Here is a 57,671-nt window from a genome sequence, read left to right as displayed (position 1 = left end):
CGATACGGTGGGCGTTCCTCGCCACCATCGCCCTGCGTGGGCCGGAGGACGACCTCATTGCGATAGGGCGACCCTTTCCCGCCGCCCTGGAGCGGCCGGGCAAACCCGTGACGGACCTCCGAGACGAGGAACCGTTGGTCGAAGAGATCCGCGCCGCCGCCCGCGACTTCGACCAGCCGGCCGGGCCGGAGGCGCATGCAATCGCTCGTCGCCGTGACCTTCACCTCGTCGCGGCGGAGCTGTTCGAGCCTGCGCCTCGCCCGCGCCTCGGCCGCGCGCGCGTCGGGTACACAAGCCGGGTACTCGAGCCATTCGAGCGCGCCCTCGCCGGCCTCGCCGTCGAGGTAGACGTCCGGGTGATCCACGTCGAAATCGCGGACGAACACCCGATCATGGGACAACCCCGCCTCCCACGCGAGCGAGAGGAGCGCGCGCACGCCCCTCACGCGCGTGGCGCCCGGTCCAGCGAAGGGCAGGCGCGGATCGCCGTCGATCCCGTCGTGCGAGGCCGTCCCGTCGCCGAAGAGCACGCGCCACGCGCCGTCCTCGTCCGTCTCGGTCCAGAACGAGATGCCCTCGCGCGCGAGCAAGCGGCGCACGAAATCCCACTCGGCCTCGCCATGCTGCGTGCAGAGCGGATACAGCGGGTATTCGCCCGAGAGCCTCGCCACGATCACGTCCCGCGGCACGCCCGCGCCCGCGAGGACCTCGGTGACGACCTCCTCGGAAGTCTTGTCCCGAAAAACCCGATACCCCGCCCGGAGCGCGAGCGGCGCGAGCGGATCCGCGAGGCGGAGCGAGAGCACACGATCGCGGCCGCGGCCCGCCTCCTCGGCCACCTCCATCACCACGAGCTGGATCGCGCGCGCCGTGCCCTCCTCGGGATCGGAGAGCACGAGGACGCACGGGGCCCGGACGAGGGATGCCGGATCGACCTCACCCGCGGCGACCACGACGATCTCGAACGACGAGAGGTCGTCCATGATTTCGCGTCCGTCGAGCGAGAGGACCACGTTCTCGCCGAGGGGCTCGCAGACGAAGGCGACGTCCTGGGTCGTCACGAGGCACGAATCTACAGGACCGGGCGTACGACCTCAAGCGCCGCCGTCCACGGCAATTCGTAATCGATGGCGTCAGGCCGCGAGCTCTTGGGTATCCTTGCGGACGAGCCGCGAGAGCTCGCGTGACATGACGACGATCTCCGAAGCGGTCTGGAGCGTCTGGCCCGAGCTCGCCGCCGTCTCGCGCGCCGTCGCCGCGACTTCCTCGATGGCCGTGCTCATCTGCTCCATGGCGCTCGTCTGCTGTTGCGTGCTGAGCTCGATCTCGCGCGAGGCTTCGGCCGTGCTGGCCACGTAATCGGCGATCCGCTTGAAGCTCTCGGTCAGCTCGCCGAAGCGGCGTGTCCCGTTCTCCACGGCCTTGGCGCCGTCCTCGGTCGCCATGACGGTCGTGTTCGCGGCACCGCGGATCTCCTCGATGAGCCGGCGGATGTCCTTCGTCGCGCTGCCCACGCGATCGGCGAGCTTGCGGATCTCGCTCGCCACGACGCCGAACCGCCGCCCTGTGTCGCCCGCGCCGACGGCCTCGATGGTCGCGTTGATCGCGAGGATGTTCGTCTGCTCGGAGAGCTCGTTGATGATGTCGAGAATGCCGCCGATCTCGTGCGATTTGCGGCCGAGATGGATCATGTGATCGACGATGCGCTGGACCTCGTTCTGCACGCCGAGGATGGCCTCGGTCGCGGCCGCGACCGTGCGTTCGCCGGTCCTCGCGGCCTGCGTGGTCTCGCCGCCGAGCTGCGTGACCCGCTGCGCGCTGCCGGCGATCTGGCGCGCGGTGGAGACGAGCTGGCGCGACGTCGTCGACACTTCCGTGGTGGTCTGCGATTGCTCCTTCGCGCCCCGAGTTTGCTGCGTCGCGGCGGCTTCGAGCTCGGCCGCGGCGCTTTGCATGCGCTGCACGAGGCCTCCGATCTGCTTTCCGAGCCCCCCGATGATGAGGAGCGCGGCCGCGGACACCACGAGGATCGCGGCGAGTGTACCCCCGAGGAGCACGCCCGTTTGCCTGTCCGCGGCTTCCTTGGCATCCGCCCCGCGCTGCTCGAGCAGCTTGTTTTCCTCGTCCACCATCTCGGCGATCGTCTTTCGGACCGCGTCCATCTGCGCCTTGCCCGGCCCGTCGGCGATGTTTTGCACGGCCGCTTCGAACCCTTTGTCGCGACGAACCACGATGGACGCATCCGTGTTGTCGACCTTCGCGTCGATCTCCTCCGAGAGGCGCGCGATTCGCTCCTGCTGGCGCGGGTTGTCGGACATCAGTTGCTTGACTTGCTCGACGTGTTTGAACACGTCGCCACGACCGGAGTGATAGGGACCGAGGAACTCCTCCTTGCCCGTGAGCACGTACCCCCGCTGGCCGGTCTCCACGTCCTGCAAATCGGAGAGGATTTCCGCGAGATCGGTGAGCGCCTCGTGGGTATGAGCCACCGACGCGCTCGTGTCCATGAACTGCTGCGTGCTGCGGTACGAGAAAAATCCCAAAAGGCCGAGGATGATGAGCGGCAGGGCGAAGCCGAGAGCGAGCTTCTGCCCAATCGTCCAGGAAGACAACATGACGCGCCTCCGAGCTGGCGCGCGCCCCCCACGGGCACGAGCGCACGTTGGTTTCCATGAATGCATGACTCGGACGAAATTGCACGCTCTCTTTTGTGGACGAACGGTTGGCCGGTCGCAAGAACATCGAGCGGTTTACAACCGCTCGATGTTCTTGCTCTTTTGTCCCGAGGGGGACGCCTCGCGTCCCCCTCTCGTCCGGGCAAAGCCCGGACGATTCACCCCCTGAGGGAAGATCGCTTCGCGATCTTCCGAGCATCGAACCGGTCGATGCTCTAGGGTCCCGGCTGGCGCGACGCCTGCATGCGAAAGAGCCATGCCTGCGCTCGTGAAGATCGGTATTTCGGCGTGGACGGAGCCGACGCTGCTCTCCTCGGGCTTTTATCCGCCCAGCGTCCGGACGGCCGAGGCCAGGCTGCGGTATTACGCGTCGTCGTTCCCCATCGTCGAGGTCGACAGCACGCATTACGCCTTGCTCGCCGAGAGAAACGCCGAGCTCTGGAGCGAGCGCACGCCCGAGGGGTTCACGATGGACGTGAAGGTCGTGGCGCCGCTCAGCGAGCATTACATCGCGCCGCGTGGGCTGCCGCGGGACATGCGGGACGCGCTGCCGCGGGCGGTCCGCGAGAAACAACGCATCTATCCGCAGGACCTCGGCGATGACGTTCTGAATGAGCTCGCCGGGCGGTTCGTTTCGGCCCTCCGGCCGCTCCAGGCGAGCGGCAAGCTCGGGCTCGTGCTGTTTCAGTATCCGGTGTGGTTCACGTTCTCGTCCGCGTCGCTCCGGCGCATCGAGCGGACGCTTGTGCTCTTCCGCGGCCATCGCCTCGCGATCGAATTCCGGAACGCGGGCTGGCTCGGCGAGCGGCACCGGGACGAGACGCTCGCATTTCTCCGGGAACAAGGGCTCGTGTATACGTGCGTGGACGAGCCGCAAGGCTTCGCCTCGTCGGTTCCGCCGATCGCGGAGGCGACGGCCGATGTCGCGCTCGTCCGTTTCCACGGCCGCAACGTCGAGACGTGGGAGAAGAAATCGGCCAGCGCCGCCGAGCGCTTCGCCTACGAATACGAGAAGGCAGAGCTCGCGAGCTGGGTGCCGAAGATCGTGGGGCTGTCCCGACAGACGCGGGAGGTCCACGTCATCATGAACAACTGTTATCGAGACTGGTCGGTGCGGAGCGCGGTGGATCTGACGGAGATGCTCCGGAGGGCGGGCGCCCGCATCGTCGAGCCGCGGGCAAAGCTCGCCGCGTGATCGTCAGGGGGAGAGGACGATCGCCGATTTCGCGGGCACGGTGAGCGTCATCATGCCGCCTTGCGGGACCGTCACATTGGGGCCGCCCATCGCGTCCTTCAAAACGGTCCCGGACGCGAATCCGAGCGTGGCGGCGTCCACCGTCATCTGCGCCGGCGCGTCCGCCCGCGTGAGCGCGACGATCGCGCCGGTCGCGCCCGGGAGCTTTCGCCCGATGACGAGCGTGTCCTCGGTCGCGCCGAGCGAGACATACTCCCCCCGCCGGAGCGCCGGAATGGCTTGCCGCGCCGTGCCGAGCTTGCGCACGAACGAGAGCGTCGCCTTCTCCTCGGCCGAAAGCCCGTTCTCGGGCCGCCACATGAGCCGGTTGTTCGGATCCGCCCCGCCCCACTGGCCATACTCGTCACCGTAATACATGAGCGGCGCGCCCGGCAGCGCGAGCAGCCACGCCATCGCCACGCGCATCCGCTCGTAAGGCACGGCGTCGGAGGGCGCGACGGCCGTGTTGTCCCACTGGTTGCCGGGGATCCCGCGGTCGCCGTCCGCGTAATCGGCGAGCGAGACGAAGCGCGGGGTGTCGTGGCTGCCGATGTAGGGCGTCATGACCGCGCTTTTCGGCCATTTTTCGAGACCGTGCCGGGTCCAGTAATCGGCGTGGAGCATGCCCTTGTCGCCATACGCGAACGTCCGGTACGAGACGCCGTGGTAGAGCACGAAATCGAACTGGCCGTCGAGGCCAAAGGGGCCGATGTACCGGGCGATCGTGCCGTAATTCTCGTCGTTGCAGGGGTCGCCGCAGTCGTTCCACCCCATCGCGGTCTCGCCCATCAGGAAGTAATGGGTCCCCGCCTTCTCGAAGGTCTCGCGCACCTCGACGGAGAGGTTTCGCGTGGCGAGCTCCTCGACGTGCTTGACCGCGTCGACCCGCAGGCCGTCGAGATCGAACTCGTCGAGCCACCACACGGCGTCGTCGACGAACTGCGCGTTCGCCTCGGGGACCGAGTGGTTGATGTCGGGCATGTAATCGGCGAAGAGGCATTCGAGCGCCTTCGCCGTCCAGTCGCAGTTCGCCGTGCCGCAGACGCAGCCCGTGCGGAACCACTCGGGGTGCGACTTGAAGTATTCGTGCTCGATGTGCACGTGGTTGACCACGTAATCCTGCAGGATGCGGATCCCGTGCGCGTGCGCAGCCTTCACGAGCGCCCGCAGCGCGTCCGGGCCGCCGAGGCGCGGATCGACCTCGCGCGCCTTCACCGGCCAGTAGCCGTGATACCCCGTGACCTTGTGCACGCCGTCGGCCGCGAGGTACGAGGCCTCGGGGTTCGTCTGGAACGGCGTGAGCCAGATGGCGCGAATGCCGAGCTTGTCGAGCTCACCCTCCTCGATCGATTGCGTGAGGCCCACGAGATCGCCGCCCTTCCAGTCGCCGCGCACGTCCGCGCCGGGCGTCGGCGAGGCATTGTTCGAGGGGTCGCCGTCGCGATAACGATCGGTGAGGACCATGTAGACGACCGCGTCGTTCCAGGAGAAGGGCTCGGCCTCGATCCAGAAGGGCAGGTGAACGGGCTCGCCGACACGCCCGCTCTTGGTGCGCGGCCGGAGCGTAACGCGGTATTTGCCGTCGGCGAGGCCCGCGAGCGAGACCTGCACGTTTCCTTCGGGCGAGACCGTGACCAGCGGCGCGGCGAGGGGCTTTTTCGTGCCGTCTTCGAGCAGCGTGGCCTCGAAGCCCGCGGCGTCGGCCCCGCTCGCGTCCGCGCCGTCGACATAATCGAGCGCGGCCGTGAACACGCCCTGGCCCGGTGACATGCGCGTCGCTTTCGTGGATTTCACGGGCAGCGTGGGGAGGTTGCAATCGCGCACCTTGACGGCGCTGTTCTCGATGCCGCCGAGGTATTTGCGGCGGCCCTGCGCCGGGTCGAGGATCCATTGCGTGCCGCCGCCCGCGTCCTGGTAGGCGAGCTTGTAACCATGAAGCCCCGGCGGGAGCATGACCGTGGCCTTGTAGGCGCCGCTCGCGTCGGGGCCGGTCATCACGGGCGCGGTTGCGAGGTCGAAGCCTTGCCATTCGCCGGGGACACGCGGCGAGCTCGCGCCGGAGGGCGGGATGAACGTGAAGGTCGTCGGGCAAAGCGCGTTGCTGCCGCCGCCGCTGCCGCCCGCGCCGCTGCCGCCCACGCCACCGCTGCCGCCCGCACCGCCGCTGCCGGGGCCCGCGCCGCCGCTGCCAGGGCCGGGCCCCGCGCCGCCCGGGCCGCTGCTACCGGGGCCCGTGCTGCCGATGCCAAGGGTGCCCGCGGAGCCGCCGGAGCCGAGCTCGTTGCCGTCGCCGCACGCGACGAACGCGAAAGGAAGGGTCAGGAAAGCGAGAAGGAGGGGACTGCTGCGCGACATGGGCCCAGAGTAGAGCCCGGCCGCCTTGGCGTCACCCGCCGTTCGTCGCGTGCGCCTCGGGCGCATCGTTCGTGGCCCACGGCGCCTTCGTGACGCCGTCGAGCGTCCAGGGCTCTTCAAAACCCTTCCGGAGCACCTTCGCGAGCTGGCCGAGCTGCGCGCCGTCGATGAAGCGGTGATCCACGGTCGCGGTGATCGTCACGAGCGGCCGCGGGACGACCTTGCCCGCGACGACCGCAGGCTGCTCGCGCACCGCGCCCACGAGGATGAGCACCGGCACGCGCGCGAACGGGGTCGGCGGGGCATACCCCTCGTCGACGCCGAACGCGCCGACGTTCGTGATGACGCACGAGCCGAACGGGAAGGGTTCCAGCCCGAACGCCGCGAGCCCGAGCGAGCCCGTCAAAAACCCCGTCGTCCAGAGGACGGGCTTGAGCAGCCACGAGGGCAGGGCCCGCACGATGCCCTTGCTCTTCTCGAAATCGGCGTCCTTTCCGCCGCGGAGCTTGCCCGCGCCTTCGGCGAGCGCCTTCGCGATGTCGGCGACCGATTTCTCGTCGGCGCGTGGGATCTTCGTCTTCGCGAGGTCGCGCCCGTCCTCCAGCGCGACGAGGAACGTGACGTCCACGGTCTCGTGGGGAACGTACTTGCCGAGGACGATGCGGCCGTTGAGCCCCGGCGCGCTCTTCAGGGCCATCGCCGCGGCCTTGCCGACGATGTGGCCGACCGTGACCTTCTCCCCGGTGGTCTTTCGCAGGTGCTCGATGTAGGCGAGCGCCTCGCCCGCATCCATGACCAGCTTGCCGTAGATGTTGCCCTCGCGCGGCGAGGACCATGTGGCAATGGCGAGCTTGCGCCTCGTCGAGTTCATGTCTTTCCCCCGGGGGATTGGGTTCGCTACCGGAACGATTACACCACGAAATCGAGCATCTGCACACGCGTCAAATGCTCGCTGAGCTTCTTCGCGTACTCCTCGATGAGCAGGTCGAGCTCGATGAGCACCGAGCCCTCGCCCGCCTGCCGCACCTTGCCGCTCACCGGGATCTCGCCGTTCGGGATCACCAGCACGAAGCTCACCTCGTCGCCCGCCTTCGCGTCCGGCAAGGAGACGAGCTCGAGGTACCGGTCCGACATCGCGCTCACGGGGATGAGCACGCCCGTGTCGAGGCGGACCGAGGTCGAGAGCGCGTAGGCCGGCGTGACCATGTAGTGAACGCGGCGGTTGTGCTCGATGAGCGTGTCGAGCGTCTCGCAGACCGCGCGGCTGATCGGCGTCTCCTCGGCCTCGAGCACGCGGTCGCGCAGCTCCTTCATGGCCTTCTGCGTGCGGATGATGTTCGCCCGCATCTCGCCCTGCCGCATCGCATCGCGGTGGACCTTCTGCGCCACGATCTTCAGCAGGTTGTGATAGAACGGGAACGCGACGTCGCCGTGGCTCTCGAAGAACCGCATGAGCGCGACGACACCGATGCGGTAAAGCTCGGACGCCTCGGTCGCGACCGCGCGGGTGTTGCGGTAGAGCCCGGTCAGCGCCCCGAGCTCGCCGATGGGCGCGATGGGCGCGAGACGGAAGCGGACCTCGCCGGCCTGCTCGAGGGCGATCTCGCCCGAGGCGAGCAGCCACAGGTGTTTCGGCTCGGTGCCGGCCTCGAAGAGCACGTCGCCAGGCGCGAGCGTGACGCGCTCGAGGCCCTCGATGAGCTCGGCGAGGTGGGCCTCGGTGATGCCCTCGAAGAGGGGAATCGCGTGGAGATCGGCGGGTCGAATCGTCATGGCAGGTCCTTGTCGCCGCGGACCCAAGCGTTGAAAGGGTTTTCCGCGGCGCGGGGGGCGGATCCTGGCATGAATGCGCGCGCTGCGCGAGAGGGTCAGCGCTTCGGGCGCGCGCCGAGCCCGGCACACGAGCGCAGCGCGTCCTTGAGGCTGCGGAGCGTGCGCGTCTGCGTGAGGTTCACGTCGAGCCCGACCAGCGTCTCCGCGACCGAGGGCCGGATGCCGGTGATCATCCCCTCACAGCCGAGGAGACGCACGGCGTCGATCACGCGGACGAGGTGCTGCGCCGTGTCCGTATCCACCTTCTCCACGCCCGTGAGATCGAGCAACGCGAAGCGCGCCTGTCTCTCGACGACGGCTTCCAGAAGCGCCCCGAGCATCTGTTCGGCCCGCGCCGTGTCGAGCGTGCCCACGACGGGCACCGCGAGGACGTCCTGCCAGACCTCGATGATCGGCGTGCCGAGCTCGGCGATCGCCTGCTTCTGCGACGCGATGAGGTCGAGCTGCTCCTGGATCTTCGCCTCGAACAGCATCTGCTCGGTCGCGTCCTCGGCTGCCGCGCACACGCCGATCACCTTGCCGAACGGATCTCGCACCGGCACGTACCGGATGCGGACCTGGGTGTCGCGCATCGGGCGCACGACGACGTGCTCCTCGCCCGCGAGCGCGCGTCGCATGTCGGAGACGATGTCCTCGCGGTCGCCGTAGACCTCGAGCAGGTTTTTCCCAACGAGATCCGAGGCCGAGCGCCCCAGCCGTTTGCCGAGCGCCCCCGCGAAGAGCGTGCACGTCCCATCCTTGTCGAGCGCGAACAGAGTGATGGGCAGCCGCGCGACGCACTCCGCGAGGACCTTCGAGCGCTTGGCGAGCTGCACATCCTCGGCGAGGTTTATCGAGAGCGACTGGAGCCCCTTCACGGCGCCGCTCGCGTCGACGAGCGGCGTGTAGACGGCGAGCCAGTGCGCCTTCTCGGTCACGTCCTCGTGGAAGAAGGTCTCGCCGGCGAGCGTGCGCTTGACGATCGTGTGCACCGCCGCGTCCGGCGGGAAGAGCCGGAACACGTTCTTCCCCACGGATTGCCCGGGGACGAGGCCGAGGTGCGCGAGCCCCTTGCCATCCGACAAGAGGATGTTGCCCTCCGCATCGCACGACCAGACGATCGCGTCCATCTTGCGAAAGCAGTCGAGGAGGAGGCGTGCCTTGCGCTCCTCGTGCTCGTCGCGGCTCACCTCCGCCGAGGCCCAGAGCGTCTGCTCATCGGCGCGCCAGAACGAGAGCCTCGCGCGCTCGCCCTCCCGCGCGAGGCGCACGTCGAGCGAGCGCGTCGCCTCTGAAACGAAGGCTTCGCGTCGCGCCTCCGCGAGCGCGGCGCGCTCCTGTTCGTGCACGCGAGCGTCGAGCGAACCGCTGCCCACGCGTGCGTCCCACGCGGCGTTCGTCGCGAGCATCTCGCCGGAGAGCGAGAGCCGCGCGAGGGGCGTCGGGCAGCCACGAAGCAGCGTGTCCGCAGCGGGCAAGTCCATGCGCATCAAGCGTCCACCTCCAGGGGAAGCACGACGCCGCACCCCGGATTCGGTGCGATGTTCATGGCCCCCATCACAGGCCATGGTGCACCTCCAGCTCGTCCGCTCGCAACGAATTCGTCGTGTTTTCCCGCCTACTTACTTCCCTGCGAACCGCGGCGGTCGCTTCTCCATGAACGACGCCATGGCTTCGCCGAGATCCTCGGACGCGAGGAACGCCGCGTTCCACGCCGCGACGTAGGCGAGCCCGTCGGCGACCGACTTGCCCTCGCCGTGATCGAGCACCGCCTTGACGCCGCGCACCGTGAGCGGCGGATTCGCCGCGATCTCCAGCGCGAGCTTGCGCGCCCCCGCCTGGAGTGCCGCCGCGTCGTCGAAGAGCTCGTTCACGAGGCCGATCGAGAGCGCACGCTCGGCCGAGAGATCCTTGCCCGTGAACGCGAGCTCCCGCACGAGCCCCTGGCCGAGCAGGCGCGGCAGCCGCTGCAAGCTCCCGAGATCCGCCACGATCGCGATCTTGGTCTCGCGCACGGAGAAGTACGCGTCGCGCGTCGAGAGGCGGATGTCACACGCCGCCGCGAGGTCGAGCCCGCCGCCGATGCAAGGCCCCTGGATGGCCGCGATCACGGGCACAGGGCAGGCCGCGACGGCGTCAAAGCCGCGCTGGTAGCGCCGGATGAGCCCGAGCAGCTCCATCCGCTCGGCGGCGCCTGCGCCCGCGAGGTGCGGGCCGAGATCGGCCATCGCCGCGCGCAGATCGAGCCCGAAGGAGAACGCCTTCGCCGTCGACTGCACGACGACAGCGCGCAGGCCCTTCTCGGTCGCGAGACGCTCGAACAGCACCTCGAGCTCGACGAAGAGCGCGGGCGGCATCGTGGGCCGGAGAAGTGTGACGGTCGCGATCGCTTCGGAAATCTCAAGAGAGACGAACTCACTCATGCGGGCGAGGCTAGCAGAGACCGCTCGGGCGTCGGCCGGAAGCCGGCCGAGACCCCGGCCTCGCGCCTCCCCACTTCACCGCGCTACCCCGGACGTCGTATGCTCGGGTGCGATGGCCCAGGACGTCTTCGGGATCGCCGGCACGACGCAGGGCCCCTTCACCATCGAAGAGGCGGTGGCCGAAGGGGGGTTCGGCGTCGTCTACCGCGCGCTCCACGGAGCGTTCCGCGCCCCCGTCGCGCTGAAGTGCCTGAAGATCCCCACGATCCCGGAGGACCTGCGCGCCGGTTTCCTCGAACGATTTCGCGAGGAAGCCGAGATGCTCTTCCGGCTCTCGGCCACGATCCCGGAGGTCGTGAGGCCGCTGCATTACGACGTCATCACGCTCGACAGCGGTCTCATCGTGCCGTTCATCGCGCTCGAGTGGCTCGAAGGACGCACGCTCTGGTCGCTCATCGAGCAGCGCGCCACGGACGGCCTGCCGCCGCTCAGCTACGTCGAAGCCGCGCGGCTGCTCACGCCCGTCGCCCGCGCCCTCGACATCGCCCACAACTTTCCCGCGCCGCAGGGGCCGATCTGCGTCATCCACCGCGACATCAAGCCCGCGAACATCTTCCTCGCCGAGGTCCACGGCACCGAGTACGTGAAGATCCTCGACTTCGGCATCGCCCGCGCCCGCGATGCAGCCTCCGTGATGGCCGGGGAAATGACGCGGGCGGACGAAGCCACGCCGCTCGCCTTCACGCCGCGGTACGGCGCGCCAGAGCAGTGGGCGCCGAAGCGGTTCGGCACGACCGGCCCGTGGACCGACGTCTGGGGCCTCGCGCTCGCGTTCCTCGAGACCATGGCCGGCCGCGTGGTGATCGACGGCGACGCCGTGGCGATCATGGGGACCGTGCTCGACGAGAAGCGCAGGCCCACGCCGCGGAACGAGGGCGTCGTGGTGCCCGACGCGCTCGAAGCCGTCTTCCGGCGCGCGCTCGCCGTGGACCCACGCGAGCGCCCCGGGAGCGCCGGCGCATTCTGGGACGAGGTGGAGCAAGCCCTCGGCACAGGGACGCGCCTCTCCGCGCCGACGGTGCATCGATCCGGGACCCTGCGCGCGCCGCTCCTCGAGGGGCAGGAGACGCGTCGCGCATCGGGCTCGATGCGCGCCGTCTCCGTGCCGCCCGCGAGCCTCGACGTCGCCTCCACGGTGCTCGCCGACGAAGGCGCAGGCCGCATCTCACGGTTGTCCGACCCGCCCGCGGTGCTGTCCGGAAGCGCCCGGGACGCCGCCGCGATCGACGTGGACTGGGGTGCGAGCGGCCCGAACGCGCCTCCGCGCCGATCGAGCACGTCGATGCCAGCCGTACGCGTCGATGCGCCGGTGTCGCAGCCGAGCCCGCGGGTCTCCTCGGTCCCGAGGTCACGCGTGTCGTCGGCCCCGCGCGGGCCGCTCCCGAGTGTGCCCCACGAGCCCGCGCCCGACGTCCGCAGCATGCTCGGCGGCCCGGTCGCGCTGGCCAGCGCGGGTGTGCTCATCCGCGTGCTCGACCAGATCGCCGGATGGCTTTGGCTCGGAGGAGAGCGCGTCGGGTTCGGGCCACTTCGGTTGTCCTACGTCGCCGCCATCCTCATCGGCGCCGGCGCGCTCCTCGCACTCGCGCGCCTGCTGCGACATTTGACCCGGTAGGTGTCCTGGACGCGGAGGTCGTTGTCCTGGACGCGGAGGTCGTTGTCCTGTCTCATCTGGGGGGCGCTTCGCTGGGGCGTTGCCCCAGGCCCCACCGGGGCTATCCGCCCCTGGACCTGGACCAGCGCAAGCGCTGGACCCGGGGTCGATGAACTGCGCGGTGCGCAGTTCATCGAACAGGCCGAGGAACGACCCCTGCCGACCAAGACAGCCGCGCTGCCATTTCTACTGGCAACGCTGTCCCTGGTCTTGCCACCGGCCTGTGGAAGAACTGCGCATCGCGCAGTTCTTCCAACACGAGTCCAGGGCTTGCCCTGGTTCGGGTCGAGGGGCGAACAGCCCCCGCGGGGTCCGGGGCAGCGCCCCGGCGCGGCGTCCCTAAGCGCTGCGGGCGATCGGCGCGAGCTTCCCGTTCACCACCCGCACGTAATCGGCCGGCGCGAGCAGGATCTGCAACCCCCGCACGCCTGCCGAGACGGACACCACGTCGTGAAGCTCGATCGTCTCGTCGACGACCACGAAAAACTCTTTTTTGCCGCCGATCGCGGTCACGCCGCCGCGCACGTACCCCGTGAGCGGCTGCACCTCCTTCAGCGGCACCGTATCCACCTTCCGATCGCCCGTGGCCCGCGCGAGTGCCTTCAGATCGAGCTCCTCGTTGCCCGCGAGCACGGCCATCAAGACGCCCGTCCGATCCCCCCGACATACCAGCGTTTTCCAGACCTGCTCCACGGGCAAGCCGATCTTGTCGGCCACTGTCCCGGCCCGCAGATCCTCGGGATCGACCTCGTACGCCCGGAGCTCGTAGGAAATGCCGTGCGTATCGAGCAGCCTCACCGCATTCGTCTTCATCGTGTGCTTTTTGCGGCCTCGTCCCCCGACAGGTCCTGGAACATATCGGTCGAGAAATACCGCTCCATCCGGTCGCAGAGCACGGTTGCGATGTCGTGCCCCGGCCCGAGCTTGCGCGCCAGCATCCGCGCGCCGGCCAGATTGAGCCCGCTCGACGGGCCCACCGGGAACCCTTGCGACACGAGATCCCGCGCCGCGCGAATGGCCTCCGCGTCCGGTACGGGCAGCGAGACCACGCCCCCCACGGCGTCCTCGTCGAGGATGTGCGAGAGCCCATCCACGACGCCCGGAATCCCGCCACAGATCTCGGGTTGCCCCTCGAAACACACGCCTCGCTCGGGCCGGGGCCTTCCGATCACCGCCTTTTGCCCTGCCTCGACGAGGGCCCGCGCGATCCCCATGAGCGTCCCGCCGGTCCCGACCCCCGCGACGAACCCGTGGATCGTGGTGCCGACCTGGGCGATGAGCTCGGGCCCGGTGGTCCGCTGGTGGGCGAGGGCATTCTGGGGATTCTCGAATTGTCGCGGCCAGAAGACCCGCGGGTCCGCTTCGGCCATGCGCCGCGTCTCGTCGATCGAGCCGGGCACGCCGAGGTGCTTCGGCGTGAGCACGACCTCGCCGCCATAACGACGGATGATGAGCAAGCGCTCGCCGCTCACGCCTTCGGGCATGACGGCGCGGAATCGCACGCCGATCATGGCGCAGGCCATGGCGAAGGCGATCGAGGTCGAGCCGCTCGACGCCTCGACGACGACGCTGTCGCTGCCGAGCACGCCCCGCTCGACGGCGTGGCCGAGGATGAAGCTGGCGATGCGGTCCTTCGTGGATCCGCTCGGGAGCATGTACTCGAGCTTGATCCAGAGGGTACACCCCGTCTCTTCGTCCCGGAGCGGGACCGTGGGCGTGCCCGCCGCGAGTCGCGCGAGCCAACATTTCATCGAGCGTCGGAGCATGGGGGGGAGGCTAGCCGAGGTCGCCGCAGTTGTCCTTTCCGAACCGGAAGTTGGCCGCGGCGCCGCCCTTCACCGCGGCTCCGTCAACTTGCTGTGCACGAGCACGTTCCGCCCCGACGCCTCGAACAGGATCGAAAGCCGCGTCGTCTTCGCCCCGAGCGCTTCCGTAAGCTTCGCCCGCTCCTTCTCGTCCTTGCAGGCCGCGAGCCGCTCGCGCAGCGCTGCGATGTCCCGCAAGAGCTCCACCTCCTCCGGCGCGCTCCCCGCGATGCGCTGGATCCGCGCGGCCATGCGGTCTTCCTCGGGCAGGCCGGCGAGGTCGTCCGCGGGCATCGCCTTGCCCTTGCCCGGCAGGTCCTCGAACGCCCCTCGCGCCTCCGCTTCCCGGATCCGCGCCTCCACGAGCACATGAAAATCCCTGGAACGCACGCCTCGTCTCCTTGCTCGGGTTGCCCGTCGATACTCGTCGTGGGGTGCGCCCGCAGGCCGGTCAAGGCACGACGTTACGGTACATTGGGTGGACGTGAACATTCCCCGCGGCCGTTCCGGACGCGCCTGCCGGACGAACCCAAGCGGTCCCCTCCAAAGCGGCTGGTCAGCGTCTCCGATCCATGTATGCTCCGCCGCGATGCGCTACCGCGCTGGGGACGCTCCTCGTCCATTGTCGGGCAGGCGATTCGGGCCACCGGGCCTCGTCCGGCTCGTTTGCTCGTTTGTGGCCTTCGCCGCAGGCCTCACGGCGACGGCGGTGGCCTCGGCCGAGCCCCCTGCGTTTGCGCTTACGCCCGAGCCCTCGTCCCCGAGCCGCGGCAACCTGCGCCAGGCGAAGAATTTCGTCGGCCTCGGGCCACTCTTCGGCATCACGGGCCACACCGACGACACGATCTCCGGCGCCCTCGGCTTCGAGCTCTCGTACGTGCGATATCCTGTCGAAGCGTTCGGCTTCGGCCTCGGCGCCTTCGCGCAGGCCCAGTCCGTCGGGTTCACGCATGGCCGATGGGCGTTTGGCCCGCAGATCAACTTCATGATGTTCGGCGCCGAGATCGGCGCGTACCTCGAGGAAGGCTACGGCAATCGCGCCACCACCATCGGCCTCCACGCCTCGCCTTTCGTCTCCATTGGCTTCTTCTCCGCGGCCCTCCGGATCGGCGTCCCCGTCAGCGCCTTCTCCGAGGGGACCCCGTACGGCCTGGATCTCGGGCTCATCTGCGCCATCAAGGCGCCCATCCCCCTCGACGGCCAGCTCTTCGGGCTCGCATTCCATTGATGAACGACGATTTCGCGGACGAACAGGACGAACAGGAAGACCACGAGCCCAAAGCCCCCGAGCAGGCTCCTTTTTCCGAGAACGATTTCCGCGTCGCCCTCGACGTGCTCGAAGCCGTGGTCCGTGACCGGGCCGTCCTCGCGCACGTGCCACGCGAGGCGCGCGTGCGGCTGCTCGAAGCGGCAGGGCGGGTCTCGCGGCCCGATCGCGCCGAGCAACGCCGCCTCGCGAAGGCGCTTCGCAGAAAGGATCGCCTCGCCGTGAAGGCCGAGGACGCGGCGCTGCTCGACGCGACCGGCATTCGTGCCGCCCGCCGCGCCCCCGTCTTCCAGACCCCGCCGCCGAGCTTCGGTGTTTTGCCCGGTCCCACGGAGACCCCGCCGCCCGCCGAGCTCACGGGCGCGCGCAAGTGTTACGTCTGCAAAGCCGAGTTCCGCAGGGTCCACTTCTTCTACGATCAGCTCTGCCCGCCCTGCGCCGAGCTCAATTACCAGAAACGCACGCAGACGGCCGACCTCCGGGGCCGCGTCGCGCTCGTGACCGGCGCGCGCGTCAAAATCGGATACCAGGCCGCGATCCTCCTCCTCCGCGCCGGCGCGCGTGTCGTCGTGACCACGCGTTTCCCCCACGACGCCGCCCTCCGCTATGCCCGCGAGAGCGATTACGAGGCCTGGGCCGATCGGCTCGAAATTCACGGCCTCGATCTGCGCCTCACCCCGAGCGTCGAGCGGTTCGCGCGATTCCTCGAAGGCCACCTCCCGCGCCTCGATTTCATCATCCACAACGCCTGCCAGACCGTGCGCAGGCCGCCGGGCTTCTACGAGCACCTCCTCGACGTCGAGCTGCAATCGCCCGATCGATTGCCCCCCGAGGCGGCCCGCCTCGTCGCGAGCCACGAGGCCGAGCGCGCCGCGCAACGAGCATTTGCCCGGGCAAACGACGCCGCCCTCGCCCCGCGTACGGGCTCGCTTGCCTTGTTCGAGGATCCTGTCGCGCTCTCGCAGATCCCGCTCACGGCCGAGGATCACGCCTTGCGCGGCCGCATGGATCTCTTCCCCCGCGGCGCGCTCGACGCGGACCTCCAGCAGAAAGACCTCCGCGACAAGAACAGCTGGCGCCTCGCGCTCGCCGAGGTGCCCACGATCGAGCTCCTCGAGGTGCACCTCGTCAACGCCATCGCCCCGTTCGTGCTGAGCAGCAAGCTCAAGGGCCTCATGACGCGGCATCCCACGCGCGACAAGCACATCGTCAACGTCTCGGCGATGGAGGGGCAATTCTACCGCGAGCACAAGACCGACAAACACCCGCACACGAACATGGCCAAGGCGGCGCTCAACATGCTCACGCGCACCTCGGCACAGGATTACGTGAAGGACGGCATCCACATCAACAGCGTGGATACGGGCTGGGTGACGGACGAGGATCCCGCGGAGATCGCGGTCCGCAAGCAATCCATTCACGGCTTCCACCCGCCGCTCGACATCGTCGACGGCGCGGCCCGTATCGTGGATCCGATCTTCGAGGGGTTCGCCACAGGCATCCACGCCTACGGGCAGTTTTTCAAAGATTACAAGCCGACGCCGTGGTGAGCACCAGGGATCGTTGATCCGCGGCGTCCTTCACGCATATCCTTCCCACGTGAAGCTCTTCGCCCGCCCGAGCGCGCTCGACGCGGGGGCCATGGCTGTGGGCTAGAGCGGAAGGCACATCCCATGCTAGAGGGATGGGCGTTCGAGGGGCTGTCGACGGAATGTCGCGGCTGGGCCTCTTCCCGCGTGCCCCTTCCCGGGCGCCCGCTCCTGGCGGCGAGCTCTTCCCATGCCGATGAAGGACGTACCCCCGTTCGCCATCCTCGAAACGCTTCACGAGGGGAGAGAGACCCTTCTGCTCCGCGGGGTCCGGACGGCCGATCACCTCCCGGTGATCCTGAAGGTGCTGGACCCGAGGCGCAGCCACCCGCGCGGTCTCGAGCGTTTGAAGCGCGAATACGAGATCCTCGGGCGACTCGACGCGCAGGCCATCGTCAAGCCGATCGCCCTCGACACGCACGAGGGAATGCCGGCGCTCGTGATGGAGGATTTCGGTGGTCAGTCGCTCGACCACTTCCTCGGCGCGCCCTTGCCCACCGAGCGGTTCCTCGACCTCGCGGTTCGTATCACGGCGGCCGTGGCGGAGCTCCACCAGCGCGACATCATCCATAAAGATCTCAAACCCCAGAACATCCTCCTCAACGCGGCCACCGGCCAGGTGAAGCTCGCCGACTTCGGGTGCGCGTCCAGCCTCCCCCGCGAGCACAAGGCCTCCAAGAGCCCGCGCCTCGTCGAGGGCTCGCTGCCCTACCTCTCTCCGGAGCAGACGGGGCGGATGAACCGGTCGATCGACAGCCGCGCCGACCTCTATGCCCTCGGCGTGACCTTTTACGAGATGCTCACCGGGCGGCTGCCCTTCGAGGCGCACGATCCGCTCGAATGGGTGCATTGCCACGTCGCCCGTGCCCCGCCGTCGCCCTCCACGTTCGTCTCGGAGCTACCCGAGATCCTCTCCGCGATCGTCCTGAAGCTCCTGGCCAAGATGGCCGAGGATCGCTACCAGACCGCTCGCGGCCTGCTGAACGACCTCGCGCAGTGCCGGGGCCAGTGGCGAGCCGAGGGCCGGCTGGAACCGTTCCCCCTGGCCGAGCACGACATTCCGGATCGCCTCCAGATCCCCCAGAAGCTCTATGGTCGCGAGGGCGAGATCGCGGCGCTGCTCTCCGCGCCCGAGCGCGTGCTCGATACGGGATCCCCCGAGCTCGTCCTGGTCTCGGGTTATTCCGGCATCGGCAAGTCGGCGCTCGTGAACGAGCTGCAGAAGCCGATCGTGCGCGAGCGAGGCTTCTTCATCGCAGGGAAGTTCGATCAATACAAGCGCGGTATCCCCTACTCCACGATCGTCCAGGCCTTCCGGGACCTCGTGCTCGAAATCCTCACGGAGAGCGAGGAGCGGATCGCCGCCTGGAGGCAGCGGCTGCTCGGCGCGCTCGGGATCAACGGACAGCTCATCGTGGACGTGATCCCGCAGGTCGAGCTCGCCATCGGCCCGCAACCGCCGGTCGCCGAGCTGCCCCCGGCCGAGGCGCAGAACCGGTTCCGCATCGTGTTCCGGCACTTCATCGGGGTGTTCGCCCGGAAGGAGCATCCCCTCGCGCTTTTCCTCGACGATCTCCAGTGGGCCGATTCGGCGAGCCTCGGACTCCTTCAGGATCTGCTGACGCACGGAAAGACGTGCCATCTCCTCGTGATCGGTGCATGTCGAGACAACGAGGTGAGCCCCTCGCACCCGCTCATGCTGATGCTCGACAAGGTGCGGAAGGAGGGCGTGCGCGTCTCGGATATCGTGCTCGGCCCGCTTTCCCGCGAGCACCTCGCCATGTTCGTCAGCGATGCGCTTCATTGCCCTCGCGAGGGCGTAAGGCCACTCGCGGACCTCGTTCACGAGAAGACGGCTGGCAATCCCTTCTTCGCGATCCAGTTCCTCACGGCGCTTCACGAAGAGCGCCTGATCGAGTTCGATGGGCGCGCGGGGATCTGGCAATGGGACGTGGCCAAGATCCGCGAAAAGGGCTTCACCGACAACGTGGTCGACCTGATGATCGGGAAGCTCGTGCGGCTTCCGGCAAGCACCCAGGAAGCGCTGAAACACCTCGCTTGTCTGGGAAACACTGCGGAGGCCGCCATCCTGACGATGGCTCGCGGCGGATCGGTGGAGGACACGCACGCGAGCCTCTGGGAGGCCGTTCGCGCCGGGTTCGTCCTCCGCCTGGACGACGTATACAAGTTTCTCCACGACCGTGTCCAGGAAGCGGCCTATTCGCTCATCCCCGAGGAGCAGCGGGCCGAGGTGCACCTGCGGATCGGCCGGCTCCTTTTGGCGAAGTTGCCAGAAGAGGTGATCGCGGAGCGGGTCTTCGATGTCGCGAACCAGCTCAACCATGGCGTCGCGCTCATCACCGATCCACGCGAAAAGGAGACGCTCTGCCGGCTCGACTTCCAGGCGGGAAGAAGGGCGAAGGCCTCGATTGCGTACGCGTCGGCGCAGAGCTATCTGGCCCAAGCGACGGCGCTTTTGGCCGCGGACGCCTGGCGCACGCAGTACGAAGAAACGTTCGCCCTCTACATGGAGCGGTCCGAATGCGAGTACCTCGTCGGCAACTTCCAGCGGGCCGATGAGCTATTCGACCTGATATTCCAGAACGCCCGCTCCAATCCCGACCGAGCCAGGGTCTACCGGCTGCGTATCAGGCTGTACCAGGTCTCGGGGCGATATGCCGACGGGGTGACGGTCGCACAGGAAGCCCTGCGGCTCTTCTGCGTGACATTGCCCGCGTCGGACGAGGAGATAAAGGCCGCAGTCGAAGCCGAGAACCGGGGCATTTCGGCCAGCCTGCGCGGCCTCCGGATCGCCGACCTCCTCGACGCGCCGGTGGTGAGCGACCCCGATGGGAGGGCGATCATCGGCGTGCTCGTCGACTCGATCCCCTGCGCGTACAACGCGCGACCGGAGATGTTCGCGCTCGGCGTCGTCAAAGCGTTGAGCTTCTCCCTGCGGTACGGGAACGCCGAGGAAACCTGCTTCGCCTACTGCGCCTACGGCATCATGTTGGCGTCGGTCTTCGGCGACATACCGTCCGCCTACGAGTTCTCCGAGATGTCGCTGCGGCTGAACGAGAAGCTCAACGACGCCAAGCTCAAGGGCAGGCTGCTCTTCATGCATGGCGGCCACATCCACTCCTGGCGGAGGCCCATTGCGACCAGCGTTCCGATCATGGAGCAGGCATTCCTCGCCTGCTTGGAGGTCGGCGATCTCGTTTTTGCCGGCCTCGTAACCGTTCTGACGGTATGGCTGGTTCTGGAGACCGGCAGCCCGCTCGACGAAGTCCTCCGCGTGGCGCAGAAATACCTCGCGTTCGCCAGAGAGAGCCACAACGATACGGTATTTCATACGATCCAGCTCGAACGGCAGTTCGTGGCGAGCCTGCAAGGACCGACGCTGGAGCCGGCAAACCTCGACGATCGAGCTTGCGACGAAGCTGAAAGTCTGGCCGTGATCACGGGGGCGACATTCGGCTGCGGGATTGCCTTCTACCATGTCATGAAGCACGTTGCCGCGTTTAACGACGGACGGTATCGCGAGGCGCTCGATGCTGCGGCCCGAGCGGCGACGATGCTGGGGGCGGTCATGGCGCAGCCCATCGAGGCCACGCATCACTTCTACCATGCGCTCACGTTGACCGCGCTCTATCCGCAGGCGCCTGCCGCGCAGCAGCGGGAGTTCGCGCGCACCCTCGAACGGGGGCTGCAGAAGCTCAAGCTCTGGGCGGACAACTGTCCCGAGAACTATCTGAACCGCTACGCTCTCGTGTCGGCCGAGGTGGCTCGCATCGAGGGCCGAGAGCTCGACGCCGAGCGTCTCTATGAAGAGGCCACCCGCTCGGCGCGCGAGAATGGCTTCGTTCATATCGAAGCGCTCGCCTACGAGCTCGCGTCTCGGTTCTACCGGGCGCGTGGATTCGCCCTGTTCGCCGATACGTGCCTCCGCGAGGCGCGCGCCTGCTACGCCCGCTGGGGCGCTGATGGCAAGGTGAGACAGATTGACCAGCAGCATCCCCGCCTCCTCGAGTCGAGGTCGCTCGCGCCCACCACCACCTTCGGGGTCCGGTCCGAGCAGTTCGACCTGCTATCGGTGACCAAGGCCTCGCAGACCATCTCGGGCGAGATCACCTTCGACAAGCTTTTGCGCACGCTGCTCACGGTCGTGCTCGAGCAGGGCGGAGCGCAACGAGGCTGCCTGATCCTCTGCCGGGATGGTTGCTCTTCGATCGAGGCGGAGGCATCCCTCGAGGGAAGCGGCGTGGCGACGAAGCTCCTGGAATCGCAGCCGCTCTCGTCGTCGCTCGTGCCCGTCTCGATCGTCAACTACGCCATGCGGACGAAGGAGCGCGTGATCCTCGAGGACGCGGCCGAGGCGGCGAAATACGCCTCGGAGCCCTACATCGCCCGCGTGAAGCCGAGGTCCCTCCTGTGCTTGCCCATTCTCCGGCAGACCGAGGTGGTCGGTCTGCTCTATCTGGAGAACAACCTCCTCGCCGGCGCGTTCACGCCCGATCGGCTCGTCGCCCTTTCGCTCCTCGCCACGCAGGCGGCGATATCCCTGGAGAAGGCGCAGCTCCTCGGCAAGGAGCAGGCAGCACGCGCGGCGGCCGAGGCGGCGCGGGCAGCGGCCGAGGTGGCGCGCGCGGCGGCCGAGGCGGCGGAGCGCCGGGCCACGTTCATCGCCGAGGCGGGGGCGCTCCTTTCGGAGTCGCTCGATTACAAGGAGACGCTGGCGCGCCTCGCGCGGCTATCCGTGCGATCCATTTCCGACTGGTGCGTGATCGACATCGTGGAAGGTGGCGAGATCCGGCGCATCTGCGGCGCCCACAAGGACCCCGCGAAGGAGCCGTTGCTCGAGCAGCTCCAGCGGTGGTATCCTCCTCGCACGAATTCACCTCACCCGGCCTCCAAGGTCTTGCAGACGGGCGAGCCGATCCTGATTCCCGATCTCACCGAGGAGGTCATTGGGAAGTTCGTCGTCAACGAGGAGCACAGGAAGCTCAGCCGCGAGCTCGGCGCGCAGAGCTCCATTGTCGTGCCGCTCGCGGCGCACGGACAAACCCTCGGGGTGCTGAGCGTCGTCTCCGCCACGCCGGAGCGCCGCTACGGGCGCGCCGATCTCGCGCTGGTCGAAGATGTCGCGCGCCGCGCCGCGGTCGCGATCGACAACGCGCGCCTCTACCGCAAGACGCAGGAGGCCGTCCGCGTGCGGGACGAATTCCTCACCGTGGCTTCGCACGAGCTCAATACGCCGGTGACGTCGCTCCGGCTCACGCTGCAATCGATGGATCGGGCCATCCGGTCCGGTCGATCGGGCGATACGCAGGTGATGAGCAAGCTGGTCGAGCGGGCGCTGCGTCAGGGGACGCGCCTGGCCCGGCTGAACAAGGCCCTCGTGGACGTCTCGCAGCTCCACGGAGGCCGGCTCCCGCTCGAGCGCGAGGACGTCGACCTCGCGACGCTCCTCCGCAATGTGCTCGACCAGCTCAAGCCGGAGCTTTCGCAAGCGCGGTGCTCGGTCCACATCCAATACGACCACCACGTCGTCGGTCGTTGGGATCCCGACCGCATCGAGCAGATCCTGACGAACCTCCTCTCGAATGCGATCAAATTCGGAGCCGGTAAGCCCATCGAAATTTTCTACGGCGAGGAGCAAGGGATCGCGCGCATCGTGGTCAAAGACCATGGAATCGGTATCGACCCGGCGCGGCAGGAGCGTATCTTCGAGCGATTCGAGCGCGCCGCCTCCGAGAATTACGGCGGCCTCGGGCTTGGCCTGTACATCAGCCGCCGGATCGCGGAAGCGCACGGAGGCGCGCTCCGTGTTCAGAGCGAGCCGGGGGTCGGCTCGTCGTTCACTCTCGAGCTTCCGTGTGCCGGCCACCTCTCGACAGCCTGCTGAGCCCGCGACGCGCGGATCACATCCAAGCTGGTGAGCGAGGTCATATGCCGTGGCTCGCCCTCTCGTTGGGGGCGACACCACCGGCCGCGCAAGGGTCTGTCCCTCGCAAAGAGGCGCTCCGGAAGGGCGCGTTACATGCTATGGGGGTTCAGGGGGCTGTTGATGGCCCTCATGGCTGGGCATCGTCCCCGTGCGCCTCTTGCCTGGCGCCCGCTCCGGTCGGCGAGCTTTCCCATGAAGGACGCGTCCCCGTTTGCGATCACCGACACATTGCACGAGGGCGGAGGCACCGTTTTGCTCCGCGGGGTCCGGACGGCCGATCATCTCCCCGTCATCCTGAAGGTGCTCGACCCGAGGTGCAGCCGCCCGCGCGATCTCGAGCGCTTGAAGCGTGAATACGAGATTGGCAGGCAACTCGACTTACCGGCGATCGTCAAGCCGCTCTCCCTCGAGACGCACGAGGGAATGCCGGCGCTCGTGCTGGAGGATTTCGGCGGTCAGTCGCTCGACCACTTCCTCGGCGCGCCCTTGCCCATCGAGCGGTTCCTCGACCTCGCGGTTCGTATCGCGGCGGCCGTCGGGGCGCTCCACCGGCGTGGCATCATCCATAAAGATCTGAAACCCCAGAACATTCTCGTCAACGTGTCCACCGGCCAGGTCAAGCTCGCCGATTTCGGGCTCGCGGTATGCCCATCCCGCGAGCGCCAGGCAGCCCTCCGCCCGAACCTCATCGAGGGCTCCCTGCCGTACCTCGCGCCGGAGCAAACGGGACGGATGAATCGGGCGATCGACAGCCGCGCCGACCTCTATGCCCTGGGCGTGACGTTCTACGAAATGCTCACCGGGCGCCTGCCCTTCGAGGCTGAGGACCCGCTCGAATGGGTGCATTGCCATGTCGCCCGTGTCCCGCAGCCGCCGTCTGCGCTCGTGCCGGGATTGCCCGAGGTCCTCTCCGCGCTCGTCGTGAAGCTCCTCTGCAAGATGGCGGAAGATCGCTATCAGACCGCGCGGGGCCTGCAATACGACCTCGATCTAGCCTTGGCCCAATGGCGCGCCAAAGGCAGGCTCGAGCCGTTTCCTCTGGCCGAGAACGACGTCTCGGGTCGGCTGGAGATCCCCCAGAAGCTCTACGGCCGCGAGGAGGAGATCGCCGCGCTGCTCTCCGCGTTCGAGCGGGTGGTCGGTACGGCAGTCCCCGAGCTCGTCCTGGTGTCGGGCTATTCCGGCATCGGAAAGTCGGCGCTGGTCCAGGAGCTCGACAAGCCCGTCATCCGCGAGCGCGGCTTCTTCGCCTCGGGGAAGTTCGATCAATACAAACGCGACGTCCCCTATTCCACGCTCGTCCAGGCCTTCCGGGAGCTCGTGCTCGCGATCCTCGCCGAGAGCGAGGACCGGATTGCGAAGTGGAAGGAGAGGCTCTTGGGTGCCCTCGCGATCAACGCACAGATCATCGTGGACGTGATCCGAGAGGTCGAGCTCGTCATCGGCTGGCAGCCGCCGGCGCCCGAGCTGCCGCCCATGGAAGCGCAGAACCGGTTCCGCATGGTGTTCCGGCACTTCATCGGGGTGTTTGCCCAGAAGGAGCACCCGCTCGCGCTCTTCCTCGACGACCTGCAATGGGCCGATTCGGCGAGCCTTGGGCTTCTTCAGGATCTGGTGACATATCCCGAGACGCGCGATCTCCTCGTCGTCGGCGCGTACCGAGACAACGAGGTGAGCCCCACGCACCCGCTCATGCTGGCGCTCGACAAGATACGGAAGGAGGGCGCGCGCGTCTCGGACATCGTGCTCGGTCCGCTTTCCGGGGAGCACGTCGTCGCGCTCGTCAGCGATGCGCTCCATTGTCGCCGCGAGGACGCGGTGCCGCTCGCAGAGCTCGTCCACGAGAAGACGGCCGGCAACCCCTTCTTCGCGCTCCAGTTCCTCGCCGCTCTCCATGAAGAGCGTCTGATCGAGTTCGATGCGCACGCGGGGGCCTTTCGGTGGGACGTGGCGAAGGCCCGCGAAAAGGGCTTCACCGGCAATGTGGTCGACCTGGTCGTCGGGAAGCTCGCGCGGCTTCCCGAAAGCACCCAGGAAGCGGTGCAAACGCTCGCCTGTCTGGGCAACACCGCCGAGGTCACCGTCCTCGCGACGGTCAGCGGCCGCTCGGAGGAGGCGTCTCATGCGGATCTCTGGGAGGCCGTCCGTGCGGGGCTCATCCTCCGCATGGCCGACACGTACAAGTTTCCCCACGACCGCATCCAGGAGGCGGCCTATTCGCTCATCCCCGAAAGCGAGCGGGCGGCGGTGCATCTCGAGATCGGCAGGCTGCTCTCGGCGCGTACGCCGCCCGAGGAGCTCGAGGAGAACATCTTCGAGATCGTCAACCAGCTCAATCGCGGCGCCACGCTGATCACGACGCGGGGCGAGCGAGAGCGAGTCGCCGAGCTCAACCTCGTCGCGAGCAAGCGTGCCAAGGGGTCGACCGCCTACGCCTCGTCGCTGAAGTATCTCGCTGCAGGCTCCGCGCTCCTGGAAGAAGACAGGTGGGAGCGGCGGTACGAGCTCACCTTCGCGCTCGAATTTCACCGAGCCGAATGCGAATTTCTGACGGGCTACATGACGGAGGCGGAGGAGCGGCTCTCGACGCTCTCACGCCGCGCTGGAAACCTCGTCAACAGCGCCGCGGTCGCATGCGCCCGCATGGCCCTTTACCTGACCCTGGATAGGACCGACCGCACCATCGAGGTCTGCCTGGAATACCTCCGGCGCGTCGGCGTCGAGTGGTCACCGCGCCCAGCGGAGGACGAGGTACGGCAGGAATACGAGCGGCTGTGGCAAAAGCTCGGGAGCCGCGCCATCGAGGAGCTGATCGATCTGCCCCCGCTGACCGATCCGGCGTTTCGCGCGACCATGACCGTCCTCATGGAGTGCCTGCCGCCAGCCATGTTCAGCGACCAGAATTTGCTCTGCCTCATCATCGGTCGCATGGGGAATCTCAGCCTCGAGCACGGCAACAGCGACGCATCCTGTTACGCGTATGTCTGGCTGGGCATGATCCTGGGGCCACGTTTCGGCGACTATCGGGCCGCGTTCCGGTTCGGCAAGCTCGGCTTCGATCTCGTGGAGACGCGCGGGTTGGACCGGTTCAAGGCGCGCGTCTACCTGGGCTTCTGGCACTCCGTCAATCCTTGGACGAGGCATGTACGCACCGGCCGCGAGGGGGTGCGGCAAGCCTTCGACGCGGCGCAGGAAGCCGGCGATATCACCTTTGCGGCCTACTGCTACACCACCTTGATCACGGACCTCCTCGCCGTCGGAGATCCCCTGGGGGACGTGCAGCAGGAGGCCGAGAACGGGCTCGAGTTCGTGCGAAGGGCGAAGTTCGGTCTCATCGTCGATACTATCATGGGACAGCTCGGGCTCATCCGAACGCTCCGGGGGTTGACGCCGGATCTCGCCTCCTTCAACGACGCGACGTTCGACGAGGGCCGATTCGAGCGGCACCTGGAGGGTGATCCGCGCCTGTCATTCGCGTCGTGCTCGTATTGGACCCGCAAGCTGCAAGCCCGCTTCTTCGCTGGCGATCACGCTTCGGCCATCACGGCGGCATCGAAGGTCGAGCCGCTTTTGTGGACGGTGCCTTCACAGCTCGAGGTGGCCGAGTACCATTTTTATGGCGCGCTCGCGCTGGCGGCACACGACGACGCGCCCTCTGCCCAAGAGCGGGCTCTACATCGGGAGGCGCTCGTTGCCCACCATAAAAAGCTAGAGGTATGGGCGGACAACTGCCCCGAGAACTTCGAGAACCGCGCGGCGCTGGTGGCGGCCGAGATCGCGCGCATCGACGGCGAATGGGACAAAGCAGCGCAGCAATACGAGCGAGCAATCCGCTCCGCTCGCGACAACGGCTTCGTTCAGAACGAGGCAATCGCCTACGAGACGGCCGCGCGCTTCTACCGCGGGCGCGGCTACGAGCTGATCGCCGACACGTACCTGCGCGAGGCGCGCGCTCGCTATCTTCGCTGGGGCGCTGACGGTAAGGTCGCGCGGATCGACCAGCAGGCGCCCCACCTGCTCGAACCGAGAGCCCTCGCGCCGACCGCCACCTTCGTGGTCCGGCCCGAACAGCTCGACCTGCTCTCGGTGACCAAGGCCTCGCAGACCATCTCGAGCGAGATCACATTCGACAAACTGGTACGCACGTTGCTCACGGTCGTCCTCGAGCAGGGCGGCGCCCAGAGAGCTTGCCTCGTCCTTTCTCAGAGCGGCAGCCTCTCGATCGAAGCGGAGGCCGCCCTCGAAGAGCGAGGCGCGGCGACGTGCACCCTCGGGCCCTTGCCGGTCGATTCCTCGCAGCGCATCCCCGTATCGGTCGTCCATTACGTCCATCGGACGAAGGAGCGCGTCATTCTGGGCAATGCCGCTGCGGACGCGGGCAAGTTTTCCGGTGACGAACACTTCGCGCGGCGTCGACCCAAGTCGGTCCTCTGCATGCCCATCCTCCGGCAGGCCGAGGTGGTCGGCCTGCTCTATCTGGAGAACAACCTCCTCGCCGGCGCCTTCACGCCCGATCGCCTCGTCGCCCTTTCGCTCCTCGCGACGCAGGCAGCGATTTCCCTGGAGAAGGCGCAGCTCCTCGGCAAGGAGCAGGCGGCGCGGGCGGCAGCCGAGGCAGCGGAGCGCCGGGCCATGTTCATCGCCGAGGCGGGGGCGCTCCTTTCGGAATCGCTCGATTACACGGAGACACTCGGGCGCCTCGCGCGACTGTGCGTGGAATCGATCTCCGACTGGTGCGTGATCGACGTCGTCAAAGGCGGGGAGATCCGGCGCATCGCCGGTGCACACAAGGACCCCATGAAGGCGCCGCTGCTCGAAGAGCTCCAGCGGCGGTATCCTCCTCGCTGGAATTCACCCCACGCGGCCTCCAGGGTCTTGCGGACGGGCCAGCCGATCCTGATTCCCGAGCTCTCCGAGGAAGTCATTGGAAAGCTCGTCGTCGACGACGAGCACCTGAGGCTCAGCCACGCGCTCGGTGCGCAGAGCTCCATGATCGTGCCGCTCGTGTCGCATGGACAAACCCTCGGGGTGCTGAGCGTCGTTTCCGCCGCGCCGGAGCGCCGTTATGGGCGCGCCGACCTCGTGCTGGTCGAAGAGGTCGCGCGCCGCGCCGCGGTCGCGATCGACAACGCGCGCCTCTATCGCAAGACGCAAGAGGCCGTGCGCGTGCGGGACGAATTCCTCACCGTGGCCTCGCACGAGCTCAATACGCCGGTGACGTCGCTCCGGCTCACGCTGCAATCCATCGACCGGGCCATCCGGTCCGGCTGGCCGGCCGACACGCAGGCGATGTGCAAGATGGTCGAGCGGGCGCTGCGTCAAGGGACGCGCCTGGCCCGGCTGAACAAGGCCCTCGTGGACGTCTCGCAGCTCCACGCGGGCCGGCTCCCGCTCGAGCGCGAGGAGGTCGACCTCGCGACCCTCATCCGCAATGCGATCGACCAGCTCAAGCCGGAGCTCTCGCAAGCACGGTGCACGGTCGACATCCAGGACGGTGAGCACGTCGTCGGTTATTGGGATCCCGACCGCATCGAGCAGATCGTGACGAACCTCCTCTCGAATGCGGCCAAGTTCGGGGCCGGCAAGCCCATCGAGGTTTTTTACGGCGAGAACGAAGGGATCGCGCGGATCGTGGTCCATGATCACGGCATCGGCATCGACCCGGCGCGGCAGGAGCGCATCTTCGATCGCTTCGAGCGCGCCGCCTCCGAGAATTATGGCGGCCTCGGGCTTGGCCTGTACATCAGCCGCCGGATCGCGGAAGCGCACGGAGGCACGCTCCGTGTCCAGAGCGAGCCGGGGGTCGGCTCATCGTTCACGCTCGAGCTTCCTCGTGTCGGCCGCCTCTCGACAGTCTGCTAAACCCGCGACGCACGAATCGCGTGGCGGAGCGCCGCCTGCAGCGAGCCGAACGTCTTGACGGCGAGCGGCACGTCGAGCTCGACCAGCGTGCGCGCCATTCCGGGCCCAAGGCCCGACACAAGGCATTCGCTGCCGATGAGGCCGGTCGCGCGAATCATGTCGCCAAGGTGCGACGCAATCGAAGCGTCCATCGTCGACGCCCCGGTCAAATCGAGGATCGCGAATCGTGCGCTGCACCGCACGATTGCTTCGAGCAGGCTCTCCGTCATCCGCGTCGCGCGCGCGCCGTCGATGGAACCGACGACGGGCATCGCGAGCACGCCCTTCCACAGATCGAGGACCGGCGCCGAGAGCTCTTCGATGGTGGCGGCCTGCGCGCGCTCGCGCTCGCGCATCTCCTCCTCTTCCTTCACGCGCTCGGTCACGTCGGTCACGAGCGACGCGACGCCCACGATCTGGCCTTCCTCGTCGACGAGCGACGTATTCGCCCACTCGCACGTGATGCTCCGGCCGTCCTTGGTGATGTTCTGATTGCGGGCGCGCACCGGCCCCTTGGCCTGCTTGATTTGCTCCCAGACGTCGGCCACGTAGGGTCGGACCTCCGGGGGCACCATGAGATCCTGGCCGTGATGGCCCACGGCCTCCTCGCGCAGCCAGCCGAAAATCAATTCCGCCGCCGGGTTCCAGTCCACGACGCGGAAATCGGTGTCCCACTCGATCATGCCGAGCGGCGCCTGCTGGAAGTGCAGCGCGAGCCGCTGCTGCGAGCGGTAGAGCGCCTCGCGGATGCGTTTTTGTCCCGTGACGTCGACGCCGACGCCGTAGAAATACTTGAACCCGCCGTCGTCGTCGTAGACGGGCCTTCCATGCCACTCGACGAGCAGCTCCCGACCGCTCCGGGTGAGCACCCGGTTTTCATTGTACGTCGTGCCGCGCGACGACACGAGCTCCCCGAACACCCGCCGGAGCATCTCGTGATCCCGCACGGGGACGAACATCGTCGCATAATCCTGGCCGATGACCTCTTCGCGCGTATACCCGAGCGCGCCGAGCATCGTGCCATTCATGTATATTGTGCGGCCGCTGTCATCGATACCGACCACGAACGTCGGCGAGGTATCCAGGATCTCGTGCGCAAGCAGGGGTTCCACGGCGTCCGGCATGGTGGTTCGTGCGCCGCTCGCGTTTTCCGAATCCAGGCGGCCAGGGCACGTTACACCGAGGGCCTGCGGCACCGCAAGGCTCCACCTACGCCATTCGTGTCGCAGAACACGCGTAATTTAATTGACGCTCCGGGCGCGTATGCGTTTCGATTCCGAATCTCGCTCAACCGGGGCTTGTTTGAAAGCCCCGGCCGCTTGCTCGCTTTTTGCTGCGAAATGTCTTCGAGCCCCCCCGGCATCGGGTAGGGCCACGTACTCGCGGTCGCGCCGCCGTCGACCTCCAGGATCTTCCCCGTGATCCACGACGACGCCGGCGAGGCCAGGAAAAGAACGGAGGCCGCGATGTCCTCCGGCGTGGCGAGGCGGCCCATGGGCGTCTTCGCCGTCATCTTGTCCAGCATGTCGCCGGCTCCAACGAACGCTTCGAGCGCGTCCGTCATCGTCGCGCCCACGGCCAGCGCGTTGACGCGCACCCGCGGCGCCCATTCATGGGCGAGCAGGCGGGTCATGTGGTTCAGCGCGGCCTTCGCGGCCCCGTAGGCGACGAAGCCCGTGTCCACGCAGTGGCTCATCGCCGACGAGATATTGACGATGGCGCCTCGCGTCCGCGCGAGGTGTGGCGCGGCGCTCCGGGAGAGGTGCAGCGCCGAGACGACGTTGAATTGGTACGACTCCAGCATTTCCTCGTCCGACAGCGCGACCGCGATCCTCGGCGGATAGCCGCCCGCGTTGTTGACGAGCACATCGAGCCGGCCGAATTCCTCGAGCGTGCGCGCGAGCAGCCGGTCGAGCTCCGCGCCCGCGGTCACATCCGTCGGCACCACGAGCGCGCGCCGCCCGCGCGCGCGGACCTCCTTCGCGGCCTCCTCCAGCACGTCCGCGCGCCGCGCGGCGAGCACCACGTCGGCCCCTGCCTCCGCCAGCGCAATCGCCGATCCACGACCGATCCCGCGGCTCGCGCCCGTGACGATCGCGACCTTGTCGTTCATCCGGAAAACATCGAGGATCATGGACTCGTCTACCCCTTGGCCTTCCTCGGCAGGCGCGGGAAGAGCGCCGGCACGCGGTTCATGTGATCGGCATAGCCGGGCCTGCGCGCGACCGATCGTTTATCCATCAGCGGAATGCTGATGAAGACGAAGAGGCAGGTGATCCACGCGGGCCCGACGAGCGGATACCGGACGCCCGGATCCGAGGCGAGGGCGAACAGGAAAAGCCCCCACCAGAACGTGACCTCGCCAAGGTAATTCGGGTGGCGAGAGTATGCCCACACGCCGGTATCGAGGATCTTCCCCGGCACGTCATTATGGATCCGGAATGCGCGGAGCTCCGCGTCGGCGCGTGTCTCCAATGCAATCGCGCCCGCCGTCACCACGAACGCGGCCCCGTCGAGCCAAGAGAGCGGCCGCGTGCCCGTGGCGAGGGCCGGGAAGAGGGACAAACAGCCGAGGAAGACGCAGACCGTCGGCATGAAATGGAGGCCGAGGAAGCTGATCAGCCAGTAGGCGCGCCCCATCGACCGGCGCAGATCCACGTATCGAAAATCCTCGTGCCCGAGCCCATGCCAGCCGCGCGCCCAGTTCGACGTGAGCCGCGCGCCCCACGCGAGCACGAGCGCCGTGACCAGAATCCGCCGCGCCACCGGCGCATCCGCCGCCTCCGGCGACATCGCAATCGCCGGCGCGATCACCATCGGCGCAACGCTCCAGTACGGATCGTACACGCTCGAATTGTTGCAAAGCACGCTCCCGGCGAAGACCACCACTGTCGCCGCCGCGTCCGCCGCGGCGAACGCGAAGATCGATGAATGATCGTTCGCGAGTGCACGAAATACGAGCCACCCGACAACGGTGCCCGCGACATACGCGAGCGTCACGATCCCGAAATCCCGGGCACGATTCCCGGCTTTGCTCATGTCGTTTCCTCCGACAAACCCGACCAGCTCCGGTCGTCTTTGGGCCCGCGCGCCGGGACCACGTCCACGACGAACCCCGTGAGGTGTGCCATGCCCGAGACCCGTTCGAGCCGTTCCGGCCCATCGGCAGCGAGCAGGTTGACGTTCACGCCCCGCGTCTTTTGCGCGACGGAGAGGCCCACCGCGTGCTGATGACCCCAGCCGTGTGGCAATGCCACGGTCCCCGGCATGAGGTCGGCGAGCAGGCGCACGGGCACGCGCACCGTGGCCACGTCCGTTGAGACATCCGCGAAATCACCGTCCGAGAGGCCGATTCGTTTGGCGTCCTCGGGATGCACGTACAGGTGGTTCGTCCCTCCGTCCGGCTCGGCGAAATCTTCGAGGTTGTGGGTCCACGAATTGTGCGTCGTGACCCGCCGCCGCGTGACGAGCTTCAGCTTGCCCGCGCGGGCGATCTCCGCCTCGTAATCGGACTCGAGCTTTTTGGCGGCCGTGAGCAGCACCTCCGGCGCGAGATTCACCTTGCCGTCCTTCGTGATCACGCGCTTGCCGAGGAAATCGCCTCCGCGGTGCGGCGGGCGAAGGCGCCCGTGCGTTTGCTCGGCGAGGCGGCCGAAGGTCCCGTTCCCGGTCGCGAGCAGCATCGCGGAGAGCAAGAGCTCCTGCGGGATCGAGCGGGGTTCGTCCGGATGGAGCCACCCCCGCGCCGCCGTGAGCATCTCCAGGGCGCGCTGGGCGATGGCCGAGCCGAAGATTGGTTTGCCCGCGGCGCGACAAAGATCGAGGTACATCGTGGCCTCGTCGCGCTGATTGCCGTCCTGCGTCACGACGGGCCGGGTCGCCTGGAGGTAAGGCCGGCGCTGCAGGCCCAGGAGGAGCGGGAAAATGAAGGGCAAATCGGCCCGCTCGAGCGGCGACGTCGCGGGCAGGACCCAGTGCGCGAGCGAGCCAGTCTCGTTCACGAAGAGATCGATCGTGACGAGCAGATCGAGCTTTTCGAATGCGCGCCGCAGCCTCCCCGCGCCCGGCATCGTGATGAGCGGGTTTCCTCCGGTCACGAAGAGCGCGCGGATCTTGCCCGGCCCGTCCGTGAGGATCTCGTCGGCGAGCAGGCCGCCCGGGAATGCGTCGTTCACGGAGCGGAAATCGCCGATGCGGGATCGGTCTTCGCGGAGCAGCGTGCCCGTGCGCCGGCCGAACGCGGCGAAATCGAAGATTCCCCGGCCGACGAGCGTCCCGCCCTCGCGATCGAGATTCCCCGAAGCGGCATTGATGCACTCGGCGAGCCAGAACGCGAGCGAGCCATTCCGGCCCATGTTGACGCCCGTCGATACGTAGATGGCCGCGCGCCCCGCGTCCCGATACGCGCGCACCATCGCGCGGAGCACGTCCGGCGTGATCCCCGTGACGCGCGCCGTGCGCTCGGGCGTCCAGGGCTCTGCGACGGCGAGGACCTCGTCGAGCCCTTTCATGAAGCGCGCCGCGCGCTCGTGATCGATCCCGCCCACGGCCGCGAGCTCGCGCAAGAACGAGAGGAAGAACCAGACGTCCGTATCGGGCCGGATGAAGACGTGCTCGCCCGCGACCTTGGCGCTCTCGGTGCGGCGTGGATCGACGACGAAGAGCTTTCCGCCGCGCGCCTCGATGTCCTTCAGCGCCCGCGCCGGGTTCGGGACCTGGAGGAAGCTCCATTTCGATACGACCGGGTTCGCCCCCACGACGATGAGGCACTTCGTCCGATCGAGATCAGGAAACGAGAGCGTGAACGGGAATCCGTACATCTCGCGCGAAACCGCGAATTTGTTGCTGCAATCTTGCGTCGCCGAGGCATACATGCTGCGCGATCCGAGCCCCTGCATGAAGCCCTGCGCGAAGACGGGGTGCAGCACGGAGAAACCCGCGGCCGTGCCGACGTACATGGCGATCGCGTCGGGGCCGTGTTCGTCGTGGATCCTGCGCACGCGCGCGCCGATGTCTTCGAGGGCCGCGTCCCAGGACGCGGGCTCGAAGCGCTCGCCCCGGCGCGCGAGCGGGCTCCGCACGCGGTCGGGCGAGGCGTACATGCGGTGCTGCTTGAGGCCCTTGGGGCAAGCAAAGCCCTCGGTGGCGACGTGCCGCGCGTCGGGCCGGAGCGCGATGACGCGCCCGCCCTCGACGTCGGCCTCGAGGCCGCAGAGGGCCTCGCAGATGCGGCAAAAGGTGTGGTGTGTATCGACCATAAGGACGCGCCGGCGCGAGCCGGCGCGAGCCTCCTATAGTCATATCGCTGGCAAGTGACCAGGGGTCAGCAGGCTTCAGATCTCGAAATCGGCCGGATACTCGTCGTCCCCCGGCTGGCTACCCGCGGCGATGACGCGGGTCTCCGGGGGCTTCACCGCGACGCGCGAGCGCTTCGGGATTCCCCGCGTGAGGAAGACCGAGCCGCCGACGACGCTGCCTTGCCCCACCACGGTCTGGCCGCCGAGCACCGTCGCGTTCGCGTAGAGCGTGACGGAGTCCTCGACCGTCGGGTGGCGCTTCGTGTTGCGAATGACGCGGCCTCGCTCGTCCTTCGGGTGCGACATCGCGCCGAGCGTCACGCCCTGGTAGACTTTTACGTGACCGCCGATGTGGCTCGTCTCGCCGATGACGACGCCCGTCGCGTGATCGATGAAGAAGCTCTCGCCGACGGTCGCGCCTGGGTGGATGTCCGCGCCGCTCTGCGAATGGGCCCACTCGCTCATGATGCGCGGCATGAGCGGCACGCCGAGTACATAGAGCTCGTGCGCCACGCGATGCACCGTGATCGCGAGCATGCCCGGGTAGGAGAGGATCACCTCGTCGAGGCTGCCCGCCGCCGGATCCCCGTCGTACGCCGCCTGCGCGTCGAGCAGCAGCGTGTCGCGGATCTCCGGCAGGCGGCTGAGCAGCCGGCACGCGATGTGCCGGCCGTACTCGGCACAGCCGCCGACCTCTTTGTCCTCCGTGCCGTCGCGCTCCGACTCGCCAGCCCAGCAGAGGCATTTCTCGATTTGCGTCGCGAGCTTCTCGCGCAGCGTCGAGACGATCGTGACGACGTGGTACCGAACGTTGCCCTCCGTGAGGTCCTGACGCCCGTAATAGCCGGGGTAGAAGACCTGGAAGAGCAGCTCGATGATCTCGAAGATCTCCTCGCGGGAGGGCAGGAATTTCTTGCCGATGTAGTGGCCACGCCGATCGCGCTCGTAGCTCGCGATCAGCCCGTCCACGACTTTGCCGAGGCCGTTTTCCGGATCGCCCATCATTCACCATTCGGGGGCTCTGCGCGGCGAGCCGAGCTACGCCCCCGAACCCTCTTTCACGTGGCCGTCGCCTTCTCCACGGCCTCGAACATGCCCTCGAAGAGCGCGGTCGAGAGGTACCGCTCGCCCGCGTCCGGCAGCACGGTCACGATCGTCTTGCCCTCGAACGCAGGATCGTTCGCGAGCCTGAGCGCCGCGACCATCGCCGCCCCGCACGAGATGCCCGCCAGGATGCCCTCCTCGCGCGCGAGCTGCCGCGCCATCGCGATCGACTCGTCGTTGGTCACGGTCTCCACCCGATCCACGAGCGACAGATCGAGGTTTCGCGGGACGAACCCCGCGCCGAGCCCCTGGATCTTGTGCGGCGCGGGCTTCACGTCCTGGCCGGCGAGCGTCTGCGAGATGACGGGCGAGTGCACGGGCTCGACGGCGACCGTCAGGATCTTCTTGCCCTTCGTTTGCTTGATGTACCGCGACACGCCGGTGAGCGTGCCGCCCGTGCCGACGCCGCTGATGAAGACATCGACCGCGCCGTCCGTGTCCTCCCAGATCTCGGGGCCCGTGGTTTTCTCGTGGATGGCGGGGTTCGCCGGGTTCTCGAACTGCTTCATCAGCACGTACTTGTCGGGCTGGGTCGCGGCGAGCTCCTCGGCGCGGGCAATGGCGCCCTTCATACCGAGCGGCCCTGGCGTCAGGATGATCTGCGCGCCGAGCGCGACCAGCACCTTGCGCCGCTCCATGCTCATCGTCTCGGGCATCGTCAGCACGCACTGATAGCCACGCGCCGCCGCGGCGAACGCGAGCGCGATGCCGGTGTTGCCGCTCGTGGCCTCGACGATCGACATGCCCGGCCGGAGGGCGCCGCGCTCCTCGGCGTCCCACACCATCGCCGCGCCGATGCGGCATTTGACCGAGTAGGCGGGGTTTCGGCCCTCGATCTTGGCCAACACGGTCGCGCGCGCGCCCGCCGTGAGGCGGTTGATCTTGACGAGCGGCGTGCGCCCGATGCTGCGTGAGTTGTCTTCGTAGATACGCGCCATGGGGCGCGGACTCTACCACGCTCGCCGCGATTCGGGGGCTCTCTCGGCGCGAAGGGGTACGAAGGAAGCGGACGCGCGCCTCCTTCGCTTGACGCGCGAAAGCTCCCGCCGTACGGCCCATAACCCAGAGAATCCATGCACAAGATAGACTTGCTCGTCCCGGTCGCCGCGCTCCTCCTTTCCGCCTGCGGAAAATCCTCGGATCCGGCGCCCGCGCCGGCAGGCTCGGCCGCGCCGGCGGCGACCTCGGCGGCCGCGCCCGCGCCCACGGCGAGCGCCGCCGCCGCTGCGCCCGTGGAAACGAGCGCGTATTCGATCGTGCTCGAAGCGCCGGACGGGGTCGAGATCACGCCCCTCCAGGGCGGCGCGGTCTTGAGCGTCTCGAATCTCTACCTCCCGCTCGGCGAGGGGCCGCTCGTGCAGGATCCGGCGTTCATGAAGGGCCTCAAGAAGGGCGAGGTCTCCTACGTTGTCGGCGGCGAGTGGCCGAAGTCGGCCTGGATCATGGCCCTCAGCGCCGAGAACAAACCCAAGGCCTACAAATGGTTCGATTCCCTCGGCGGTCGTTGGGAGCCGCAGACGATCCTTCGCGAGGACGAGGACGTGCTCGACGTCGCGGTGATCGGCGAGAGCGTCGTCGCCGCCATCAAAATGCCCTCGAACGACATCCGGTTTGCCCTCGTCGGCGGCAAGGGCGGCGTCATTCCTGCGCCCTTCCCGTCGCAGAAAGCCGCGGCGAAGGCCGAGAGCGGCGAGGAGGGCGCGGGCGACACGCCGCCCGAGGACGACAAGAGCTGCAAGGTGAAGATGGCCCCCGAGCCGACGTATACGCTCGCCGGCACGCCCACGGGCGAGGCCTTCGCGGCCGGCTTCGAGTGCCAGGACGCAGGCGGAAAAGGCGCGCCGATGGCCGAGCGCTGGGAGCCGAAGAAAGCGCGCGGCACCGTGGATCCGCTCCCGGCGCCGTCCGGCGAGCTCACGATCGCCGATGTCGTGGCCGTCTCCGCCACGGACGCCTGGGTGTACGGAAACGCGGGCGACGCGCCGTACCTCGCGCACTGGGACGGCAAGGCGTGGGCCCTCGAAAAGGCGCCCTCCGCGAAGAAAATCCACCGCATCGTCGCGATCGACGGCGGCACGCTCCTCGCGTCCTTCGGGGATGGTTTGTACACCAAGAAAGCCGGCGGCGCGTGGGAGCTCGTGGCCATGCCGAAGAAGCTCGAGAACTTCGAGCCCTTGTACGTGTATGCGCGCACCACGAGCGACGTGTGGGTCGCCGGCAGGGCGGGCGGCAAGGGGTACCTGCTTCGCTCGGCGAAGGTGGACAAACCCATGACGATGCCCTCCGACAAGGAGGCCGAGGACACGTTGAAGTCGAACTTCCGCTACCTCGCGACGCCGCTTTGCGTGAAACCCTATGCCCACCTCTTCTCGATCGGCCCGAGCGCGGCGCCGATCCCGAAGGAATTCCCCGCGGTGAAGAAATCCTTCGAGGGCAAGAAGTTCGACGGCGCGAAACTCGTCGTGGAGGACGACGGCCGGAGCCTCTTCGTGGGCGCGAAGGCGGCAAACATCGAGCAGGCCGAGGCGATCGTGAAGGCGTTTGCCGAGGCAAACCCCAAGATGACGCCCCGCGTGTTCTGCCACGAGCCGCAGGTGAAGAAGGACGTCGACTGGCCCTGACGGAATGGGGGGAGGGAATCGCGTCCGCTACTGGCAGAACTCCTGCGTACAGAAGCCGCCGATCGGCGCGCAGATCCCGCAGCTCTCGTTGCAACAGTACTCGCCGGGTCCGCAAATGTTTTCCCTGCAGCGCACGCGCCCGGGGCCCCCTCCCGGGCCGCCGACCCTCAGGCAGCCGCAGCCGCATTCGTCGGAGAAGGGCCTGAACCCCGGCTCGCAGCGGAACAGCATGGCCGCGCACTGGGCCGGGTCTCGCGAGATATAGGTTCGCCGCGGGTTCGCGCAGCGAGCCGCTGTGGGTCCCCCCCGAACACACACGCCAATACAATCCGCGCCGCCTCGGGCCGGATCACAATCGTCCCCTGGCAGATCGATGCACCGCAGGCCGGCGGGACAGCGGAATCCCGCGAATCCGCCGCAACGCGGGAGCCGCGCGAAGTCCTGGATGGAGAGATCGTCCTCCGCAGCCCCGAGGTCCTCTTCTTCCGCGGCCGTGAGGGGCAGGCCCGCATCGCGCTCGTCGTCCGTCGGTTCGCCGGCCACGCAGGCACTCCCCATGATCGCGGCGCCGAAGGCGAGCCCGAGCAACGCGAATCCCTTGGTCCACATATGATTGCTCCCTTTCACGCTCGGGGGGGAGCTCGTGGAGACGAGCGAATCCCCCCATTTCCTTTGTCGAGCACGGCGCGTACCGTTCCCTTTGCGTGCATTCGGCGCCCGCGTGATCAGGAACGGCACAGCGCAGGTATGGCGCGCTTGGCAAATCGGGCGAGGAGGGAGGCGATTCGAGGGCGCCTTCCATTGACACGGCATTTCCTCACCCAAGGAAACGATCGAGGTGAGCCATGAGAAGCCGCATGGGTGGGACGATGCTGGCCTGCATGATCGGAATGATGTGCAGTTTCGTGGGGGCCTCGGCGCGCGCCGAGGAGCGGGGCGCGCCGAGGAGCGAGGCGCGCGCGGGGACCTCGGAGGCCCGAGGCACCCTCGTCGCCGAGCCGACGATGTGCGCGCGGTGCATGCGCGGGTGTCTGCGCGGCGACTATCGATGGTGGCCGTTCAATTGCGAGACGCTCTGCGCGGTCCTTCTGTGCAGGCCCGAGCACAGGGTCGGCGTCGACGTGGAGGCGACGACGCGCTCGGTTCAGCCCTGATTCGGGTCTTTTTGCAGGGCGGCCGCCGAGCCTCGGAACGCGGCGTTGCCCTGGAAACACGTGACCGAAGCTGCCCCGTTCGGGCCTCGCGGATGGTAACGCGACACGTCGACGGGCGCCTCGCGCACCGTGGTCCCCGCGGGCGTCGCGACGTATGCCGTGAGCGCGTGGGTCACGTCGTCGGCAAGCAAGCGGGTCGAGAGGACCTGGAAATTGGCGCTCCACGAGCCGTCCTCGGCGAGGTGGCACCATCCCTCGGCGATCGAGAGCGGGGCAATGACGTCGCACACCGCATCCGGCGGCGCTCGCATCTCGCATGCCCGGCCTGCGGGGGTGATCTCGATGCAGGGTTTGCCGTCGAGGAAAAGCTCGATACGATCGGGGTTTTCGCCGCCGGGAATCGCGCCGGGGGCGTCGAAGCGGACGCCGAGGCTCGTGAAGCAGTGGGCGCCCGGCACCTCGGCGTCGCGGACCGGCTGGGCCTGGGAGGCGAACGAAATCAGCAAGATGGCTGCGGCGGCGCCGCGCGTTCCGTGTTCGTACATGTCCCCTCGGCATACCAATTTCCATGCCGGTTCCGTCCGAAGGACACTGCGCGCTCCTTCCATTTGACAGGCAGGCGTCCCGGCGCTTTCATCCCGCGGCTGGAACACGAAGATGCCCGATACCGCCTTGCAGCTTCTCCCGTACGACCAGATCAAGCAGCAACTCGACACGGGCGCCGTCGCGTGCCTCGCGTCCGCGAGCCCCGAGCTCGTGAACGCGCACCTGCCGGTCATTTCCTACAAAAAATCCACGATCACGGTCGAGCTCTCGTTCCAGAGCCTCCCCAAGGAGGCGTTTTTCCCGACCGTCGACGTGCTCGCGCAGTACTTCCGGTACTTCTCGGAGTTCCGCCGCAGCTATTTCGGGGTCACGGTCGTCGCCGATCACCACAGCCCCTTCGATCGCCGGATGGCCGATCGTCGGAAACCGGGCGAGGGGCCCGAGCTCCCGCCGCCGATGAAGGTGACGTTCCGGTTCGATCCGAAGGGGCACGGCGCGATTCATTTCGAAAAAGAGGCGCTCCTCCTGCAAGAGGAGGTCAATTGCATCCTCGACGTCCTGCGCAAGTATGCCTTTCATACGGGCGACGCGGCGAACGCGAGCTCGCCCAAGCAAAAGCTCGCCGAGCTCGGCGCCGTGGTCTTCGAGGCGAGCCCCGCGTTCTCGGAGGACCGCATCGCCGGCTACGAGCGCACGAAGCGCGAGGTGCGCGAGACCATCGTGCTGCCGCTCCTCCACCCCGAGATCTTCATGGCCGTCGGCGAAATGGCCCGCACGCGGCCGGGCGCGAGCGTCCCGCGCGCCGTCCTGTTCGAGGGGCCGCCGGGCACGGGCAAGACCACGATGGCGCGCGTCATTGCGAGCCAGAGCGGGATCCCGCTCGTTTACGTGCCCGTCGAGTCGATCATGAGCAAATGGTTCGGCGAGTCGGAAAAAAGGCTCGACGCGATCTTCGACCGGGCCGGCGCGCTTTCGCGGAGCATCGTCTTCCTCGACGAGATCGACGCCTTCGCCGGCTCGCGCGAGCGGGCCATGCACGAGGGGACGCGGCGCATCCTCTCGGTGTTGCTCCGCCAGATGCAGGGGCTCGTCGATACGAGCAACGTGGTGGTGATTGGCGCGACGAACCGCAAGGACGACCTGGATCCGGCGCTCCTCAGCCGGTTCAACCTCTTCGTCCATTTCCCGCTGCCCGACGCGGAGGAGCGGGCGGCCATCCTCGCCTATTATGCGAAGCACCTCGGCCCGGAGGAGCTTCGTTCGCTCGCGGAAAAGGCCGAGGGTCGGTCGGGGCGTGAGCTCGAGGATGCGTGCGGCGTGGCCGAGCGGATGTGGGCCTCGCAGATCATCGCGACGAACGCGAGCGTGACGCCGCCTCCGGTGGAGACGTACGCCACGGCGTTCCGGCTGAAATTTCGAGGGTCGGGGGGAGGCGGGGCTACTTGACCTTCGGGCAGGCCGCGAGATCGGCTTCTTTGAATTTCTTGCCGTTCTCGATGTCCTTCTTCGTCTCGTCCACGTTGCCCTGCGTGGCGTCCTTGACGGCCGCCCAGGCGGCATCCTTCGCGGCGAAATCGGTGAACATCGCGAGGGCGCTCTGCTCGAGCTCGAGCTGCTTCTGGAGCGTGGCGATGTAAGTGTCGTCGGCCTGCGTGAGCGCCCCGCAGCCGTTCTTGAGCTGCTCGAGCGTCACGCTCGCCGGGTCCTTCTTGTACTTGTTCACGAGCGCGTCGTACGCCTCAGCGGCCTGCGTGCGCGTGCCCATGGCGATGACGCCCGCGGCGAGGCGCTGGTTGCGCACGAGCTCGTACTGCGCGAACGCGATCGGGGGTGGCGCGCCCTGGAACAGGCCGTCACGCGCGGAGCTCACGAACATGAACGTGTAGGGGACCGTGAGCTCGGTCGACGTCGTCTTGAGCGGGAGCGCGGCGACCTTCGGCTGCAGGCACGTGGCGACCTGCGTGCCGTTCGGGTCCGTCGGCGGCTTGATCGTCACGGCCGGCGCGCTCGTCTGCGTGAGCTTGACCTGGGCCGTGAGGACCACCGGATCCGCGCTCTTCCACGGCGCATAACAATCGCAGAAGCTGCCCTGCACGAGCCGGATCGTGCCGGCCACGTCGGAGGCTTCGCTGACGCCCATCTTGACCGAGGGCATCACGCTGGCGATGTGCTTGTATTGCACCTCGGCCGTCACGTTGCTCGCGGCCGTGGCTTTTTTCTCCCACTCGGGGGCGGTCGCGGCGAACTTGTCGACGGCGGCCTTGATGCATTGCTCGCCGGTGGGCGTGATGTTCTGGCCCGTGATGGCGTGCGCGAGCTTGCCGCCCGAGAGGGTGGTCTTGAGGGCGAGGCTCGTCTCGTCCGCGGGGCCGCGGTTCTTCGGGTCGACGAGGCATTCCATGACGAACGGCCGGGCCGCGACGAGCAGGCCGGTGAGCACTTCGCTGTTGATCTTCTCCGGCAGGGCGGGCGCTTGCTGGAAACAAACGCCGAGATCGACGGGGTTGGTGTTCACGATGCGCTGTTGCGTGGAGACGGGGCCCGTCGGGCCGGCGCCCTGGCCGGTCTGCGATGCGCCACCACACCCGAGCCCGAGGCCGAGGGCGAGGAGCGGTAGAGCTTTGCGGAGATGGATCATGACTTCTTCCAGGTGGTTTTACCGGCGTCCTGCCGGCGGGCGCGGAGCTTAGCGGAAGGGCTTGGCGGGGCACAAGCGTGGCGGGCATGGTTTTTCCGGCTGCGGGAGAGCTCGGACGGATCTTTTTCAGGAACCCTCGCGGTTCCTCGGGCGTCAGAGGTCTTCGGCCCGGCTGCCGCTGGGTGGATCGGACGGAGGTTCGGGCATGGACGAGCGCGAGGGCAGGGGGCAGGGCGAGGGGCCGGCGGGCGAGACGCGGAAGGCCCACGGCAGGGCCGGCGTCGCGCGGATCGCGCTCGTCCTGGGCGCGGCGCTCGCGGTCGTGGCGGGGCTCGAGTGTGCGCCTTCGCGGAGCACGAGCGGGAAGAAGCTGCCGGAGGCGCCGATCATCACGGCCGAAGAGCGCCCGCGCTTTCCGCGCAGCCCCCACGCGAACCCGCGCTGGTCCTGGCCGGGGATGGCGCAATTCCAGACCATGTACGATCAGGCGGAGCGCCAGGCCAAACCCATTCGACTCGTGTACGGCCGACTCGCAAAGGACGTGGACGGGCAGCACGTGGAGGTAGAGCGATCGATCAAGGAGTCGGGGCGCGCGGCGCCGATCGCGGCGAGGCTTTCGGCGTGGGCGAAGGACGGCGCGTTCGACGAGTATAACAGGGTCACGGCGACGCAGATCCTCGCGCTGCTCGAAGATGACGCGGCGCTCGCGGACGAGGCGTCGCTTTCGGAGATCGCGCGGTTGTGGCTCGCGTGGCATCGCGCGAAGAAGTAGTCTTTCCGGTCATGATCGCGATACGTCCGGCCCTCGCCCTGCCGTTCGTCCTGCTCATCGCTGCCTGTTCCGCGGACGGACAGGGTTCGTCGCCGGCCACAACGAGCAGCAGCGGAAGCGGAGGCGGAGGCGGTAGCGGAGACGGAGGCGGCGGCGGAAGCGGCAGCGGCGGCGGCGGAAGCGTGCCCGAACCGTCCGGTGCGATCCGATATCCGCACGGCCTGCGGCATTCGCCCCTCTCGAAAGCCGTCGTCGAGCGATGGAAAGGCATTCTCGCCACGAGCCCTGGCCGTACGACCGTCTTCGCCAAGGTCGGCGATTCGAATACCGTCAATACCGGATTCTTGACGTGCTTCGGCGGCAATGACATCCAGTGGGGCCCGAGCGCCGCCCTCGAGCCCACGCGCGCGTTTTTCGGGAAAGACCTTGCTGATGCGGCGAAATCCTCGTTCGAACGGACGACCCTCGCTGCGAAGGTCGGTTGGTCCTCGGGGGCCGTCCTCGCCGGTGATCCCTCGCCGCTCGCCCAGGAGATCGCCGCCATCACGCCTGCTTTCGCCGTCGTCCTGCTCGGCACGAACGATACCTATCCGCAGGGCGTCGAGCCTTTCGCGCAAAATCTCCTCCGCGTCGTCGACGAGCTCGCCGCGGCCGGCGTCGTCCCATGGCTCACGACCTTGCCCCCGCGCGACGATACCGACGAGGCCCGCGCGCTCGTCCCCGAGATGAATGCGATCGTCCGCGCCGTGGCCCAGGCCCGACAAGCGCCGCTCATGGACCTCTTCGGCGCGCTCGCCGAGCTATCCGAGTATGGCCTCGCCGGCGACGGCATTCACCTGGAATCGTTCGCGCAGGGCGGCGTGCACGCGTGCTGGTTCGACGCCGCGGGCCTCGGCGAGGGGATGAACCGGCGAAACCTGCTCACAATCGAGGCGCTCGATCGCGCCCGGCGTTTCCTGCTCGAAGGCGAGGCGCCCGAACCGCGGCCGAAGGATCTCGCGGGGGAGGGGACGTGGGAGAGCCCCTTCGAGATCGACGCACTCCCCTTTGTTGACGATCGCGACACCGCCGCGAGCAAGACCTCGATCGCGAATGTGTATTCGTGCAGCCCCGTTGACGAGGGCGGATCCGAGGTCGTCTACCGGCTCACGCTGACCGAGCCGACGAACCTGCGCATTCGCGTGTTCGACGCCGCCGGCGTCGATATCGACGTGCACTTCATGGAGGATCCGGGCGGCTCTGGGCTTTGCGTCTCGCGCGCCGACAAGGTGCTCGACGTGAACGCAGGGCCGGGGACCTACTGGATCTCCGCGGATACCTACGTGAGCGCGTCCGGGCCTTTGCCCGGGCCCTACCTCTTGACCGTGGTCGCGGTCGACTGAACGGGCGAATCCCCGGCCCCATCGGCCAGGCTCGTGATACGCTCCGCGTCGATGGCCCTCGTTGCCCATAGGCCCGTTCCCATCACGACCGTCGGACCGTCGAAGGGGGGAACGACCGTTTTTCGTCACGCTGGAAAGCTCCACGTTACGTGCGTGCTCAAGGCCACGTTCCAGTTCGTCTCCGGCGCGCCGATGCAGCCCGTCGCCCCGGAAGAGCTGTTCCGCGCCGAGATGCACCACCGCGACAACCCAACCCGCAGCATTCGCGCCACGAGCGACATCGTACCGCACCTGCCGCGCGTCGATATCGTGCTTTCCGGGCACGCCTGCGCGCCCGCGGGGACCACCGTGACCCGGCAGGCCGTGCGCCTCGCCGTCTTCCATGGCCACGCGCTGCTCGACAAGACGCTGCACGTCTACGGCGATCGCAAAGGCGCCGAGATCACGCCCTTCGACAAGATTCCCCTCGTGTACGAGCGCGCGCTCGGTGGCATCGGTTTCCGGCCGAACCCGCACGGGACGGGGAAAGCGCCCGGATCCGCGCCGCCGAATGTGGTGTATCCGACGGACGGGAGCCTCGTCGCGGGATTCGGGCCGATCTCGCGCGCGCTTGCGCAACGAAAATCGCTCCTCGGCTCGCTCGCGCCCATGGCGCTCGATCATCCCGTGCCGGAAATTCCGGCCGATTTCGATTGGACGTATTTCCAGTCCGCGCCGCACGATCAGCAGATCGAATCGCTTGTGGGCAACGAATGGATCGTGCTCGAAGGACTGCACCCGGAGCATCCGCGGATCTCGTCGCGCCTGCCCACCGCGCGGGGGCTCGTGACGCTCTTCGGTCTATCGCCGGGCGCGCCCGAGGCGGCGCGCACCCTTGCGATGCGGCCCGACATCCTGCGCATCGACGCCGACACGCTGCGGTGCTCGCTCGTTTGTCGCGTCGTCGTGCCCCTCGACGACGAGCGGGCCCTCGGCACGTTGCGGATCGCGGGCGGCATCGAGACCGAGGGCCGCCCGCTCGCGCACCTCTTGACCCCGCCGCCAATGCCGGAAAAGAAAGGGCAACCCCTGGTCACCACGGTCGACGACCTGGCCACGACCACGGCCCGGAGCGATACGTGGTCGCGCGGCGAGAGCGAATCGACGATGGTGCTCGAGGATATCGTGCCGAGCTCCGAGCCCATTCCATTTGCGCAAAGGCGTCCTCAAAACCAGTTCGAAGGGACGTTCGCCCTCGACGGGGACGCGGCGGTCGCCGCGCAGCACAAGCCCGCGATTCCGTTTGCAGGCGGGCCCAAGACCACGTCGCCCACGGCTGCGGGGGCTCCCATTCCGGGCGCGCCCTGGTCGGGGGGGCCCGCCGAGGTCGCACCGATGCCGATCGTCGAAGAAGTGACGCGGGCGCTCTCGTTCACGGCCGATTTGGCGAATCTCCATTTTTCGGGGGCGGCCGCCGAACCGCCGCCCCCGCCGCCGAGCGCGCGCGCGCCGAGCCCCGAGCCGGACGCGCCGAAAGCAGCTCCGGCTGCGGCGGCTCCCCCGGAGCCGCCGCGCCCCGCGCGGACCGATCCGTGGGCAGAAAGCCCGAAAGAGCCGAAGGTCGAAATCCCCAAACCCCCGCCGCCGCGCATCCCGCCGAAGCCGGCGGTCAACAAGTCGCTGTACGGCGGGTTCGGGCCGCCCAAGAAAAAGAGTTAGTCAGGACAGACGGGCGCGGGCCGCGTCACACGCGGCCGCGAGCCACGCGGGGCCGAATTCGCCGTCGAGGACGAGATCGGGCTCGACGCCGACGCCGTCGATCGCAATCCCGCCCGGCCCCGTGGAATGCACGGCCGTGCGATAAGCGAACGAATCCTCCTCGCCCGGGACGAGGCGCTGCGCGCTGCCTTTTCCGTGGGTCCGCTGGCCGAGGACGAGGGCGCGGCCGTGCGCCTTCAGCGCCGCAGCGAGGATCTCCGCGGCCGAGCCCGTCCCACCGTCGACGAGCACGACGAGTGGCATCGTGTACGCCGCCGGCAATGCGGCGCGGCGAATGAGCTCGTCCCCTTCGGCGTCCTCGATCCGGACGATCTCCGCGCCCGCGTCGAGGAACGTCGCCGCCCACGCGACGAGCGCGTCGACGTCCCCGCCCGGGCAGCCCGCGAGATCGAGGACGAGCGCCCGCGCGCCTTCGGCTTCGAGGTTTCGCGCCGCCACGTGAAAGCGGCTCGTGATGTCCGTCGTGACGAGCGCGACCCGCACGTATCCGATTCCGTCGTCGAGCATCGCGGCCGCGAGCGGCGCCGTGCCTGCGCGGCCGAGGATGGCGTCACCGAGAGCCGCGGCGCGTGTGGCCGAGACGCTGTCCGGCGAGGCTGCGGCCGGGGATTGTGCGTATCCGTAAAACACGTTCACGGCGCTCGGGACCACGACGGCGCCGAGGGCGTTGTTCCCCGTGTTGCCCATCGTCGGGCAGGTCAGATTGATCGCGGGCATCTTGTCGACGAACACGATCGGATTGCCCATGATGTACTTGCCCGGGCCCTTCACGGTCCAGTGCGCCGTGCCGGCCTCGTCGCCGGAGGTCATGGCGATCATCGATCCGAGGTTCAGCGCGTGGACGCCCGAGACCTTGACGATCGGCGAGAACACCGAGGCCTGCGCGTTCATCGCGATGTTCGGATACGGAATGGGGACGGGGCCGACCGGCGTCGGCGTGAGGCAGACGTCCGGAAACCCGAAATTCATCCCGGCGCCACGGTTCGATGCAGGGAGCATGGCAGAGCGCCTCCTAGCCCAGGTGGACTTCCTTGCCGTTGATCGAGACTTTTTCCTCGGTGAGTATCGTCGCGCTCTTCGCCTGCGAATGCATCGAGCCCTCGACGACCGTGTGCGTTTGTCCCGCTTGCACACTGAGGAGCTCCGTGACGCGCTGGCGCAGCGTGGTGAACGCGTGGACGACCTCCGAGGCGATCGTGCGGATCTTCTTCGAGGTCACGGAGAGCTCGGGCGCGGCGATTTCGACCCCGCGATCCGCGGCGATCCGGAGCGTCCCCGCGGCGCGCAATTCGGCATCGGCGGGGAAATGCAGGACCGCGGGGCCTCGCGCGTGCACGACGCCGATGATCCAGTGGCCCTCGGCGTTCCCGATGACGAGCACCTCGTCGCCGGGGACGGGTTCGTATGCATACGCGAGGGCGAGGCGCGCGTGGACCTTGCCGCCTTTTGGCAGGTCGATCTCGATTTCGGCGGGGCGGACGGACGCGACCGTCGCCGGGCCGAGGTAGAGGCCCTTGTCCGCGGTTTCCTCGAAACGCAATCGCGCTACGTTCGACATGGGGTCTCCTTCAAGCTCCTTCGCGCGGCGGGGGCCTGTAGGCCTCCGCTTCGAGCCGGTCGACATCGGTGCGGCGGACGCCGAGCAGGTTCGCGCCCACGAAGAGCGCGCCCGAATCCCGGACGTTGTGCAGGTTGGCGTGGGAGAGGTTCGTCGTGGAGAAATCGGCCTCGCGCACGTCGGCGTGGGAGAAGTCGGCGTGGGAGAGCTTCGCCCCGCCGAAGATCGCGCCTTTCGCCTTCGAGCGCACCCAGAGCGTCTCGCGCAGGTCCGCGCCGCCGAAATGGGCGAAGCCCGCCTCCGCCCCGGTGAACGTCGCATGCCGGAGCCGCCCGCCGGTAAAGCGCGCCCCCGACGCCGCCGCGTCCCCGAAAAACGCGCCTTTCGCTTGCAACCCCGAGAGATCCGTCGTTTCCAGCCGCGTGCGCGCAAAGCAGGCCTGCGTGGCCGTGGCATTCGTGAGCTTCGCGCCGGACAGATCCGCGTCCGTGAAATCCGCATGCGTAAAATCGCAGCCGGCGAGGTTCATGCCGCGGAGGTTCGATTTGAAGAACGAGCAGCGGTGCATGGAGAGGCCCGCGAGGCGCAGGTTCCGGAGATCCATGCCGCCGAAATCGACAGTCTTCCACGTCGTCCGCTCGATCTTCGCGCCTTCGAGGTTCGCCTCGCGGACGCTCGCGCCCCACAAGAACGCGTGCGAGAGCACCGTCCCCGCGAGGACGGCTCGATCGAGCTGGGTCATCACGAGCCGCGCGCCTTCGAGGTTCGCGCCGGAGAGGTCGGCCTCGGTGAGCGCGGTCATTTCGAGGTCTTGCCCCGCGAGGTTGACGAGCACGAGCTTGGCGCCCTGGAGGATCGTGCGCTTCAAATTCGCGCCGGCGAGGTCCGCGCCCGTGAGATCGCAGCCCGAGAGATCCGTCATTTCGAGGTTCGCCCCCGAGAGGCGCGCGTCGCGCAGGCAGACGCCGCGCAGCGACGCGAAGAAGAGGTCTCGGCCCGCGAGATCCGCGCGCTCGGCCTCGCCTTCCTCGGCGGGGAGCGTGGTCCCATCCTCGCGGAGCCGATCCCGCGCGCTCAGGATCGCCTGGTCGAGCTGGCACTTCGAGAGCGACCTCGGCAGCCTCGCGCCGCGCAGATCGGCCTCGCGGAAGATCACCATGTCGAGTGTCGCGCCCTCGAGGTTTGCCCGGACGAGCTTCGCGCCCGCGAGGACGGCCTGCTCCAGGCGAGCGCCGCCGAGGAGCGCGCCCGTGAGGTTCGCCCCGAGGAGGGTTGTCCGGACGAGCACCGCGCCCTTCAGATCGGCGCCCGAGAGGTCGGCGTCCTCGAATACGGCCTCCGTGAGATCCGCGCCCGCGAGGCGCGAGCGCGCGAGGTTCGCCCGCGACATCGCGGCGTTTCGCAGATAGGCCGAGGTGAGGTTCGCGCCCTCGAAGCTCACGCGGAGGAGCCCCGTGTCCTTCAGGTTCGCCCCCGAAAGGTCGGCATCGGCGAACGAGGTCTCGACGATCCGCGCCTCCGAGAGGTCGGCGCCGCGCAGGATCGCACCGTCGAGCCGCATCCTCGTGAGCTTTGCTTTCGCGAGCCGCGCGGCGCCGAGGTCCTGCCCGCGCAGGTCGACGCCGTCGAGCGAGGCGCCTTCGAAGTTTTCCCCCGAGCGGAGGCGTGCGGCGAGCTCGGCCGGGTTCACGCGCCACGCTCCAGGGTGGAACGCTTCAGGTTCGCGCCGTTGAAATCGGCGTCCTTGCCCTGCGCGGCGGTGAAATTCGCCTCGTAGAGGTTTGCCTTCACGAACTTCGTCCGGCTCACGACCGCCCTCGAGAAATCAGCCTGGAAGAAATTGGCCTGTGTCGCGTCCACACCCTCGAGCTTCGCCTTGTAGAAACGTGTCCCGGGGAGGTTTGCCCGGACGAACGAGGCCGCGGTCGCGGAGACGCGGGTGAAAAACGAGCCCGGGAGATCGGCGTGGGAGAGATCGGCGTCTTCGAGGTTCGCGCCTTCGAGGAGCACTTTCTCGCCGAAGCAATCCGCGAGCGAGGCAAGGACGAGGTGCGCGTCCTTGAAGCTCGCGCCCGTGAGCCGCGCGCCCGTGAGCCGCGCTTTCCTCCCACGAAGACGCGACAGGAGCGCGGAGACGAACGAGGCACGCTCGAACGAGGCGCCCTCGACCGTGGCCTCGGTGAAATCGGCGTGATCGAAATCGGCGCGCTCGGCGCGGGCGCCCGCGAGGTTCGTCCGCGTGAAGATCGCATAAGGGCTGCTCGCATTCGCCAGCGTGGCGCCTTCGAGGTCGGCGTCCTCGAAGAAAGCGGTTTCCAGGGACGCGCCCGTGAAGTCGGCTCTCTTTCCGCGGACGCGGGCGAGGTTCGCGCGCCGGAGGTCCGCGGAGGCGAGGCGTGCGCCTTCGAGGTTCGTCTTGAAGAGCACGGCGTCACGCAGGTTCGCGCCCGAGAGATCCGCGCCGGAGAGGTCGGCGCGCGTGAGGATCGCGCCTTCGAGGTTCGCGCCGCGCAGATCGAGGCCACGCAAATCGCGCCCCGTGAGGTCCTGCTCGGAGAGATCCCGCCCCGGCCCGGGTTCGTCCGTCGAAATGGGGCCCGTCGGCGGGCGGTAGGCAGGATCGAGCGTCTGCCAGCGGGGATCGTGGGGGATGGCCTCGAGCGCGGCGAGCTTGGCCGAGAGCTCTTCGCGTTTGTCCCCGGGGATGTCCTTGTCCGCGAGGGTCTTCTTGACGTTCTCGACTTCTTCGAGCACGCCGCGCATGGTTTTGCGCAAGCCTTGCGGCGGCAGGACGCCGGGCTTCCGGACCATCATGGCGGGCGGCTCGTCGTCCATGGCGGCTGCTGCCTTCGCGAGCTCGGGCTCGATGTCGCGGTGCCCCTTTGCCTTTTCGCGCGCCTCCGCGATGCTCTTTCCGACCTCCTCGACGATGTTCGCGCCGAACGCGCCGAGCTTCTGATCGATCTTCGCCGAGATGGGGTCGAGATCCGTTCGCAAGGGGGGAGGCTCGCCGCGGCGCTCGGCCTCTGCGCGGGCGATGACGTCGGCGAAGTTCGGCGGCAGGGCCGCGGCAAACCCGACCGGATCCTTCTCGAAGGCGAGCAAGAGGTCCCGGTAATGCGCCTCGGGCAGGGGCTTCGTTCCGAGCTGCTCCTGGGCGACGAGCATCGTACGCACGTCCTCGAAATCGTGCTCGCGCACCTCGATCACGCCGCGGAACGTCAATTCGAGGACGTTGCGATCGAGGTCGGCGAGCAAGGTGTCGAGCGACATCGGCACTTCGCGGAACCGGCCGGCATCGTCCCGCACGAAGGCGCGGACACGCGTGCCGGGTAGGCGCGTGCGCAGCGTGGGCTCCGTGGGGGAGAGGTTCTGGAAGAGGAGCTCCTCGTCGCCGCGAAGATACCCGGGGAGCTGCTGATCCGGGGGCGCGGCGTGGAAATGGGTCCAGTCGAAGTCCTCGGCGTAAAACGGGGCGCGTTTGTCCTGCCAGGCCTTGCCGTACTCCTTGCCGATCTTGCCAGCGCGAGCCGGCCACTGGGCACTCACGGGGCCAAACCCCGCCGGGACCGGGCGATCGCCGCGGCTCCGGACCGGTTGGTCCGGGTACTCCACGCTCGGCAGCTCGTCGCCGAGCCCCTTGCCCGAGGGGTTGTCGGGAAAACCGATACCGCCGAAGGCGTTCGCCCAGGTGAGCGGCAATTTCGTGAAGCCGAGCGGGGCCGAGGGGACGGCGCCCGGCAGTTTGTCGGACCAGGCGCGCCGCCCGACGACCCGGAGCGTCTTCGACCAGCCGCCGACCGCGAACCGGACGAGGCACTCCGTCAAGGGGATCCCGCCGGCCGCGTGGCAATGGCCCTTGAGGAGGACCTCGGCATTCAGCTTGAAATCGGCGAAGTCATTGGGGAAGAGGCATTCCCCCGTGCGCTCCTCGTCATGGTCGGCAAACGTTTCTCCCGAGAGGAACCGCTGATCGATCGGCTGCTCGACGACGGTGAGCGCGCCGCCGGGCCCGAGGGCGTACGTCGCGCGAACGACGACGGTCATCTCCGGCTGCGGCGGACGTCGCGAGGTGAGCTTCGTCCCGACGAGGAATGGGGTGAGGTTTTTCGTGAGCATCGATGCGCGCCCGTCCGGTCACATGCCGATGGCGACCTGCATCCCCTGGAGATGAATGGCGAGCGCCGTGAGCTTCTCGTCCATGCTCATCCGCTTGTTGATGAGGGTCGTGTGGAGCCGGTCGAGCGTCGTATCGAGCTCCTTCAGCTTGACCTTCTTCTTCATCGAGTCCGTGTCCTCGTGCGTGCCGAACTTCCACTCGAAGCTGTTGCCGACCGTGACGATGCGCTTTTTCGCAACCACCTCGACCTCGCCGACGAGCGCGGCGACGCTCACGCTGCCCTTCACGGCGATGAGCTCCACGTCCCCCTGCGCCGCGGCGAGCGTGAGGCTACCGAGCGTGCCCGCGATCGTGGTCTCCATCTGCACGCCGACGTTCGTCAACGCGTTCGAAGTGACGAGGGTCGTGAGGCTGTTCGACGCCACCGCGTACGTCTCCTCGTGCATGGCCGGCACGGGACGGTCGACGCGGCCGGTCTTGGAGGTGATCGTGCCGTCGCAATACGTGGTTTCGCTGATGCTCAGCTTGACGTCCGTTGTCGAGCTCGTCGTGTCCGCGTACGTCTCCTCGTGGATCGAGGGGATCCGCACGGTCGAGCTGCCGGTGTAGCTCTCGATCTTGCTGGCCCAGGTCCTCTCCACGATCGCGGGGTTGCCGTAGGGTTTTTCGAGCTCCTCGTGCCACTCCACGGGCGACTCCGAGCCGATGACGGACTCCTTGTGGTTTCCGTACCAGTGCTCGTAAAAGTCGCCGGCGTAATCGCTGGTCTGGCAGAAGTTGTTCGTCGTGTTCTCGAGGTGCCAGGTGCCGCGTTGCCCGAACATGCCGGGCCGGAACTCCACGCGTACGCTCGCGCCAGGCATCGAGGCCGGGCCGAGGTCCTGGACGTGGCCGCCCGAGAGATCCCAGCCACCCGCGCCCTCGGGGTTGTCCTGGCGGCTCATGACGACCATCTTGTAGTTGCCGCGGATCACCTCGACCTTGTCGCCGTAGGTCGTCGAGATGCGATTGCCGTCGGTATGATCCCACCAGCCGCCGCGCGTGAGCAGCGCCGCGCTGTGCTCCATGCGCTCGGACCTGGGGCGTGATTGCCCCTCGAGGTCCGTCGAGCTCGACCGCGGATCGCCGATGCGCTGATCGTCGAGGAAAACGCCCCGATCCGGCTCCGTCAGGACCTTGCCATCCTTGTCCGTCAGGATCTTGCCGTCCTCGCCCCTCAACGGGATGCTGCCGACGCCAGTGTTGTCTGTGTTGACCTCGGCTCCAAACTCATCCTCTTCCGGAGCCGGGCCGCCCTGGACCATCGTGACCTCGAGGGCCACCTTGGCGAGCGCGAGCGCGCGTTTCGCCGCTGGATCGTTTTCGGGCGACTGGTGGAACGCGCCGAGCCGCAGGAACGAGCTCATGGTCTCGTCCTTGCGATCACCCGTGGGAATTTTCCTCGAGTTGGGATCCTCTTTATCGGCCAGCACCAGCGGGCCAGGCTTGAGTCCCACCGTATCAACAGCGAAATCGGGCACCGAAATCAGAAGATACTTGCCCTCCGCCGAGACATCGTCCGCCATGTGCTCGCGCCTCCTACGGAGGAGACGCTAACAGAGCGCTCATCCGGCTGTAAAGCTATGAAGTCGAATGATCAGCTCGACATGCGCTCGCATGCCCGCCGGAGCTCTTCGAGTTTCTCGGATGACAGATGCAGCGTGATGCGATCTTTACGATCCCCGTCGCGGTAGCCGAGCGTGAGGACCGCGATCTTCGCGGCCCCCGTGTCGCCGCGACTAGAAGCGAGGACCGCGTCGACCCGCCATTCGATCGATTCGACGACGGCGCCGTGATCCGTGAGCGTATCCCGTAAGGCGCCTGCCCCGATGGCCGAGCGTACCGCGTCGTACTTCGAGAGCAAAATGGGCGCGATCACCGCGGCTTCCGGCGAGAGCGGGCCGCCCGCGAGGCCGACGACGTCTTCCTCGAATCGCGAGCGATCGAGGCCCCGCGCGCACGCCTCGCGCACGAGGAAACGCGAGGCTTTGAGCGCGCGGGCGAGATCGTCCCGCGGGGCCTCGAAGGCGCGCGCGAAGGTATCGAGCGCAGACTCGACCGAGGCCGGCAGAGGATCGGGCAGCGCCGGGCCGAGCGCGTCCCAGAATCGCGCGCGGGCTCGCTCCGGCAGCCGCGCGAGGGTCTTGAGATCGGCCGCGATCGCCTCGGGCGCGGCTTTGCCACCGAGGCAAAACAAGGGGAGGGTCATCAGCTGCTCTTGATCAACGCGTCCTTCATCTCGATCAGAATCCCCGTCGCCGTCTTGATACGGTGCGCCGGCGCAGAATTCGCGGCCACAGGCGAGGGCGTGAGCGCATTGGGCACAGTGTGCAGGATGATGGGCCGGTCCGGATCGCCGTCGATGAAACCAATGAGGACCTCGGTCCCGGGCTTCAGGGGATGATGATGCCCGTAATTCTGGCCCGAGTGCGGCTGCGCCATACGAATACGACGCGAGACGAATTGTCGGTCGCCGGTTTGCGACGTGTCGAACATCATGCGGACGAGGTAACGGCCCTCCTCGTCAATGCGCGCGAAGAGGCTCTCCGTACCTTCCATCTCGTGCGCCACGACCCCGTTGATGATGCCGTGGATCCGGGGCTTCGGCGTGACGCGCGGGGGCCGGAAGGGAATGGAGCTCTCGATGGCGCGGAAGGTGTTCGTATAAGGAATCTCTTCCCTGCCGCCGAAGATGGCCACCGGATGACGCGCTGCGTGCTCGATTTCGGTGACGACGAAGGTCACGTCGCCGAGCTTGGGGTGCCCTTCGAGCGTGAAGCGGCCGCCCGCGCGGATCCAGCCGAGATCACTCTCCAGGCTGAAGACGCGGTGCGTCGCCTCGGTCTCCTGGGCGCGGATTTTTGCGAGCCGCGCAGCTTCCACGGGCGTCTTGCAATGGGCGCCGTACTCGACGAGACCGCCACCGAGCCCGGACGGCGCGTCGGCGCTGCCCGTGGGATCGACGAGCGGTATACGATAGTTGTAATCGTGCACCACGTGGGCCCGGGGTACGAGGCGCGTGGTCGCTTCGATGTGGTAGATGTCACGGCGCTCGCCGCGCGACCGGAACACCGCGTGGTCGTGGCCCGGCGCCACGGGAAAACCCTGGTTGTCGTCCGTGAAGACGATCTTGTCGCGGTCGCCGTCGTGCTCGAAGAAAAACGTGATGCCCTCGTGTTCGGCGAGGCGCGAGACGAACGCGAGGTCGGTCTCCCTGTACTGCACGACGAACTCGTGCTTCGGGTACGTCGCGGTGAGCCGCATCTCCACGTCGTCCCCGCCGAGCCCCACGAGCTCGAGTTTCTTCTGGATGATCTCGGGGACCGAGAGCTCCATGAAGATCTCCTGCGTTCGCACGAGCGAGAGGCGATGAGCGCGCGGGACGAGGAGCAGGTCGTACGAACAGGTGTTCGCCTCGGTGTCGAAGCGGTCGCGGATCTCGGCGATCATGCCGTGGATGCGCCGTACGTCCTGGCCCTGTACGTCGAATACGAGCGTCGCCATCGCGCCCTCGACGAGGGCGAGGTCGAGCCCCGGGGGCTTCGTACTGGCGACGCCGATCGAGAGCGCGAACGGCTTTCCGAGCGATTCGCGTCCCGAGAGCTCGAAAACCTGCAAATCGTCGCAGGGGAAATCGTCAGACTCGATCCGGAGGTGCACGAGGTCGTCGGGCATGGGGAGAGGACAACAAATGGCGGCGTGACCGTCAAGACAAGATGGGTGGGGCATTCAGAATGCCTCTCCCCGACGGCGTGGCAGTCGTGTTAGCTTCTCGTGCCGCCCCGATCCCGGGGCCTTTCGCGCGGGACGACGTCATGAGCGCCTCAAGAACCAGCAATCTCTCGGTCGAGCTCGCCTCGGGCGATGGCTTCGATGTCCGCGAGTTCTCGGTGAGCGAGAAGATCTCGCAGCTCTTCGAGGTGCGCCTCGTCGCCCTCAGCGACAACCCCAACGTCGATTTCGAGGCCATCGTCGGCCAGCCGGCGCGCTTCGTGATGCACGGCGGGCACGGCGAAGGCGGGCAGCCGCGGATCTGGACCGGCATCTGCAACGAGCTCGAGCAGCTCGGCGCGGAAGAGACGGGCCTGTCGTCGTACAACATCTCGATCGTGCCCACGCTCTGGCTCGCGACGCAGCGCCGGAACCACCGCATGTTCCAGCAGCTCTCGGAGCCCGACATCGTGGTGAAGATGCTCTCCGAGTGGGGCATCGAGCCCGTCCTCAAGATCGACAAGGGCGCCTACAAGAAGCGCAAGTACCGCGTGCAGTACGCGGAGACCGACTACCAGTTCATCAGCCGCATGCTGGAGGACGCGGGGATCAGCTTCTACTTCGAGCCGTCCGAGGAGGGGTCGAAGCTCGTGCTCTCGGACGCGCCGCAGTCGAACGCGGCCCGCAAGCCGATCGCGTTCCGAGACAACCCCACGACGGCCGATCGCGAGCACGTGACCGTGGTGCGCATGGCCCGCAAGGTGCGCCCCGGCAAGTACACGATGCGCGACGTCGATTACCGCAGGCCGCCCTCGTACAACCTCGCAGCCACGGCCTCCGGCGCGGAGATCCCGCTCGAAGACAAGCTCGAGCGGTTCCACTACACGCCGGGCGCGTTCCTGTTCGGCGCGGAGAAGGGCGACGACACGCCCTCCGCCGACGACAAAGGCAAGGCCCGCACGGACGAGGCCGAGGGCGCGAAGCTCGCCCAGAAGCGGCTCGAAGCGAAGCGCGGCAGCGGGACGGCGATCTCGTTCCAGACGAACGTGCTCGACCTCGGGCCAGGCGTGGTGACGAGCTTCCTCGATCACCCGCGCGCGGATCTCGCGTCGGACAAGCAACTGCTCATCATCGCGTCGCACATGGCGGGCACGTCGACGGGCGAATGGACGCACCATTGCGAGGCGAAGAGCACGAAGATCCCGCACCGCCCGAAGGCCGTGATGCAGCGGCCGAAGGTGAACGGCGTGGAGAGCGCGACGGTCGTCGGTCCCGCCGGCGAGGAGATCCACTGCGACGAGTTCGGCCGCGTGCGCGTGCACTTCCACTGGGATCGCGAGTCGAAGATGGACGACAACAGCTCGTGCTGGATCCCGGTGAGCCAGCCCTGGGGCGGCGCAGGCTACGGCGGCATGAACCTGCCGCGCATCGGGCAGGAAGTGCTCGTCGACTTCCTCGGCGGTGATCCGGATCGGCCGGTGATCGTGGGCCGCGTGTTCACGAACCTGCAGAAGGTGCCGTGGAAGTTGCCGGACAACAAGACGCAGAGCGGTCTGCGTTCGAACTCGACGGGCGGGAGCGGCGGCTACAACGAGATGATGTTCGAGGACGCGCTCGGCAAGGAGCTCGTCCGTTTCCAGGCCGAACGCGACTACAACAAACTCGTCAAGAACGACGAGAACACGACCGTCGGCAACGATCGGACGAAGGTCATCCAGCGCAACGAGAACGTCACGATCGGCAACGATCGGACGAAGACGGTGAAGGCCAACGAGACCATCAGCATCGGCAAGAACCTGATGAAGTCGGTTCAAGCGAGCGAGCGCGAGGTGACGGGCATGAACCGCAGCGTCGTGGTCGGCGTGAACCGCTCGACGCAAGTCGGCGGGATCGACTCGACGATGGTCGGCGGGACGCACTCGGTGCAAATCGCGCCCCCCGGCGAGGGCGGCGGCGGGGCGACGACGGCGCACGTGATGGAGCACGACAAGATCACGCTGGGCACGCCAGGCGGCGCGAGCATCACGCTCGAAGGCAACAAGGTGACGATCACGGCGACGACGATCGAGGTCGCAGGCTCGGGCGTCGTGAGCGTGACGTCGTCAGGCGGCGACGTGATCATCAAGGGCGGCCCGATGGTCAAGATCAACACCTGAAGGATGCGCGCGCGGGGCTTTGCCCCGCACCCCAGCAGGGGGCTGTCCGCCCCCTGCACCCCGGACCAGGCACGGCCTGGACCGAGGGCCGAG

39 protein-coding genes (1 of these 39 running past the window's edge) are annotated in these 57,671 nt (G+C 67.8%); 13 read left to right on the top strand and 26 right to left on the bottom strand.

What is annotated here, in order from left to right; all coding sequences use genetic code 11:
* Both KEG38_RS46555 and KEG38_RS46550 read right to left on the bottom strand, forming a co-directional pair.
* A protein-coding gene (locus KEG38_RS46555) for a type VI secretion system Vgr family protein (RefSeq protein WP_272427300.1) crosses the window boundary here: on the bottom strand, positions 1-1,061 show its beginning. Its footprint begins 1,147 nt before the window's first position; 1,061 of the gene's 2,208 nt are visible here — the first part of the coding sequence; it begins with the start codon at positions 1,059-1,061; its stop codon lies off the left edge, out of view.
* Positions 1,062-1,133: 72 nt separating this feature from the next.
* Positions 1,134-2,615, bottom strand: a complete 1,482-nt coding sequence (locus KEG38_RS46550) for a CHASE3 domain-containing protein (protein WP_272427298.1) — start codon at positions 2,613-2,615, stop codon at positions 1,134-1,136.
* 316 nt (positions 2,616-2,931) lie between these two features.
* Here KEG38_RS46550 and KEG38_RS46545 point away from each other — a divergent pair, with 316 nt between their 5' ends.
* Positions 2,932-3,870 (top strand): DUF72 domain-containing protein, encoded by a 939-nt coding sequence (locus KEG38_RS46545; protein WP_272427297.1) that lies wholly within the window; start codon positions 2,932-2,934, stop codon positions 3,868-3,870.
* Between the two features lie 3 nt (positions 3,871-3,873).
* On the opposite strand, the gene KEG38_RS46540 is transcribed toward KEG38_RS46545, so the two are convergent.
* From KEG38_RS46540 to KEG38_RS46520, 5 genes are all read right to left on the bottom strand, one after another.
* The gene (locus tag KEG38_RS46540) at positions 3,874-6,264 is read right to left on the bottom strand and encodes an alpha-amylase family glycosyl hydrolase (RefSeq protein WP_272427295.1); all 2,391 of its coding nucleotides are present in this window, start codon (positions 6,262-6,264) and stop codon (positions 3,874-3,876) included.
* A 31-nt stretch (positions 6,265-6,295) separates the two neighbouring features.
* Positions 6,296-7,135, bottom strand: a complete 840-nt coding sequence (locus KEG38_RS46535) for a 2-oxo acid dehydrogenase subunit E2 (protein ID WP_272427293.1) — start codon at positions 7,133-7,135, stop codon at positions 6,296-6,298.
* Between the two features lie 38 nt (positions 7,136-7,173).
* Positions 7,174-8,037: a Crp/Fnr family transcriptional regulator gene (locus tag KEG38_RS46530; protein ID WP_272427291.1), complete on the bottom strand. Its 864-nt coding sequence runs from the start codon at positions 8,035-8,037 to the stop codon at positions 7,174-7,176.
* Between the two features lie 95 nt (positions 8,038-8,132).
* Positions 8,133-9,560 carry a PAS domain-containing protein gene (locus KEG38_RS46525; RefSeq protein ID WP_272427290.1) on the bottom strand — a complete coding sequence of 476 codons (1,428 nt, stop codon included), beginning with the start codon at positions 9,558-9,560 and terminating at the stop codon, positions 8,133-8,135.
* 138 nt (positions 9,561-9,698) lie between these two features.
* A complete protein-coding gene (locus tag KEG38_RS46520) occupies positions 9,699-10,499 on the bottom strand; it encodes a crotonase/enoyl-CoA hydratase family protein (protein WP_272427288.1) in 801 nt (266 codons plus the stop codon).
* Between the two features lie 112 nt (positions 10,500-10,611).
* Here KEG38_RS46520 and KEG38_RS46515 point away from each other — a divergent pair, with 112 nt between their 5' ends.
* On the top strand, positions 10,612-12,174 hold the full coding sequence (locus tag KEG38_RS46515) for a serine/threonine-protein kinase (protein WP_272427287.1): 1,563 nt from the start codon (positions 10,612-10,614) through the stop codon (positions 12,172-12,174).
* Positions 12,175-12,552: 378 nt separating this feature from the next.
* On the opposite strand, the gene ybaK is transcribed toward KEG38_RS46515, so the two are convergent.
* From ybaK to KEG38_RS46500, 3 genes are all read right to left on the bottom strand, one after another.
* A complete protein-coding gene (ybaK, locus tag KEG38_RS46510; protein WP_272427286.1) occupies positions 12,553-13,026 on the bottom strand; it encodes a Cys-tRNA(Pro) deacylase in 474 nt (157 codons plus the stop codon).
* Positions 13,023-13,979 carry a PLP-dependent cysteine synthase family protein gene (locus KEG38_RS46505; protein WP_272427284.1) on the bottom strand — a complete coding sequence of 319 codons (957 nt, stop codon included), beginning with the start codon at positions 13,977-13,979 and terminating at the stop codon, positions 13,023-13,025. Before KEG38_RS46505 ends, ybaK begins: the two co-directional genes overlap by 4 nt.
* 69 nt (positions 13,980-14,048) lie before the next feature.
* Positions 14,049-14,408 (bottom strand): DnaJ family domain-containing protein, encoded by a 360-nt coding sequence (locus KEG38_RS46500; RefSeq protein ID WP_272427282.1) that lies wholly within the window; start codon positions 14,406-14,408, stop codon positions 14,049-14,051.
* Positions 14,409-14,694: 286 nt separating this feature from the next.
* Here KEG38_RS46500 and KEG38_RS46495 point away from each other — a divergent pair, with 286 nt between their 5' ends.
* From KEG38_RS46495 to KEG38_RS46480, 4 genes are all read left to right on the top strand, one after another.
* Positions 14,695-15,246, top strand: coding sequence for a hypothetical protein (locus tag KEG38_RS46495; RefSeq protein ID WP_272427281.1), 552 nt, complete (start codon positions 14,695-14,697; stop codon positions 15,244-15,246).
* Positions 15,246-16,835, top strand: a complete 1,590-nt coding sequence (locus KEG38_RS46490; RefSeq protein WP_272427279.1) for an SDR family NAD(P)-dependent oxidoreductase — start codon at positions 15,246-15,248, stop codon at positions 16,833-16,835. Before KEG38_RS46495 ends, KEG38_RS46490 begins: the two co-directional genes overlap by 1 nt.
* 229 nt (positions 16,836-17,064) lie before the next feature.
* The gene (locus KEG38_RS46485; protein ID WP_272427277.1) at positions 17,065-22,779 is read left to right on the top strand and encodes a sensor histidine kinase; all 5,715 of its coding nucleotides are present in this window, start codon (positions 17,065-17,067) and stop codon (positions 22,777-22,779) included.
* 234 nt (positions 22,780-23,013) lie between these two features.
* Positions 23,014-28,683: a sensor histidine kinase gene (locus tag KEG38_RS46480; protein WP_272427276.1), complete on the top strand. Its 5,670-nt coding sequence runs from the start codon at positions 23,014-23,016 to the stop codon at positions 28,681-28,683.
* On the opposite strand, the gene KEG38_RS46475 is transcribed toward KEG38_RS46480, so the two are convergent.
* The 6 genes from KEG38_RS46475 to cysK all read right to left on the bottom strand — a co-directional run bounded on the left by KEG38_RS46475 (position 28,680) and on the right by cysK (position 36,061).
* Positions 28,680-29,834, bottom strand: coding sequence for a PAS domain S-box protein (locus KEG38_RS46475; RefSeq protein WP_272427275.1), 1,155 nt, complete (start codon positions 29,832-29,834; stop codon positions 28,680-28,682). The genes KEG38_RS46480 and KEG38_RS46475 overlap by 4 nt on opposite strands.
* Before the next feature lie 62 nt (positions 29,835-29,896).
* Entirely contained in the window at positions 29,897-30,856 is a 960-nt protein-coding gene (locus KEG38_RS46470) for a glucose 1-dehydrogenase (protein WP_272427274.1), read from the bottom strand.
* Positions 30,857-30,864: 8 nt separating this feature from the next.
* Positions 30,865-31,761 carry a DUF1295 domain-containing protein gene (locus KEG38_RS46465; RefSeq protein WP_272427272.1) on the bottom strand — a complete coding sequence of 299 codons (897 nt, stop codon included), beginning with the start codon at positions 31,759-31,761 and terminating at the stop codon, positions 30,865-30,867.
* A complete protein-coding gene (locus KEG38_RS46460) occupies positions 31,758-33,980 on the bottom strand; it encodes a molybdopterin-containing oxidoreductase family protein (RefSeq protein ID WP_272427270.1) in 2,223 nt (740 codons plus the stop codon). Before KEG38_RS46460 ends, KEG38_RS46465 begins: the two co-directional genes overlap by 4 nt.
* 75 nt (positions 33,981-34,055) lie before the next feature.
* The gene (locus tag KEG38_RS46455; RefSeq protein WP_272427268.1) at positions 34,056-35,021 is read right to left on the bottom strand and encodes a serine O-acetyltransferase; all 966 of its coding nucleotides are present in this window, start codon (positions 35,019-35,021) and stop codon (positions 34,056-34,058) included.
* 56 nt (positions 35,022-35,077) lie between these two features.
* A complete protein-coding gene (gene cysK, locus KEG38_RS46450) occupies positions 35,078-36,061 on the bottom strand; it encodes a cysteine synthase A (protein ID WP_272427267.1) in 984 nt (327 codons plus the stop codon).
* A gap of 135 nt (positions 36,062-36,196) precedes the next feature.
* Here cysK and KEG38_RS46445 point away from each other — a divergent pair, with 135 nt between their 5' ends.
* Entirely contained in the window at positions 36,197-37,744 is a 1,548-nt protein-coding gene (locus tag KEG38_RS46445) for a beta propeller repeat protein (RefSeq protein ID WP_272427265.1), read from the top strand.
* 27 nt (positions 37,745-37,771) lie between these two features.
* On the opposite strand, the gene KEG38_RS46440 is transcribed toward KEG38_RS46445, so the two are convergent.
* Positions 37,772-38,353, bottom strand: a complete 582-nt coding sequence (locus tag KEG38_RS46440) for a hypothetical protein (RefSeq protein ID WP_272427262.1) — start codon at positions 38,351-38,353, stop codon at positions 37,772-37,774.
* Between the two features lie 236 nt (positions 38,354-38,589).
* Here KEG38_RS46440 and KEG38_RS46435 point away from each other — a divergent pair, with 236 nt between their 5' ends.
* On the top strand, positions 38,590-38,898 hold the full coding sequence (locus KEG38_RS46435) for a hypothetical protein (RefSeq protein WP_272427260.1): 309 nt from the start codon (positions 38,590-38,592) through the stop codon (positions 38,896-38,898).
* Here the strand turns inward: KEG38_RS46435 and KEG38_RS46430 are convergent.
* Positions 38,889-39,443: a hypothetical protein gene (locus KEG38_RS46430; protein WP_272427258.1), complete on the bottom strand. Its 555-nt coding sequence runs from the start codon at positions 39,441-39,443 to the stop codon at positions 38,889-38,891. The genes KEG38_RS46435 and KEG38_RS46430 overlap by 10 nt on opposite strands.
* Positions 39,444-39,555: 112 nt before the next feature.
* On the opposite strand from KEG38_RS46430, the gene KEG38_RS46425 reads away from it, so the two are divergent.
* Positions 39,556-40,890: an ATP-binding protein gene (locus tag KEG38_RS46425; RefSeq protein ID WP_272427256.1), complete on the top strand. Its 1,335-nt coding sequence runs from the start codon at positions 39,556-39,558 to the stop codon at positions 40,888-40,890.
* On the opposite strand, the gene KEG38_RS46420 is transcribed toward KEG38_RS46425, so the two are convergent.
* The gene (locus KEG38_RS46420; RefSeq protein WP_272427255.1) at positions 40,883-42,082 is read right to left on the bottom strand and encodes a hypothetical protein; all 1,200 of its coding nucleotides are present in this window, start codon (positions 42,080-42,082) and stop codon (positions 40,883-40,885) included. The two genes, KEG38_RS46425 and KEG38_RS46420, sit on opposite strands and share 8 nt — an antisense overlap.
* Before the next feature lie 205 nt (positions 42,083-42,287).
* On the opposite strand from KEG38_RS46420, the gene KEG38_RS46415 reads away from it, so the two are divergent.
* From KEG38_RS46415 to KEG38_RS46405, 3 genes are read left to right on the top strand one after another with little or no spacing between them, the layout of a single operon-like run.
* Complete coding sequence (locus KEG38_RS46415) at positions 42,288-42,854, top strand: hypothetical protein (RefSeq protein ID WP_272427254.1); 567 nt, start codon at positions 42,288-42,290, stop codon at positions 42,852-42,854.
* 11 nt (positions 42,855-42,865) lie between these two features.
* On the top strand, positions 42,866-44,236 hold the full coding sequence (locus tag KEG38_RS46410; protein ID WP_272427253.1) for an SGNH/GDSL hydrolase family protein: 1,371 nt from the start codon (positions 42,866-42,868) through the stop codon (positions 44,234-44,236).
* A gap of 51 nt (positions 44,237-44,287) precedes the next feature.
* Entirely contained in the window at positions 44,288-45,934 is a 1,647-nt protein-coding gene (locus tag KEG38_RS46405) for a DUF2169 family type VI secretion system accessory protein (RefSeq protein ID WP_272427251.1), read from the top strand.
* On the opposite strand, the gene KEG38_RS46400 is transcribed toward KEG38_RS46405, so the two are convergent.
* The 7 genes from KEG38_RS46400 to KEG38_RS46370 form a co-directional block, all read right to left on the bottom strand.
* The gene (locus KEG38_RS46400; protein ID WP_272427250.1) at positions 45,935-46,993 is read right to left on the bottom strand and encodes a S41 family peptidase; all 1,059 of its coding nucleotides are present in this window, start codon (positions 46,991-46,993) and stop codon (positions 45,935-45,937) included.
* Between the two features lie 13 nt (positions 46,994-47,006).
* Positions 47,007-47,552, bottom strand: coding sequence for a DUF3540 domain-containing protein (locus KEG38_RS46395; protein WP_272427248.1), 546 nt, complete (start codon positions 47,550-47,552; stop codon positions 47,007-47,009).
* Positions 47,553-47,562: 10 nt separating this feature from the next.
* Positions 47,563-49,242: a pentapeptide repeat-containing protein gene (locus KEG38_RS55875; protein ID WP_272427247.1), complete on the bottom strand. Its 1,680-nt coding sequence runs from the start codon at positions 49,240-49,242 to the stop codon at positions 47,563-47,565.
* Positions 49,239-51,671 (bottom strand): DUF2169 family type VI secretion system accessory protein, encoded by a 2,433-nt coding sequence (locus KEG38_RS46385; RefSeq protein ID WP_272427245.1) that lies wholly within the window; start codon positions 51,669-51,671, stop codon positions 49,239-49,241. The genes KEG38_RS55875 and KEG38_RS46385 overlap by 4 nt, the downstream gene beginning before the upstream one ends.
* 18 nt (positions 51,672-51,689) lie before the next feature.
* Complete coding sequence (locus KEG38_RS46380; protein ID WP_272427243.1) at positions 51,690-53,237, bottom strand: hypothetical protein; 1,548 nt, start codon at positions 53,235-53,237, stop codon at positions 51,690-51,692.
* Between the two features lie 71 nt (positions 53,238-53,308).
* Entirely contained in the window at positions 53,309-53,920 is a 612-nt protein-coding gene (locus KEG38_RS46375) for a COMM domain-containing protein (RefSeq protein WP_272427241.1), read from the bottom strand.
* Positions 53,920-55,386 (bottom strand): type VI secretion system Vgr family protein, encoded by a 1,467-nt coding sequence (locus tag KEG38_RS46370; RefSeq protein WP_272427239.1) that lies wholly within the window; start codon positions 55,384-55,386, stop codon positions 53,920-53,922. Before KEG38_RS46370 ends, KEG38_RS46375 begins: the two co-directional genes overlap by 1 nt.
* Before the next feature lie 140 nt (positions 55,387-55,526).
* On the opposite strand from KEG38_RS46370, the gene KEG38_RS46365 reads away from it, so the two are divergent.
* Positions 55,527-57,578: a type VI secretion system Vgr family protein gene (locus tag KEG38_RS46365; protein WP_272427238.1), complete on the top strand. Its 2,052-nt coding sequence runs from the start codon at positions 55,527-55,529 to the stop codon at positions 57,576-57,578.
* Positions 57,579-57,671: the final 93 nt, after the last annotated feature.

Source organism: Polyangium jinanense, from assembly GCF_028435265.1.
Lineage (GTDB): Bacteria > Myxococcota_A > Polyangia > Polyangiales > Polyangiaceae > Polyangium > Polyangium jinanense.
This window is presented reverse-complemented; position numbering and strand designations above follow the sequence as displayed.

Bases quoted from the DNA above. Each gene is read 5' to 3' on its own strand.
- KEG38_RS46550 (WP_272427298.1), bottom strand. From the start codon at position 2,615: ATGTTGTCTTCCTGGACGATTGGGCAGAAGCTCGCTCTCGGCTTCGCC.
- KEG38_RS46545 (WP_272427297.1), top strand. From the start codon at position 2,932: ATGCCTGCGCTCGTGAAGATCGGTATTTCGGCGTGGACGGAGCCGACG.
- KEG38_RS46540 (WP_272427295.1), bottom strand. From the start codon at position 6,264: ATGTCGCGCAGCAGTCCCCTCCTTCTCGCTTTCCTGACCCTTCCTTTC.
- KEG38_RS46535 (WP_272427293.1), bottom strand. From the start codon at position 7,135: ATGAACTCGACGAGGCGCAAGCTCGCCATTGCCACATGGTCCTCGCCG.
- KEG38_RS46530 (WP_272427291.1), bottom strand. From the start codon at position 8,037: ATGACGATTCGACCCGCCGATCTCCACGCGATTCCCCTCTTCGAGGGC.
- KEG38_RS46525 (WP_272427290.1), bottom strand. From the start codon at position 9,560: ATGGACTTGCCCGCTGCGGACACGCTGCTTCGTGGCTGCCCGACGCCC.
- KEG38_RS46520 (WP_272427288.1), bottom strand. From the start codon at position 10,499: ATGAGTGAGTTCGTCTCTCTTGAGATTTCCGAAGCGATCGCGACCGTC.
- KEG38_RS46515 (WP_272427287.1), top strand. From the start codon at position 10,612: ATGGCCCAGGACGTCTTCGGGATCGCCGGCACGACGCAGGGCCCCTTC.
- ybaK (WP_272427286.1), bottom strand. From the start codon at position 13,026: ATGAAGACGAATGCGGTGAGGCTGCTCGATACGCACGGCATTTCCTAC.
- KEG38_RS46505 (WP_272427284.1), bottom strand. From the start codon at position 13,979: ATGCTCCGACGCTCGATGAAATGTTGGCTCGCGCGACTCGCGGCGGGC.
- KEG38_RS46490 (WP_272427279.1), top strand. From the start codon at position 15,246: ATGAACGACGATTTCGCGGACGAACAGGACGAACAGGAAGACCACGAG.
- KEG38_RS46485 (WP_272427277.1), top strand. From the start codon at position 17,065: ATGCCGATGAAGGACGTACCCCCGTTCGCCATCCTCGAAACGCTTCAC.
- KEG38_RS46480 (WP_272427276.1), top strand. From the start codon at position 23,014: ATGAAGGACGCGTCCCCGTTTGCGATCACCGACACATTGCACGAGGGC.
- KEG38_RS46470 (WP_272427274.1), bottom strand. From the start codon at position 30,856: ATGATCCTCGATGTTTTCCGGATGAACGACAAGGTCGCGATCGTCACG.
- KEG38_RS46465 (WP_272427272.1), bottom strand. From the start codon at position 31,761: ATGAGCAAAGCCGGGAATCGTGCCCGGGATTTCGGGATCGTGACGCTC.
- KEG38_RS46460 (WP_272427270.1), bottom strand. From the start codon at position 33,980: ATGGTCGATACACACCACACCTTTTGCCGCATCTGCGAGGCCCTCTGC.
- KEG38_RS46455 (WP_272427268.1), bottom strand. From the start codon at position 35,021: ATGGGCGATCCGGAAAACGGCCTCGGCAAAGTCGTGGACGGGCTGATC.
- cysK (WP_272427267.1), bottom strand. From the start codon at position 36,061: ATGGCGCGTATCTACGAAGACAACTCACGCAGCATCGGGCGCACGCCG.
- KEG38_RS46445 (WP_272427265.1), top strand. From the start codon at position 36,197: ATGCACAAGATAGACTTGCTCGTCCCGGTCGCCGCGCTCCTCCTTTCC.
- KEG38_RS46440 (WP_272427262.1), bottom strand. From the start codon at position 38,353: ATGTGGACCAAGGGATTCGCGTTGCTCGGGCTCGCCTTCGGCGCCGCG.
- KEG38_RS46435 (WP_272427260.1), top strand. From the start codon at position 38,590: ATGAGAAGCCGCATGGGTGGGACGATGCTGGCCTGCATGATCGGAATG.
- KEG38_RS46430 (WP_272427258.1), bottom strand. From the start codon at position 39,443: ATGTACGAACACGGAACGCGCGGCGCCGCCGCAGCCATCTTGCTGATT.
- KEG38_RS46425 (WP_272427256.1), top strand. From the start codon at position 39,556: ATGCCCGATACCGCCTTGCAGCTTCTCCCGTACGACCAGATCAAGCAG.
- KEG38_RS46420 (WP_272427255.1), bottom strand. From the start codon at position 42,082: ATGATCCATCTCCGCAAAGCTCTACCGCTCCTCGCCCTCGGCCTCGGG.
- KEG38_RS46415 (WP_272427254.1), top strand. From the start codon at position 42,288: ATGGACGAGCGCGAGGGCAGGGGGCAGGGCGAGGGGCCGGCGGGCGAG.
- KEG38_RS46410 (WP_272427253.1), top strand. From the start codon at position 42,866: ATGATCGCGATACGTCCGGCCCTCGCCCTGCCGTTCGTCCTGCTCATC.
- KEG38_RS46405 (WP_272427251.1), top strand. From the start codon at position 44,288: ATGGCCCTCGTTGCCCATAGGCCCGTTCCCATCACGACCGTCGGACCG.
- KEG38_RS46400 (WP_272427250.1), bottom strand. From the start codon at position 46,993: ATGCTCCCTGCATCGAACCGTGGCGCCGGGATGAATTTCGGGTTTCCG.
- KEG38_RS46395 (WP_272427248.1), bottom strand. From the start codon at position 47,552: ATGTCGAACGTAGCGCGATTGCGTTTCGAGGAAACCGCGGACAAGGGC.
- KEG38_RS46385 (WP_272427245.1), bottom strand. From the start codon at position 51,671: ATGCTCACGAAAAACCTCACCCCATTCCTCGTCGGGACGAAGCTCACC.
- KEG38_RS46380 (WP_272427243.1), bottom strand. From the start codon at position 53,237: ATGGCGGACGATGTCTCGGCGGAGGGCAAGTATCTTCTGATTTCGGTG.
- KEG38_RS46375 (WP_272427241.1), bottom strand. From the start codon at position 53,920: ATGACCCTCCCCTTGTTTTGCCTCGGTGGCAAAGCCGCGCCCGAGGCG.
- KEG38_RS46370 (WP_272427239.1), bottom strand. From the start codon at position 55,386: ATGCCCGACGACCTCGTGCACCTCCGGATCGAGTCTGACGATTTCCCC.
- KEG38_RS46365 (WP_272427238.1), top strand. From the start codon at position 55,527: ATGAGCGCCTCAAGAACCAGCAATCTCTCGGTCGAGCTCGCCTCGGGC.